The 57,671-nt window shown below is 64.2% G+C and carries 42 protein-coding genes and 1 pseudogene (2 of these 43 only partly in view); 27 read left to right on the forward strand and 16 right to left on the reverse strand.

Annotation, left to right across the window (positions count from 1 at the left end; all coding sequences use genetic code 11):
• The 4 genes from M0D43_RS16295 to M0D43_RS16310 all read right to left on the reverse strand — a co-directional run.
• A protein-coding gene (locus tag M0D43_RS16295) for an MBL fold metallo-hydrolase (RefSeq protein WP_260807366.1) crosses the window boundary here: on the reverse strand, nt 1-394 show its start. It extends 431 nt beyond the left edge of the window; 394 of the gene's 825 nt are visible here — the first part of the coding sequence; it begins with the start codon at nt 392-394; its stop codon lies off the left edge, out of view.
• A gap of 13 nt (nt 395-407) precedes the next feature.
• Nucleotides 408-1,181, reverse strand: coding sequence for a S1/P1 nuclease (locus tag M0D43_RS16300; protein ID WP_313905406.1), 774 nt, complete (start codon nt 1,179-1,181; stop codon nt 408-410).
• Nucleotides 1,182-1,453: 272 nt separating this feature from the next.
• Nucleotides 1,454-2,068 carry an OmpW/AlkL family protein gene (locus M0D43_RS16305; RefSeq protein ID WP_252162225.1) on the reverse strand — a complete coding sequence of 205 codons (615 nt, stop codon included), beginning with the start codon at nt 2,066-2,068 and terminating at the stop codon, nt 1,454-1,456.
• A 119-nt stretch (nt 2,069-2,187) separates the two neighbouring features.
• Nucleotides 2,188-2,811 (reverse strand): OmpW/AlkL family protein, encoded by a 624-nt coding sequence (locus M0D43_RS16310; protein ID WP_252162226.1) that lies wholly within the window; start codon nt 2,809-2,811, stop codon nt 2,188-2,190.
• Nucleotides 2,812-3,635: 824 nt separating this feature from the next.
• Here M0D43_RS16310 and gap point away from each other — a divergent pair.
• From gap to M0D43_RS16350, 8 genes are all read left to right on the forward strand, one after another.
• On the forward strand, nt 3,636-4,637 hold the full coding sequence (gene gap / locus M0D43_RS16315; RefSeq protein WP_252162227.1) for a type I glyceraldehyde-3-phosphate dehydrogenase: 1,002 nt from the start codon (nt 3,636-3,638) through the stop codon (nt 4,635-4,637).
• A 986-nt stretch (nt 4,638-5,623) separates the two neighbouring features.
• Complete coding sequence (locus tag M0D43_RS16320) at nt 5,624-6,094, forward strand: hypothetical protein (RefSeq protein ID WP_252162228.1); 471 nt, start codon at nt 5,624-5,626, stop codon at nt 6,092-6,094.
• Between the two features lie 178 nt (nt 6,095-6,272).
• A complete protein-coding gene (locus M0D43_RS16325; RefSeq protein WP_260807367.1) occupies nt 6,273-9,098 on the forward strand; it encodes a DUF2339 domain-containing protein in 2,826 nt (941 codons plus the stop codon).
• Complete coding sequence (locus tag M0D43_RS16330) at nt 9,095-10,453, forward strand: DUF3999 domain-containing protein (protein WP_252162229.1); 1,359 nt, start codon at nt 9,095-9,097, stop codon at nt 10,451-10,453. Before M0D43_RS16325 ends, M0D43_RS16330 begins: the two co-directional genes overlap by 4 nt.
• 333 nt (nt 10,454-10,786) lie before the next feature.
• Entirely contained in the window at nt 10,787-11,962 is a 1,176-nt protein-coding gene (locus M0D43_RS16335; protein WP_260807368.1) for a phosphoglycerate kinase, read from the forward strand.
• On the forward strand, nt 11,959-12,603 hold the full coding sequence (locus tag M0D43_RS16340; protein WP_260807369.1) for an HAD family hydrolase: 645 nt from the start codon (nt 11,959-11,961) through the stop codon (nt 12,601-12,603). Before M0D43_RS16335 ends, M0D43_RS16340 begins: the two co-directional genes overlap by 4 nt.
• A 257-nt stretch (nt 12,604-12,860) precedes the next feature.
• Nucleotides 12,861-14,327 carry a pyruvate kinase gene (gene pyk / locus M0D43_RS16345; RefSeq protein WP_252162232.1) on the forward strand — a complete coding sequence of 489 codons (1,467 nt, stop codon included), beginning with the start codon at nt 12,861-12,863 and terminating at the stop codon, nt 14,325-14,327.
• Between the two features lie 588 nt (nt 14,328-14,915).
• Nucleotides 14,916-15,920, forward strand: coding sequence for a class I fructose-bisphosphate aldolase (locus M0D43_RS16350; RefSeq protein ID WP_101361931.1), 1,005 nt, complete (start codon nt 14,916-14,918; stop codon nt 15,918-15,920).
• Nucleotides 15,921-16,118: 198 nt separating this feature from the next.
• Here M0D43_RS16350 and M0D43_RS16355 read toward each other — a convergent pair whose 3' ends face one another.
• From M0D43_RS16355 to cobA, 5 genes are all read right to left on the reverse strand, one after another.
• Entirely contained in the window at nt 16,119-16,658 is a 540-nt protein-coding gene (locus M0D43_RS16355; RefSeq protein ID WP_101361930.1) for an O-acetyl-ADP-ribose deacetylase, read from the reverse strand.
• A 195-nt stretch (nt 16,659-16,853) separates the two neighbouring features.
• Nucleotides 16,854-17,360 (reverse strand): methyltransferase family protein, encoded by a 507-nt coding sequence (locus M0D43_RS16360; protein ID WP_252162233.1) that lies wholly within the window; start codon nt 17,358-17,360, stop codon nt 16,854-16,856.
• A 24-nt stretch (nt 17,361-17,384) separates the two neighbouring features.
• Nucleotides 17,385-17,639 carry a hypothetical protein gene (locus tag M0D43_RS16365; protein ID WP_260807370.1) on the reverse strand — a complete coding sequence of 85 codons (255 nt, stop codon included), beginning with the start codon at nt 17,637-17,639 and terminating at the stop codon, nt 17,385-17,387.
• Between the two features lie 9 nt (nt 17,640-17,648).
• Nucleotides 17,649-18,608, reverse strand: a complete 960-nt coding sequence (gene cysK, locus M0D43_RS16370; protein WP_101361928.1) for a cysteine synthase A — start codon at nt 18,606-18,608, stop codon at nt 17,649-17,651.
• 16 nt (nt 18,609-18,624) lie between these two features.
• Nucleotides 18,625-19,830: a uroporphyrinogen-III C-methyltransferase gene (gene cobA, locus M0D43_RS16375; protein WP_260807371.1), complete on the reverse strand. Its 1,206-nt coding sequence runs from the start codon at nt 19,828-19,830 to the stop codon at nt 18,625-18,627.
• Nucleotides 19,831-19,994: 164 nt separating this feature from the next.
• Here cobA and M0D43_RS16380 point away from each other — a divergent pair, with 164 nt between their 5' ends.
• Nucleotides 19,995-20,978 (forward strand): LysR family transcriptional regulator, encoded by a 984-nt coding sequence (locus tag M0D43_RS16380; RefSeq protein ID WP_252162234.1) that lies wholly within the window; start codon nt 19,995-19,997, stop codon nt 20,976-20,978.
• 10 nt (nt 20,979-20,988) lie between these two features.
• The gene (locus M0D43_RS16385; protein WP_252162235.1) at nt 20,989-21,270 is read left to right on the forward strand and encodes a hypothetical protein; all 282 of its coding nucleotides are present in this window, start codon (nt 20,989-20,991) and stop codon (nt 21,268-21,270) included.
• A gap of 333 nt (nt 21,271-21,603) precedes the next feature.
• Here M0D43_RS16385 and M0D43_RS16390 read toward each other — a convergent pair whose 3' ends face one another.
• Together M0D43_RS16390 and M0D43_RS16395 are read right to left on the reverse strand one after the other, a co-directional pair.
• Nucleotides 21,604-21,753, reverse strand: coding sequence for a hypothetical protein (locus M0D43_RS16390; RefSeq protein ID WP_260807372.1), 150 nt, complete (start codon nt 21,751-21,753; stop codon nt 21,604-21,606).
• 569 nt (nt 21,754-22,322) lie between these two features.
• Nucleotides 22,323-23,519 (reverse strand): sensor histidine kinase, encoded by a 1,197-nt coding sequence (locus M0D43_RS16395; RefSeq protein ID WP_252162236.1) that lies wholly within the window; start codon nt 23,517-23,519, stop codon nt 22,323-22,325.
• A 298-nt stretch (nt 23,520-23,817) separates the two neighbouring features.
• Here M0D43_RS16395 and M0D43_RS16400 point away from each other — a divergent pair, with 298 nt between their 5' ends.
• The 3 genes from M0D43_RS16400 (at nt 23,818) to M0D43_RS16410 (ending at nt 28,063) form a co-directional block, all read left to right on the forward strand.
• Nucleotides 23,818-24,255 (forward strand): DUF2946 family protein, encoded by a 438-nt coding sequence (locus tag M0D43_RS16400; RefSeq protein WP_252162237.1) that lies wholly within the window; start codon nt 23,818-23,820, stop codon nt 24,253-24,255.
• A 194-nt stretch (nt 24,256-24,449) separates the two neighbouring features.
• Nucleotides 24,450-26,453, forward strand: coding sequence for a TonB-dependent receptor (locus M0D43_RS16405; protein WP_252165095.1), 2,004 nt, complete (start codon nt 24,450-24,452; stop codon nt 26,451-26,453).
• Nucleotides 26,453-28,063, forward strand: a complete 1,611-nt coding sequence (locus tag M0D43_RS16410) for a PepSY-associated TM helix domain-containing protein (RefSeq protein ID WP_252162238.1) — start codon at nt 26,453-26,455, stop codon at nt 28,061-28,063. The genes M0D43_RS16405 and M0D43_RS16410 overlap by 1 nt, the downstream gene beginning before the upstream one ends.
• A gap of 134 nt (nt 28,064-28,197) precedes the next feature.
• Here M0D43_RS16410 and M0D43_RS16415 read toward each other — a convergent pair whose 3' ends face one another.
• From M0D43_RS16415 to M0D43_RS16425, 3 genes are all read right to left on the reverse strand, one after another.
• Nucleotides 28,198-28,923, reverse strand: a complete 726-nt coding sequence (locus M0D43_RS16415) for a phosphoadenylyl-sulfate reductase (RefSeq protein ID WP_252162239.1) — start codon at nt 28,921-28,923, stop codon at nt 28,198-28,200.
• On the reverse strand, nt 28,920-30,626 hold the full coding sequence (gene cysI / locus M0D43_RS16420; protein ID WP_252162240.1) for an assimilatory sulfite reductase (NADPH) hemoprotein subunit: 1,707 nt from the start codon (nt 30,624-30,626) through the stop codon (nt 28,920-28,922). The genes M0D43_RS16415 and cysI overlap by 4 nt, the downstream gene beginning before the upstream one ends.
• A gap of 108 nt (nt 30,627-30,734) precedes the next feature.
• Entirely contained in the window at nt 30,735-32,588 is a 1,854-nt protein-coding gene (locus tag M0D43_RS16425) for an assimilatory sulfite reductase (NADPH) flavoprotein subunit (RefSeq protein ID WP_252162241.1), read from the reverse strand.
• A gap of 178 nt (nt 32,589-32,766) precedes the next feature.
• Here M0D43_RS16425 and cysD point away from each other — a divergent pair, with 178 nt between their 5' ends.
• The 4 genes from cysD to M0D43_RS16445 all read left to right on the forward strand — a co-directional run bounded on the left by cysD (nt 32,767) and on the right by M0D43_RS16445 (nt 40,105).
• The gene (cysD, locus tag M0D43_RS16430; RefSeq protein ID WP_252162242.1) at nt 32,767-33,675 is read left to right on the forward strand and encodes a sulfate adenylyltransferase subunit CysD; all 909 of its coding nucleotides are present in this window, start codon (nt 32,767-32,769) and stop codon (nt 33,673-33,675) included.
• Entirely contained in the window at nt 33,675-35,651 is a 1,977-nt protein-coding gene (cysN, locus tag M0D43_RS16435) for a sulfate adenylyltransferase subunit CysN (RefSeq protein ID WP_252162243.1), read from the forward strand. The genes cysD and cysN overlap by 1 nt, the downstream gene beginning before the upstream one ends.
• Nucleotides 35,652-35,912: 261 nt before the next feature.
• Entirely contained in the window at nt 35,913-36,983 is a 1,071-nt protein-coding gene (locus M0D43_RS16440) for an efflux RND transporter periplasmic adaptor subunit (protein ID WP_252162244.1), read from the forward strand.
• Nucleotides 36,980-40,105, forward strand: coding sequence for an efflux RND transporter permease subunit (locus M0D43_RS16445; protein ID WP_252162245.1), 3,126 nt, complete (start codon nt 36,980-36,982; stop codon nt 40,103-40,105). Before M0D43_RS16440 ends, M0D43_RS16445 begins: the two co-directional genes overlap by 4 nt.
• Before the next feature lie 360 nt (nt 40,106-40,465).
• Here M0D43_RS16445 and M0D43_RS22210 read toward each other — a convergent pair.
• Nucleotides 40,466-40,561 (reverse strand): annotated as a pseudogene (locus tag M0D43_RS22210) (transposase); the annotation flags it as partial.
• Between the two features lie 131 nt (nt 40,562-40,692).
• Between M0D43_RS22210 and M0D43_RS16450 the strand changes: the two are divergent.
• The 6 genes from M0D43_RS16450 (at nt 40,693) to M0D43_RS16475 (ending at nt 47,445) form a co-directional block, all read left to right on the forward strand.
• A complete protein-coding gene (locus M0D43_RS16450; protein ID WP_252165171.1) occupies nt 40,693-40,980 on the forward strand; it encodes a hypothetical protein in 288 nt (95 codons plus the stop codon).
• Nucleotides 40,981-41,083: 103 nt separating this feature from the next.
• Nucleotides 41,084-41,284 carry a hypothetical protein gene (locus M0D43_RS16455; protein WP_252162246.1) on the forward strand — a complete coding sequence of 67 codons (201 nt, stop codon included), beginning with the start codon at nt 41,084-41,086 and terminating at the stop codon, nt 41,282-41,284.
• A gap of 134 nt (nt 41,285-41,418) precedes the next feature.
• The gene (locus M0D43_RS16460; RefSeq protein WP_252162247.1) at nt 41,419-44,094 is read left to right on the forward strand and encodes a M1 family metallopeptidase; all 2,676 of its coding nucleotides are present in this window, start codon (nt 41,419-41,421) and stop codon (nt 44,092-44,094) included.
• Nucleotides 44,095-44,161: 67 nt separating this feature from the next.
• Nucleotides 44,162-44,704, forward strand: a complete 543-nt coding sequence (locus M0D43_RS16465) for a GNAT family N-acetyltransferase (RefSeq protein WP_252162248.1) — start codon at nt 44,162-44,164, stop codon at nt 44,702-44,704.
• A gap of 315 nt (nt 44,705-45,019) precedes the next feature.
• Complete coding sequence (locus tag M0D43_RS16470; RefSeq protein WP_252162249.1) at nt 45,020-45,940, forward strand: TrmH family RNA methyltransferase; 921 nt, start codon at nt 45,020-45,022, stop codon at nt 45,938-45,940.
• Nucleotides 45,940-47,445, forward strand: coding sequence for a carboxylesterase/lipase family protein (locus tag M0D43_RS16475; protein ID WP_252162250.1), 1,506 nt, complete (start codon nt 45,940-45,942; stop codon nt 47,443-47,445). Before M0D43_RS16470 ends, M0D43_RS16475 begins: the two co-directional genes overlap by 1 nt.
• Nucleotides 47,446-47,582: 137 nt before the next feature.
• On the opposite strand, the gene M0D43_RS16480 is transcribed toward M0D43_RS16475, so the two are convergent.
• On the reverse strand, nt 47,583-49,547 hold the full coding sequence (locus M0D43_RS16480; protein WP_252162251.1) for a glycoside hydrolase family 97 protein: 1,965 nt from the start codon (nt 49,545-49,547) through the stop codon (nt 47,583-47,585).
• 218 nt (nt 49,548-49,765) lie between these two features.
• Between M0D43_RS16480 and M0D43_RS16485 the strand changes: the two genes are divergently transcribed.
• The 4 genes from M0D43_RS16485 to M0D43_RS16500 form a co-directional block, all read left to right on the forward strand.
• Nucleotides 49,766-53,233 (forward strand): glycosyl hydrolase 2 galactose-binding domain-containing protein, encoded by a 3,468-nt coding sequence (locus M0D43_RS16485; protein ID WP_252162252.1) that lies wholly within the window; start codon nt 49,766-49,768, stop codon nt 53,231-53,233.
• Nucleotides 53,234-53,372: 139 nt separating this feature from the next.
• The gene (locus M0D43_RS16490; RefSeq protein ID WP_252162253.1) at nt 53,373-56,309 is read left to right on the forward strand and encodes a TonB-dependent receptor; all 2,937 of its coding nucleotides are present in this window, start codon (nt 53,373-53,375) and stop codon (nt 56,307-56,309) included.
• A gap of 535 nt (nt 56,310-56,844) precedes the next feature.
• Nucleotides 56,845-56,934, forward strand: a complete 90-nt coding sequence (locus M0D43_RS16495; protein ID WP_017155454.1) for a tryptorubin family RiPP precursor — start codon at nt 56,845-56,847, stop codon at nt 56,932-56,934.
• 145 nt (nt 56,935-57,079) lie between these two features.
• Nucleotides 57,080-57,671: the 5' portion of a cytochrome P450 gene (locus M0D43_RS16500; RefSeq protein WP_252162254.1), read on the forward strand. Its footprint extends 449 nt past the window's final position; 592 of the gene's 1,041 nt are visible here — the first part of the coding sequence; the start codon lies at nt 57,080-57,082; its stop codon lies off the right edge, out of view.

The following is a 57,671-nucleotide window of genomic DNA, read 5'->3' on the forward strand; positions in this document are numbered from 1 at the left end:
TGAAGCGCTCGTCATCGGCAAACAGATGATCGAACTGCGAACCATCTGCACGAAAGTCCTCCGGCAACGCGTACCGGGGTGCGAGGGTCTGCTGCACCTGGCGAATGCCTTCGCCGATGCCAACACGCGCCTGCGGCCAGTGCTGTTTCAGCCACTGCGCAGCAGACAGGTGATCGGCATGCGCATGGGTTTCCAACAGCCACTGCAGCTGCCATCCCTGCTGTGCGATGGCCGCGAGGATGGCTTGCGCCGCGTGGGTGCCGATGACGCCGGTATCGGCCGCGTAGTCCAGGGTTGGGTCGATCACTGCCGCCGCGCCGGTGGCCGCATCGGCGACCACATAGGTGAAGGTGTTGCTGTCGGCATGAAAGAACGCAAGCACCTGTGGTTGCATCGGCGTCTCCACGTCAGGGGCTGGCCAGCGCTGCGTTGAGGATGGCAGCGAGCCGGTCACCGGCGATGCGCAACTGCGTTTCTGCGATCGGGCGGTAGGTGGCGATATACGTAGGGGGCAACACGTGTGCGCTCGGGTACACACCCGGCGTGATGGCGATCTTGCACGAGGCCTGGGCCCATGCCGCAGCCGGCGGTGGCAGTGCTGGAGACGCCGCGGCAGCCGCTGGCAGGGCAAGCAGACGTTGCAGGTAGGCACCGTCGCTCAGATGGCTGTCGTTGAGCATGCCGCTGTCCCACAGGGAATGCAGGTTGCTGCCCTTGCCATCGATCTGCAGTTGGAAGTCGTTGCCGCCCTTGTCGTGCGCGTAGCCGGCGTGCATCGGCTGATGGATGTCGCCGACAAAATGCACCACGAACTTCAAGGCTTGGCGGCGCACGTCCAGTGGTTGTTTGCGATCTGCGAGCAGGGCGGTTTGCTGGTCGAGCGCGGCAATCACGCAGTTGCCGTCCGGGCAGTCGCGCGGCGGCGAATACGTGCAGTCGTGTTCGCCCAGATTGACGTAGTGCCACGGCCCGGAGCGCTTGCCCAGGTCGGGGTCGTGCTCGCGCAACTCATCGGCCCAGGAGGCCACACCGTGCAGCGTGGGGTCTGGCTCGCCGGCCAGCAATTGCGCCACCTGCGCACGTGCCTGCGGGCTCAGTTCGGTTTCGGCGATGCGCGCCACCAGGCGGTGGCCTTGCGGACCCCAGGCCAACGCGGTGGTGGGGTGGATCGCGGCGGCCAGTGCCGTCGCAATAGCGAATGCGGGGAGGAAGAAAGTTTTCATTCCGCGATTGTACGCATCGGTCCGGGACGGTTTGATGGCTGTTTCGGACCTGCGACAGCCACGCCTCAGCATGGCGCCGGCACTGCGTAGACAGGCGAACAATACCCGGCGCCCAGTCCGTTGGGCGGGCGTGGACGCCGCGCTCAGGACCGCAATGTACGAGCGGTATATACCGCACCGAGCGCCGGCGGCGCCGTCTGGCGGTTGCGCAGTCGTTTTGTTAGCCGCTCTTAGTAATACACCAGGTACGACACGCCATAGGTCAGTGGGTCGATCCGCGCCTTGCCCAGCCGCGCACCGTTGAAATCGACGTTGCTGCGCGAATCGGTCCAGCGCGCATCCACGCGCAGGCCGCTGCGCTCGTTGAAGATGAAGTCCACGCCGACATGCGCGGTGGCGCCGACCGAATCGCTGAAACGCAGATCGCCGTTGCCAAATGTCGGCTCGGTGTCTTCGCCCAGGAACGTGGTGTAGTTGATGCCCACGCCCACGAACGGCGAGACCGTGCCATAGCCGTTGATGTGGTACTGCAACAGCACGCTCGGCGGTACCGACCAATAGCTGCCCACCTTGCCGACGCCCTGCAGTTCGAGCTCGTGCTTGCCCGCCACTGCCGCATGCACTTCGAGTCCCAGGTTGTTGCGCAGGAAGTATTCGTAGGTGAACGACAGCGTCGGCGCGCCCTTGATGTCGGCCTGCGCACCGCCGAAGGTGCCGCTGTTGGACTTGGGCGAGACATAGCCGGCGCCGTAACCGGTCGTCCAATGGCCGGCCGACTGGGCGAAGGCGGGTGCGGCCGAGGCGGCCAGTGCGATGGCGAGGGCGGTGCGAGTCAGCGTGTTCATGGAATCCCCGGTAAGTCGAACAGACGGTCGACGTGACCGACCTGTCCGCAACTCCGGCGGTGGATGCACGTCCCTGGGCAGCAAGTGTGCCAGAGATGCGCCGCCCACGCCGCAGGGGATCAGAACCGGTGCACGTAGGCCACGCCGTAGACCAGCGGGTCGATGTTGACTGTGCCAATGCGGTTGCCATCCAGGCGCGCTTCGCTCTCGATATCGATCCAGCGCAGGTTGACGCGGAGTGCGCCGCGCTCGCCTAGCGTGTAGTCCATGCCGGCATGCAGTGCCACGCCCCAGGAATCGCCCAGCTCTAAATCGTTGCCGGCCAGCGCGTGGCGGGTGTCGGTGCTGAAGAAACGCGTGTGGTTGATGCCGACGCCAACGAATGGCGAGAGCTTGCCTTGGCCGTTGAAGTGGTACTGCAACGAGATCACCGGCGGCAGCTGCTTGGTGCTGCCAACCCGGCCCAGGCCGCGGATCGCGATGTCGTGCTCGAACGGCAGCGCCGACAGCACTTCGACGCCCAGGTCGTCGGTGATGAAATATTCCGTCGTGAACGTGGGTTTGATGTCCTTGCCCACTTCCGCCTTGAGCCTGCCACCGGCCAGGCGACCGTTGTCGGACTTGGGAGCGACCTGATGGGCGCCGACGGCAACGGTCCAGTCGCCTTTGGATTGCGCCAGTGCGGGGAGGCTGACGAACGCGGCGGCGAGGCCAGCGAGCAGAAGAGGAGCGCGCAGACGCATAGGATTTCTTGTTGGGTGCAATGGATGCAGGAAGTCTTGCGGCTCGGCGTTGTCGCTGCCTTGATCCTGATCAATTCGGCCGCGCGCTCTGGCGGCCGGTCGTGCGGTGACTTGCTGCAAGCCACGCCGACGGCAGCGTGCGCGGCGAGCGGCTGGCTGCAGTGACGCATTGCATCTGCAGCATCGCGTGATGCGCAGGCATCAGTGGCGGCGGGGAGGAGAAAGAACGTGCGCGTTGGCGTCGATAGCGAAGCGATTGTCCGCGCGAGCTGCACTCACCTGGCCCCACGCAACTGCCGTGTGCGTATCCACGTTGTGTACCGCCGAGCCGTGATGATTGACGATCAGCCACGTGCGCGCGCGTCATGCCAAGCAGAGGCCCCCCATGTGACGGGTGGGGGTCTCAACGGGCAGGGGCAGTAGCGATATCCCCGCAGTGCGGAAATCCTACTGTGCGGGGTGCATGGATACGCTTTTCAGCGCATTAGCCTATATCTAAGTAATTGAAATTAATGAACTATCGTGGTCTTGCGTGGCATCTTGCGTTGGCGATGCATGCAGCTGACCCGAGGCCATCGACCATCGATCGGCAACCGATGCCGTGACGGGAGCATGGGCCGGCTCTGCTTGCTCACTCCGATCGACTGGGCGCAACTGCGGGGGCGGTTCCTCACGACGCGTGGCGCTTGGAGCGCCTGTCCCCGCCACTGGCTAACCAATCCCCAATCCCACCGCCCGCACACACGGCTGCGGACAAGTGACGCTGCTAGAATGACAGCCCCTTTCCATCCGCCGCGCTGTCGCGGCTGCAGGAGCTAGTGAACATGGCAATCAAGGTTGGCATCAACGGATTCGGTCGCATCGGCCGCAACGTGCTGCGCTCTGCGGTGCAGAACTTCGCCAATGACATCGAGATCGTGGCCATCAATGACCTGCTCGAGCCCGACTACCTGGCCTACATGCTGCAGTACGACTCGGTGCATGGCCGCTTCAAGGCCGATGTGTCGGTCGACGGCAACACGCTGATCGTCAATGGCAAGAAGATCCGCCTGACCCAGGAACGCGACCCGGCCAACCTCAAGTGGGATGCCGTCGGCGCCGAGGTGGTGATCGAGTCCACCGGCCTGTTCCTGACCAAGGAAACCGCGCAGAAGCATCTCGACGCGGGCGCCAAGAAGGTCATCCTGTCGGCACCGTCCAAGGACGACACGCCGATGTTCGTCTACGGCGTCAACGACAAGACCTACAATGGCGAGGCGATCGTCTCCAACGCCTCGTGCACCACCAACTGCCTGGCGCCGTTGGCCAAGGTGATCAACGACAAGTGGGGTATCAAGCGCGGCCTGATGACCACCGTGCACGCGGCCACTGCAACGCAGAAGACCGTGGACGGCCCGTCCAACAAGGATTGGCGCGGCGGCCGCGGCATCCTGGAAAACATCATCCCGTCCTCCACCGGCGCAGCCAAGGCCGTGGGCGTGGTGATTCCCGAGCTCAACAAGAAGCTCACCGGCATGAGCTTCCGCGTACCCACCTCGGACGTGTCGGTGGTCGACTTGACGGTTGAACTGGAAAAGCCGGCCACCTACGCCGAGATCTGCGCCGAAGTGAAGGCACAGAGCGAAGGTGCGCTGAAGGGCATCCTGGGCTACACCGAAGACAAGGTCGTGGCCACCGATTTCCGCGGCGAGACCTGCACCTCGGTGTTCGACGCCGACGCCGGCATCGCGCTGGATTCCACCTTCGTCAAGCTGGTGTCCTGGTACGACAACGAGTGGGGCTATTCCAACAAGTGCCTGGAAATGGTGCGCGTTGTCGCCAAGTAAACGATGTGTTGTTAAACATAAAAAAGCGCCTTTCGGCGCTTTTTTATTTCCGCATGTACCAATACAAGCCTCTATCCACAGGCCATTGCATCATCAGTTCGCTTGCGTCGTGGCCAAGCCAACTGCGTGCGACTTCTTCCGGACTACGGAACATGCCCGCTGAAGCCACGGGAACGAAGCCGAGTACGGATACGGCACACATTGCAGTCAAAAAAGGGGCGTGGCGCCGTGTAAGCATTGCGGTTACCTCCTTGTACCTAAACCCCGATGCCAAATCCACGATGTGCGCGTAGAGTGGTCGCATCGCGCCAGCGCGGTTTCTACCGTGCTGGCACGATGCCGGCAAGCATTCGATGAGGTGCCGCCGTCTTGGTCGGGCTTGGATGTCCATTGCGACACATGTGCTGACGTGCTTTCGGTCAGCTGACGTCCCCACTCAGGTGTTGCATGCCATGGATAGGCAGAACTGGTTCAAGTATTCAAGAAAGATAGTTGCGTGGGCCAATCTTTGCAGAACGTGTGCTCGGGTATCTGTTCTGCTGTTGACTTGTGCGCGGTCGATGTGAGCGGTAGTCGATGCGTAAAATGGCGCGCAACGGTGGACCAATGTTGTTGGCAGAAGGCGCCGAAGCGACTGGAAAGGCCTTCATTCCGTTCTGCTTTGGTGGTTACCGGTACCTTCGCGAGCTTTGTCAGGCTGGTGTCCTGATACGACAACGAGTGCGGCTATTCCAACAAATGCCTGGAAATGGTGCGGGTTGTCGCCAATTAAACTTCGCGCTTAGGCGGTGAGTAGAGGCCCCGACCTGCCGGGGTCTTTCGTTTTGTTTCTGTCGGAATGTGATGTGTGCATGTGTCGCTGCTTCGTCGTCGCTAAGAGAAGTGGACTTTGAGAGGCTTACGTGCGCTAATTTGCGGGCACGGCGGTCGTTCCCGTGTCGTGTACGAGGGATCGGGGAACTCCATGGATCGAGAGAGCAAAACTAATGAATAAATTTCTGGCGGGCGTATTGGCGCTCGGTGTGGTGATTGCGGTATCGGCTCCGTCGAACAGTTGGGCTGCAAAAAAGCAGACCGGTACGCCGGCCTGGATGAATGCCGATGGTGAGGTGATCAAGTCGTCCGATGTCGAGGCGGGCTACGGCGAGACAGTCAAGGGGATCAATGATTACGAGGGCGAGATCACCGGTAAGCCGGCGCCTGGCAGCAAGTTCACCCAGCTCCAGATCGGTATGCCGATGAAGCAGGTGACCGATCTGATTGGTCAGCCGAACGATCAAGGTTCTTACGTGACCGGCAAGGCATTTATCCCGTTCTTCTTTGGTGGCGATCGCTACCGTTATGAGATGGCCTATAAAGGCCAGGGCCGTCTGGTGTTTGCCGGCAAGTCGATGGATACCGGCGGCAACCTGATCTGGATCATCCATAACAAGAACGACAGCGGCTACCGCGAATAACTAGTCAAAACGCCCGGTTCTCCGGGCGTTTTCATCTCTAGGGCGCGCGTAATCACGCGTGCGGCTGCTGCTTGTCGACTCTTCAACCAACCGTCTGATCGAGAGGTCGGCTGCCCAGTCGCGGCCCGAAGCTGTATGGTTCGCGCATTCGGCTGGACGCCGGCTCGGGGTTGGTGCGTTGGAAACGATAATCGTGTTGGCGGCCCTGGTACTGATTGCCGTGCCGGTCGGTGTAGTGGTGGCGCTGGTGTGGATTGCCGGGTTGCGGCGGCGGGTGGCGTCGCTGGAGCAACGGCTTGCGCAGTGGCAGACCGGCACTGCGGAGCGCGCGGATGCGCCAGTGTACGCGCAGGGCAGGACGTGGGAGCAGCCCGAGGTGGTGTCCGATCTCGACGCCGGGCCAGGTTCCCGTGCGGTCGGCAATGTGCCAGCGTCCGGCACGTCTGGCGCAGCTCAACGTGGCGGCAGCTGGAAGGTGGCTGCTGCTGCGGAGCAGAACGCGGTCGATGTGTCCGTGGTGCCGCCACCGTTGCCTGCGCAGACCCCTGCAGCTGCGATGGCGCGCGATGGAACCGCGATGTCGGAAGTTCCCAGCCAGCACTCTCAGCCGGCGCAACCGCAACCTACACAGCCGCAGCCACCGCAACGACCTCAGATTCCGTCCGAGCCCGGCGGCATCGTGCGTGCAGCCAGCGCATTGAAGCGTTGGTTCACCGAGGGCAATGTACCGGTCAAGGTCGGCATGCTGGTCCTGTTGGCAGGGGGGGCATCGCTGCTGAAGTACGCCAGCGACCAGGGCTGGATGCGGATGCCGATCGAGCTGCGCTTGGCCGGCATCAGCGTTCTCGCATTGGTCGGCCTGGTGTTTGGTTGGAAGCAACGCGAGCAGCGGCCAGGCTTTGCGTTGGCATTGCAGGGCGGCGCCATTGGCGGCTTGCTGTTGACGGTGTTCGCGGCCTTCAAGTTGTACGCGTTGCTGGATGCTGGACCTGCGCTGGGCATCAGCGTGGTGCTGATCGCGGGCATGTGCGTGTTGGCCGTGTTGCAGGATTCGCGCACGCTGGCGGTGCTGGGCGTGCTGGCCGGCTTCCTCGCGCCGATCTGGTTGTCCACCGGCAGCGGCAATCATGTCGGGCTGTTTACCTATTACGCGATACTCAACGCCGGCATCGTGGCGATTGCGTGGCGCCGTCCGTGGCGCGTGCTGAACCTGCTGGGGTTTGCGTTCACTTTCGGCATCGGCATTGTGTGGGGCGCGCTGCAATACAACCCGGCAAAATTCGCCACCACCGAGCCGTTCCTGTTGCTGTTCTTCGCCATGTACGTGGCGATCCCGGTAGTGCATGCGCGCCGCGGCGACGGCAGTGCAGGCAAGGTCATCGATGGCAGCCTGTTGTTCGGGACACCGCTGGTGGCCTTCGCGTTGCAGGCACGCTTGCTTGAGGGCGATCGGCTGCCGCTCGCGTTGTGCGCGGTGGCGGTGGCCGCGGTGTATGCCGGCCTGGCAAGCTGGTTGTTGCGCCGGGCTCCCACGCGCTTGCTGGGCCAGGCGCACGCGATGCTGGCGGTCGGCTTCGCCACCCTGGCGATTCCGCTGGCATTGTCGGCACGTGCCACTGCGAGCGTGTTCGCGCTGGAAGGCGTCGGCCTGTTGTGGCTGGGCTTACGCCAGCAACGGCGGATCCCGCAGATCAGCGGCGTGGCGCTGCAGTTGCTCGCGGCGGTAGGTGTCGCCTTCGGTGTGGATGCCTGGCGCTACGACGCGGTAGCGGTAGCCAACGCGACCTGCATGAGCACTTTGCTGATCGCGCTTGCTGGCTGGGCGAGCACCTGGTTCCTGCGCGATGCAGGGCATCCACGGCGTGCGCTGGTGGCGTATCTGTGGGGGCTGGGCTGGTGGACGTTCTGCGGTGTGCACGAGATCCTGCGCTTTGCCGATCTGCGCAGCGAACCAGATCTGCTGCTGGGCTTTGTCGCACTCAGCCTGTGGCTGGCGGCAGAAGTGCATCGCCGTCGTCCCGCAACGGCGTTGGTGTGGACGGTGATGTGGGGTCTGGTGCTGGCAGCGCCATTGGCACTGTGGCAGGGCCAAGCGCATACCCAGCCGTTCGCGCATTGGGGCGCGCTGGCGTGGGGTGTGTTTGCGGTGGCGGGCGCACGTGCGCTGTGGTGTCTGCGTACGCAGCAAGGCGCTGGCGCGATGGCGGCGCAGTTCATCTGGTGGCTGCTGTGGCCACTGGTGGTCGCGTTGGGTGCAGCCTGGTTGGCCGATGCGTTCTTGCTGGCGAATGGCTGGCGTTGTGCCTTGCTGGCGGCGCCTTGGCTGGTCGTGGCGACCCTGGGATTATTGCGTTGGCCCTGGCTGGCATGGCCGCAGGGCGCCAGCTTCGATCCTGCGCGCAACGCGTTGCTGAGTTGCGTGTTCGCGGTGCTGGGCATCGGCTGGCTATTGGTGTTGCTGGACCCGGTGAGCGCGGCGCCGTTGCCGTGGTTGCCGCTGCTGAATCCGGCCGAGCTGACGCAATTGGCGGTGCTGGCCTTGCTCGCGCGCTGGGCCTGGTTGGTACCGGCGCCGGCATTGCTGCAGCGTTGGCGCGTGACCGCGCTTGGTGTGCTCGGCTGGGCATTGATCACCGGCAGCACCTTGCACAGCGTGCATCACTGGGGCGGCGTGCCGTGGGATTCTGCGTTGATCGGTGCCACCTTGTCGCAGACCAGCCTCACCATCGTGTGGAGCGTGCTGGGCGTGCTGGGCTGGGTGATCGGCTCGCGTCGCGGGCAGCGTGGGTTGTGGCTGGGCGGCGCGTTGCTCATGGGTCTGGTGCTGGCGAAGCTGGTGTTGGTCGACCGCCAGCATCTGGGCAACTTGCTCGGCATCGGCTCGTTCATGGCCTATGGTCTGTTGTGCACCGTAGTGGGCTACCTGGCGCCGGCACCGCCGCGCCCGCTGGCGACAGAAGCGACTGCTGTCGAAGACGGCGGCGTCGAAAAGGAGCAGGCATGAAATCGATGCGATGGGCGCTACTGGTGATGGTGCCGATGCTGGCGCATGCCGCTGATGTGCGGCAGGACTACCGCCAGCAGTGGCCGCTGCAGGTGACTGGCTCGGATGCCGGCATCTATCAGTTGACCTTGAACGCGGCGGTGTATCGCACCGCGCACGACGCGGCGCTGCGCGATGTCACGGTGATCGATGCGCGTGGCGAAGAGCTGCCCGCCGCCTGGTTGCCGGCGGATGCAGCACCGGCGGCTGCGGCGCGCCGGCAGCGCCTGCCCCTCTTTGCGCTGCCGGCCGGTGCGGCGCCGGCCAACGGCGATCTGCAACTGATCGCCGAGCGCGATGCCAGCGGTGCGGTACGTCGTCTCGAAGGCCGCGTTGCGACCGGGGCTGCCGCCGCTGCAGGCAACGGTGGGAGCTGGTTGATCGATGCCAGCGCATTGCGCGATCGCCCGCGTGCCCTGCTGCTGGATTGGGACGGCGACATGCCGGTGCAGGCTCAGTTGCGCGTGGAAGGCAGCGACGATCTGCGCGACTGGCGCGTGCTTGCTTCAGACGCCACGGTGATGGCGCTGGACAATCAGACGCAGCGATTGCAGCAGCGCCGGATCGCACTCGATGAGGGCGCGCGTTATCTGCGCCTGGTGCAGATGTCGGGCCAGCTGCCCGCGTTGCGCGTGGTCGAGGCGGAGCTGGAGGGCATCACCGCACCCGCACCGCTGCAGTGGCTTGAATTGCCAGGCACCGCGAAAGATGCAGCGGTGGTGTATGCCTTGCCGGGACGCTTTCCGATCACTCAGCTCGATGTCGGTGGCAGTCAGGCCGAGGCCGTCGAGTGGATCGTGGCAAGTCGTGATGCCGATGATGCGCCATGGGTACAGCGTGCCGGCCCCTGGTTGGCGTATCGGCTGGGCAAGGGGGCGGCCGCCGCGTCGCCGCCGCAACTGCTGTCTGCCCCGGTGCGCGATCGCCAATGGCGGCTGGTCGCTGCGCAAGGGCGCAGCACCGCGGTGCCGAGCTTGCGCGTGGGGTATCAGCCCGAGCGGCTGATGTTTCTCGCCCAGGGCCAGCCGCCGTATGCGCTGGTCGCCGGCAGTGCGCGTGCGCGACGCGGCGACGCACCGCTGGCCTCGATGCTGCAGGCACTGCGGCGCGAACGCGGCGCGCAGTGGCAACCGGCGCAGGCCAACGTCGCTGCGCAGGCACAGCCGCTGGCGGGCAAGGCCGCGCTGCAACCGGCCGCCACGCCGCGCGACTGGAAGCGTTGGCTGCTGTGGGGCCTGTTGGTCGGTGGTGCCTTGCTGGTCGGTGGGTTTGCGGTGAGTCTGCTGCGCAGTGCATCGGCCAATCGCAACGGCTAAGCGCACCCGCGTCGCGCGGCGGTTTGCCGCTGCGGCGCGAAGGTCCGACAATAGATGTCCCTCGTGACCCAGGCAGCCGTAGTGCCCGTCGTGTTCGACCAAGCGTCCCCCGCGTTGCCAACCGGATTGGCGGCCTCACGCGTGGTGAGCCATCCGCGAACTACGCGACCCGTATCACCGCGCAACGACATCGCAATGGCTGACCACCGCCAGCTGCCATCGCAACCATTGGCCGTTACGGCCCAGCGCTCAGACGCTTGCCACGGCACGCATGCTGCGTCTTCTGCATGACCAATTCCCCATCCCCCTCCCTAGACCGAACGAGCTGAGCCCATGTCCATTGTCCGCATGACCGACCTCGATCTCTCCGGCAAGCGCGTGTTGATCCGCCAGGATCTCAACGTGCCGATCGACAACGGCCAGATCACCTCCGAGCAGCGCATCACCGCCTCGGTGCCCACCATCAAGCTGGCACTGGAGAAGGGCGCGGCCGTCATGGTCACCTCGCACCTGGGCCGCCCCAAGGAAGGTAGTTGGACCGAAGAAGATTCGCTGGCGCCGGTGGCCACGCGTCTGGCTGCGTTGCTGGGCGTGGACGTGCCGCTGGTCCGCGACTGGGTCGACGGCGTGGAGGTCGCACCGGGCCAGGTGGTGTTGCTGGAAAATTGCCGCATGAATGTCGGTGAAGGCAAGGACGACGAGACGCTGGCGCGCAAATACGCCGCATTGTGCGATGTGTTCGTGATGGATGCCTTCGGCACCGCGCACCGCGCGCAGGCCTCCACGCATGGCGTGATCCGTTTCGCGCCAGTCGCAGCGGGTGGCCCGCTGTTGATGGCCGAACTCGACGCACTGGCCAAGGCGCTGGACAACCCGGCCAAGCCACTGCTGGCGATCGTGGCCGGCAGCAAGGTCTCCACCAAGCTGGAGTTGCTGTCCAACCTGGTCAACAAGGTCGACCAGCTGATCGTCGGCGGCGGCATCGCCAATACCTTCATCGCTGCAGCCGGACACCACGTGGGCAAGTCGTTGAACGAGCCGGACTTGATCCCGACCGCCAACCAGATCGTTGCCGACGCCAAGGCGCGTGGCGCAGAGATTCCGCTGCCCACCGATGTGGTCGTTGCCAAGCAGTTCCTGCCCGATGCCGAGGCCAGCGTGAAGTCGTTGGATGCGGTCGATGCCGATGACCTGATCCTGGATATCGGTCCGCAAACCGCGCAGCGCTACGCAGCGCTGATCGCCAGCGCCGGCACCGTGGTGTGGAACGGGCCGGTCGGCGTGTTCGAATTCGAGTCCTTCAGCCACGGCACCGAAACGCTGGCACGTGCGATCGCCAGCTCCAAGGCGTTCTCGATTGCCGGTGGTGGCGACACCTTGGCCGCAGTGGACAAGTACGGTATCGCCAAGGACGTCACCTACATTTCCACTGGCGGCGGTGCGTTCCTGGAGTTTCTGGAAGGCAAGACCTTGCCGGCAGTGGCCGCACTCGAGGCCCGCGGTCAGTGAGTGCAGCCACGCTGTTTTTCGATCTGGACGGCACGCTGGTGGATTCGGAACCGGGCATGGTTGCCAGCATCGTGCATGCCTTCGACGAACTCGGGCAGCCGCGGCCCTCTGCGCAGACCTTGCGCGCCTGGATCGGCCCGCCCTTGCGCGACAGCTTCACCGTATGTTTTCCGAACGATCCAGAGGTGGTGCAGCGTGCGCTTGGTCTCTACCGCGCACGTTACGACGCGGTGGGTTGGACCGAACTCAGTGTGTTCGACGGCATTGGTGAGGTTGTCACAGGCTTGCAGCGCGCCGGTCATCGTCTGGCGGTGGTCACGTCCAAGAATGAACGTTATGCGCGGCGCATCGTCGAGCATCTGCCCTTCGGCGCGTGCTTCGAGGAAGTGATCGGTGCCAGCGAAGACGGCGAACGTCGCTTCAAGCCGGACCTCATTGCCGAAGCGCTGCGCCGTCTGCAGATCGAGAAAACTGGCTGCGTGATGATCGGCGACCGGCGCATGGATATCGATGGCGCCAATCACCACGGTCTCCATAGCATCGGCGTGTTGTGGGGCTTCGGCGAGGAGGTCGAATTGCGTGCCGCCGGTGCCGGTGCGCTGGCACGCACGCCGGCTGAACTGGCGGCGTTGCTTCAGTAATGAATAGTGTGCGCCGGCCGTTGCGTTCGCTTGGTCGATGCGCTGCAACCGCGGTTCGCATCGCGCAGAACACTCTTCACCGCTGCCGGGTTAGGGTGGCGACCGCCTGCGTTGCTCATGGCAGCGCAGGCGTAGGCGTACGTACTGTCCCGCACTGTCTGTAAGACATGCCGGAAACGGAGGAAGGCTATGCCGCAATGCCATCCTCGGTGCGTGACGTGTGTGTTAAGTTTCGCGGCTTTTACAGGGAGGCCATCATGAAAGAACGTCAACGCCGCACCAAAATCCTCGCCACCCTCGGACCGGCAACGGATGCGCCCGGTGTGCTGGATACGCTGTTCAAGGCGGGCGTCAACGTGGTGCGCCTCAACTTCAGCCATGGCGACCCGTCCGGGCAGGCCAAGCGCGCTGCCGAAGTGCGTGCCGCCGCCGCGCGCGTCGGTGCCGAAGTCGGCATCCTGGCCGACTTGCCGGGCCCGAAGATCCGTATCGAGCGTTTTGCCGAAGGCAAGATCAAGCTGACCATGGGCGATCGCTTCGACCTGGTGGCCGATGCCAATGCGCCGGCCGGCGACCAGCACCAGGTCGGCGTGAGCTACCTGGGCCTGCCGCAGGACGTGACTGCTGGCGACGTGCTGCTGCTGGACGATGGCTTGGTGCAGCTGCAGGTCACCGACGTGCAGGGCGCGCGTATCGTCACTACCGTCCTCAACGATGGCGTGTTGTCCGACCGCAAGGGCCTCAACAAGCAGGGCGGCGGCTTGTCGCTGGGCGCGCTGACCGAGCGCGACAAGGAGCTGATCGGCATCGTTGCCAAGATCGGCGTGGACTTCATTGCGGTGTCGTTCTGTCGCAACGCGCAGGACATGCACGACGCGCGTCAGATCGCCCAGCAGCATGGCTGCCATGCGCAGCTGGTGTCCAAGATCGAGCGTACCGAAGCGATCGAAAACCTGGTCGAGATCGTCGAAGCCTCCGATGTGGTGATGGTGGCGCGTGGCGACCTGGGCGTGGAAATCGGCGACGCCGAATTGCCGGGCCTGCAGAAGAAGATCATCCGCGAGTCGCTGGCGCAGAACAAGGTGGTGATCACCGCCACCCAGATGCTGCAGTCGATGGTGGAAAGCCCAATCCCGACCCGCGCCGAAGTGCTGGACGTGGCCAACGCGGTCATCGACGGTACCGATGCGGTGATGCTCTCGGCCGAAACCGCTGCCGGTGCCTATCCGGTGCGTGCGGTGGAAGCGATGGCGCGCATCTGCCTGGGCGCCGAGCACCAGTTCGAATTCGATACCGACTTCGAAGCGGCGCAACGCAATCTGCAGCGCGCCGATCAGGCCATCGCCATGGCGACCATGTTCCTGTCCGAGCACATCGGTCTGGGCGGCGTGGTGGCCTTGACCGAATCGGGCGGCACGCCGCGCTTCCTGTCGCGCTTTCGCTCCAACATGCCGATCTACGCCTTCACCCGTCACGATGGCGCGCGTCGCCAGATGGCGATGATGCGCGGCGTGTTCCCGATCAATTTCGACAGCCGCGGTCTGACCCCGCGCGAAGCCGCACGTGCGGCGATCCGTCTACTGGTAGAGAACGAGCGTATGGGCCCGGGCGACCGCGTGGTCTTCACCAGCGGCGAGCACATGGAAACGCACGGCGCCACCAACACGCTGCGTCTGCTGGAAGTGGGCGAAGACGGCCGCGCCACCGGTCTGGGCGAGCTGTAACACCTGGTGACGGCATCCGGCACATGACCTGAGTCGGAGAAAGACGTATCACGCAACGGCGGCCCAAGGGTCGCCGTTGTGCTGTGTGGCGATGGCGGGCGAGGGGCAAGCGCTCAGCCGCGACCGGAGTGTTGGTCAACGGCCCGATCCGGCAAATGCCCAGCGCGCGCAACATCGCCACCGCGCTGCCGCAACGGCGCCGATATGGCGCGCTATGTGTGCCACAAGAAGCCTGTCCACGCTGTCCGCATGCGGCAGACGCAGCTCTACGCGACAGGCGCAGCAGCCAAGCGGCCACCACCCTCAAACCCCAACCCACTCACGTATGGCTCTGTGTCAATTGCGCCACCGCACGCCATTGCCGCGATACATCACGGCACCGCAAGCAACCAGCCGCGCATCATGCGCAGCTCTACCGATTCCCGATTCCCGATTCCCGATTCCCGAATCCATCGCACGCCATGCGAGCACCACCCCACATCCTGTCATGCACATCACGTGTAATCGGTTGCAGGCATTCCGTGAAGGAATGTGTACGACTTTCGTCGCTATACTTTCGGTCTCCCCCGCAGCTGCCACAGGAACTACATGAGCATCGAACAGCTTGCCGAAACCGCCCAGGCCATGGTCGCCCCGGGCAAGGGCATCATCGCCATCGACGAATCGACCAGCACGATCGCCAAGCGTTTTGCCAGCGTCGGCATCGAGAACATCGAAGAAAATCGCCGCGCCTACCGCGAACTGCTGCTGACCACGCCCAAGCTGAGCGACTACATCTCCGGCGCCATCCTGTTCGACGAGACCATCCGTCAGAAGACCAAGGATGGCGTGCCGTTCGCCGAGTACATGACCGCCCACGGCATCATCCCGGGCATCAAGGTCGACAAGGGCGCGCAGCCGCTGGCTGGCATGCCGGGCGAGCTGGTCACCGAAGGCCTGGACGGCCTGCGTGCGCGTCTGGAGGAGTACTACACGCTGGGTGCGCGTTTCGCCAAGTGGCGTGCGGTCATCAACATCGGCGAAGACATTCCGTCCGGCACCTGCATCGAGGCCAACTCGCATGCGCTGGCGCGTTACGCCGCGCTGTGCCAGGAGCAGGGCCTGGTGCCGATGGTCGAGCCGGAAGTGATCATGGACGGTAGCCACGACATCGAAACCTGCTACGAAGTCACCGAAGCCACGCTGCGTTCGCTGTTCGGTGCACTGTATGAGCAGAACGTCGTGCTCGAAGGCACCATCTTGAAGGCCTCGATGGTCATCTCCGGCAAGAGCTGCGAAGAGCAAGCCAGTATCGAAGAGGTGGCCGAGTCCACCGTGATGTGCCTGAAGTCGACCGTGCCGGCGATCCTGCCGGGCATCGTGTTCCTGTCCGGTGGTCAGACCGACGAGCAATCCACTGCGCACCTCAACGAAATGCACCAGCTCGGCAATCTGCCGTGGCCGCTGAGCTTCTCCTACGGCCGCGCCATGCAGCAGGCCGCACTGAAGCTGTGGGCCAAGGACATGACCGGCAACTTCGCCAAGGCCCAGCAGATCATTTACGAGCGCGCCAAGGAAAATGGCCTGGCCGCATTGGGTAAGTGGAAGGGTTGATCGATTGATGACGGCTGCAAGGCCCTTGCATCGATAAAACGAAAACGCCGGCACAGATGCCGGCGTTTTTGTGTGTGGCATCCAGACGTTCATCAGGATGCCCATGCCAAAGCAAAGGGCGCCTTGCGGCGCCCTTTGCTTCAATCAGCTGCTTCGATCCACTTGGTCGATGCGACATTCCACCGACGTCAGCCAAGGTCAGGCCGCTGCAGTTTCCTGCGTCGCCAATGCTTGCTGATAGGCCTTGTAGGTCGCCTCGTTGTAGGCCACCAGCACGATGTGCTTGGGCACTTTGTGCGAGCGCTGCCAGTCGCGTGTTTCGGTCACGGCGATGCGGGCTGCCTGATGCAGCGGATAGCCGTAAATGCCGCAGCTGATCGCCGGGAACGCGATCGAGTGCAGCATCATCTGCTCGGCCAGCTTCAGCGATTGCCAGTAGCAGTTGGCCAACTGTTCCGGTTCGTTGTGCTTGCCGTCGCGCCACACCGGACCGACGGTATGAAACACATGCCGTGCCTTCAGATTAAAACCGTCGGTGATGCGGATTTCGCCGGTGGGGCAACGCACGCCCGGACGCACTTGCGGCAATGCTTCACAGGCTTCCAGCAGACGTGGGCCAGCAGCACGGTGGATGGCACCATCGACGCCGCCTCCGCCCAGGAGTGATTCGTTGGCGGCGTTGACGATGACGTCAACGTCGAGTTCGGTGATATCGCCTTGCCAGACTTCGATTCTCATAGTGAGATAATTATGCGAATTGCATGATGGGCGCGTGATGGGGGGCACGCTGCGGAATCCACACGCTATCGGCCATTCATCTCATCCGCTGCGACTGTCGCGCGGACTGGAATTTGCGCCGTTCAACGCCATCCAATACCTCTCCTGAGCGATTGGCTGCATCAATTGCCGCGCACAGGTTGTGCGTGTCACGCGTTACAACCAGCGGCGCACGCGCGCGCAATAGTCGCTGTAGTGACGGCCGAACTCGGCGCGCAAACGCGCCTCTTCAAACGGGATGACATAGAGCTGCAGTGCGAGCCATGGCAGCGGCACCAGCGCGACTGCCCAGAGCAGCCCAAGCTGCAGGCATAGGCCGATGTAGCTCAGCACCAACGCCAGGTACATCGGGTTGCGGGTGAAGCGATACGGGCCCTCCAGCACCAGACGCGAGGGATGGCCACTCGGCATGATGGTGGTACGCCGACGTGCAAACAGGATGAAGCAGCTCACCGCGAGTGTCAGGCCGAGACAAGCAATGCCGCCGCCAGCCAGTTCGATCCATGCAAGCAGCGTGGGAGCGGGAATCGGCAGCGCCAGGGCGTCCTGCAACCACGCGCCCAGACCCAGTGCCAGCGCAAAGTGGACCGGGGAGGTCATCTTCACCAGCCACGGCGCCCGCGAGGCGCGGGTGTCGCTGTGTCCATACGGCCGGTTGCTCACACATCTCTCCCTACATTGCGGCCGTTATCCTAACGTTTCCTTGACATGGACGGGAGTGCGGGCGTTCTGGAAGCTGGAAAAACGGCGGGCGGTGTCGCGCCGCGCACAGAGCAGGTCCTTAGAGGCGTGCGCTTCGGTAACGCTGCAAGCTCGTTCGCCATAGCGACCACCAGCGAAGCTACCGAGCTGCACGCCTTGCGCGTTGCTCTTCGGCGCAAGCGCCCGTGCTACCTGGTCCGAAAAAAGCCGCGCATTGCGCGGCTTCGTATCGTCGCCCACTGCGCCCGGTCAGGGCAGCCCGGCCAACCAGTCGTCGTCGGAGCCTTCGTTGATGTCGGCAAACAGGGGCGTGGAGAAGTAGCGTTCGCCAGTGTCGGGCAACATCGCCAGGATCACGGCGCCAGGCGCCGCGCCTTCTGCCACGCGCAGCGCGGTGGCGACGGTGGCGCCGCCGGAAATGCCAGTGAAGATGCCCTCTTCGGCAGCCAGACGGCGCGCGACGGTGATGGCGTCGGTGTCTTCCACGCTCAGCACTTCATGGGCGACATCGCGGTTGAGCACCTCGGGCACGAAGTCGGGGGTCCAGCCCTGGATCTTGTGCGGCTTCCAGTCCTGGCCTTGCAGCAAGGCGGCGCCAGCCGGCTCTGAGGCGGTGATGCGCACTTCCGGGCGGGCAACGCGCAGTACTTCGCCCACGCCGGTCAGCGTGCCGCCGGTGCCCCAGCCGGTGACGAAGTGGTCCAGCCGGTGGCCTGCGAAATCGCGCAGGATCTCGGCGGCGGTGGTGTTGCGGTGGTAGGCCGGGTTGGCCGGATTGGCGAACTGGCTGGCCAGGAACCAGCCGTGCTGTTCGGCCAGTTCCTTGGCTTTGCGCACCATGCCGCTGCCGCGCTCGGCAGCCGGGGTCAGGATGACCTTGGCGCCATAGGCACGCATCAACTTGCGGCGTTCGATGGAGAAGGTTTCCACCATGGTGGCGACGAACTTGTAGCCGCGCGCTGCGGCCACCATGGCCAATGCCACGCCGGTGTTGCCGGAGGTGGCTTCGACAATGGTGTCGCCGGGCTTGAGCAGGCCGCGCTGTTCGGCGTCGAGGATGATCGCCAGCGCCAGCCGGTCCTTGACCGAGCCGCCGGGATTGAACGATTCCACCTTGACGTACAAGGTCACGTTGTCCGGGGCGAGGCGTTGGAGTTTGACCACCGGGGTACGGCCGATGGTGTCGAGGATGTTGTCGTACAGGGCCATGGGGTCTCCGTCGGGATCAGGCTGCGTGGGCGAGTGTGGGCGTGTTGGGCATTGCGAGAGGTGAGTGCGGCAGTGGCGGTGCGCTCAGCGGCGCGCTGCCGAACCAATGCAGCGTCTGCGCCAGCGCCGCGACCTCGCCCAGGATCAGCAATGTCGGTGCGGCCACGGCATGCTGCCGGGCGGTGGCGGCCAGGCTGGCGAGCGTGCCGGTGATCACACGTTGCTGCGGGCGCGAGCCGTTTTCGACCAGTGCAAACGGGGTGGACGCAGCGCGCCCGGCCTGCAGCAGCCGTTGCTGGATGGCGTCCAGGCCGGCCACACCCATGTAGAAGGCCAGCGTCTGGCGCTCCTGACCGAGCGCGTGCCAGTCCAACGTGTCCAGCGAGTCCTTGCAGTGCGCAGTGATCAGCCGCAGCGATTGCGCGTGGTCGCGGTGGGTGAGCGGGATGCCGGCATAGGCGGCGCAGGCGATGGCGGCGGTGATGCCGGGAATCACCTGGAAGCCGATGCCGTGCTCGCGCAGGAACTCCAGCTCTTCGCCGCCGCGGCCGAAGACGAACGAATCGCCGCCCTTCAGCCGCACGACGCGGCGGCCGGCGCGGGCGTGTTCCAGCATCAGCGCATGGATCTGTTCCTGCCGGGTGCTACGGCCTTGCGCTGACTTGCCCACCTCGATCAGACACGCGCCGTGCCGTGCCAGGCGCAGGATCTGCGGGCTGACCAGGCGGTCGTGCAGCACCACCTCGGCCTGACGCAGTGCACGCAGCGCGTGCCGGGTGAGCAGGCCGGGGTCGCCGGGGCCGGCGCCGACCAGGCTGACGCTGCCAGGGGCCAGTATGCCGATTGCGCGGCACGGCGCGGGGGGGCGCGCAGGAGCCGCTGTGGAAGCGGCAGGCGCCGCGTCGTGGGTCAGCAATCGGTGTGCGTTCGCCGCATGGCGCAGGGCGTCGTTGAGCGTTGCCGATTCGCTGGCAGCGATGGCGAGCCATACCGGTTGTTCGGGCAGCGCCAGCCATGCCGGGTCGAACTGCCCTTCCAGCCAGCGCAGTTGCCCGGCTTGCGCCCAGCGCCGCAACTGCCCGGTGAGGTCGGGCGCGCCAACCAGCGGCAGCGCACCGGCCTGCAGCAGGTGGGCGGTGGCGCGTTCGGCATCGGCACCACCGCCGACCACCAGGACGGCACGGCCACGCAGGTCGGCAAGCAGCGGGAACGCAGAAGTCACGGATCGACAGCATCAAGGAGGGAGGGCCAGACCGTAACGCCGGCTTATAGCCGTCGGAAATGACTTCATACATCCTAGAAATAGCGTTCGGTTATAAGCTGGCCCGTAGAACTCCTCTAAAGTCGAAGTCCTTGTAGCGCCTCGCGCTTTTTTGGATATAAGCCATGACGCTGACCCAACTTCGCTATCTGGTGGCCATCGCCGATGCCGAGCTGAACATCACGCTGGCCGCCGCGCGCGTGCACGCGACCCAGCCCGGCCTGTCCAAGCAGCTCAAGCAGCTGGAGGACGAACTGGGCTTTCTGTTGTTCGTGCGCAAGGGGCGCAGCCTGGATGCGGTAACGCCGGCCGGTGTGGAAGTGATCGAGCGCGCGCGCGCGGTGTTGTCGGAGGCCAACAATATCCGCACCTATGCGGCCAACCAGCGCCGCGAAAGCCAGGGTCAGCTGACCCTGACCACGACCCACACCCAGGCGCGCTTCGTGCTGCCGCCGGCAGTGGCGCAGATCAAGAACGCCTACCCGCAGGTCAGCGTGCATTTGCAGCAGGCTGCCGAAAGCGCGGCGCTGGATCTGCTCAGCCAGGGCGATGCGGATATTGCCGTGGTCAGCACCGCCGGTGGCGAGCCGAGTGCCGGCATTGCAGTGCCGCTGTACCGCTGGCGGCGGTTGGTGGTGGTGCCGCGTGGGCATGCGCTGGATAACCCGCGCACGGCGCCGGATATGCAAGCGCTGTCCGAGCACCCGCTGATCAGCTACGAATCCTCCACGCGACCAGGCTCCTCGCTGCAGCGTGCATTTGCGCAGGTGGGGCTGGAGCCGAGCATCGCGTTGACCGCGCTGGACGCAGACCTGATCAAAACGTACGTGCGCGCCGGGCTCGGCGTGGGCTTGGTGGCGGAGATGGCGGTCAATGCCTTCGACGAAGATCTACGCGCCTGGCCAGCGCCTGCGCCGATTGCCGAGTGCATCGCCTGGGCAGTGCTGCCACGCGACCGCGTGCTGCGCGATTACGCCCTGGATTTGGTGCATGTACTCGCGCCGCAAATCGACAAGCGCGACCTGCGCCGCGTTCTGGACGGCAATCAGGCGCCGAACTGGCCATTGCCGCCGACCTGGGAATCGCTGACCCAGACCATCACCAGCTGAGTGGCCTGCGATGACTGAACCGCTGCGTCCCGCACTGAGCAGACTGTGGTCGTCCGAGCCGGACGGCGGCTTGTCGCTACAACTCTCGGCCAGTATCGAGGGCCGCGAGCACGAGATGCTGACGGTGCTGGCCGACCCACGCGACGAAGCGTTATGGGTGGCGTTGCAGGTTGGCGACACGCGCGTGCAGATTCCGCTGGAGATGCTGCGCAAGGCACTGGAAGTTGCCGCCGAGGATGTGCACTCGGCGGAGTGGTTTGCACGCCAGGATGCAGATACGTCCGAGTTCTGAAGTTGCGATGCGAGCGACCACACGCCGTAGCGGGCGGTCGTCAGCGGGTGCGGACGGCGCATAGAACTGAAGTGGACGCGTGGTACCTGCGGATCGCGCGCACTGGCTGCGTGCTCCGGCGGTTGCGCAATCGGTGAGTTCGCTGCTCTGCAGCGGTTGAGGCACGTTGTACGTGCTGATGGTGGTGATGCGATGAAACGCGGCTTGTCCGCACACCAGCGTGTTGGTGGTTGCAGAAAAACAGGGCGTTGAACTTGCTCGTCGTGCTTTTGCGGCCGCGTTCGCATGGCGACTGTAGCGGCGCTTTAGGGCAGTTCCGGTCGTGTTCGCTCTTCACGCTTGCTGCGCTGCAGCGCAACGGTGCAAAAAAAAATCCCGCGGAATCAATGCGATGCGCTCGTGCTGGGCAGATGCGTCGCGCGCGCTGTCGGTGATTTCCCCTACCCGTGTCAGGGCTACGCAGTTGGCGTCGGCGTCGCGCATCAAGTTGCGCGTTGCCTTGTCGAAAACCCTTATAGCAGCCATGACGCGACACTCTCGAACGTCTAGGGGTGGACGGCGCAGAGCCTGCGATGCGGTTGATCGCATTGCCGGTGTGTTTCGCGGTGTCGTCGAAGGGTTGCTAGCGCTGCCGCATCACTGTTGCACGAGGCTGTGCACAGAGCGGCTGGCGCACCCGGGTCCCTGGGGAGAGACCTGGCGTGCTTGGTGGCGGATCCGGGTCGGGAGCCCGGATCCGCTTTTTTTTGAGTTTGCTCCGCCCGGCGACACCTCTTGTGGGAGATGGGAAACGGTAAAGACGTGCCGTGTGCAATGCAGGCGGTGCGCGCGCAGAGCGATCGCGGGAGTCCTCTACATCTGCGGCGAGCTTGCCGGGTCGCCGCAGTCGCCGCCTGCACGCGACCTCGCGTCGTATGTGGTGTGCGCTGCTGCAACGTCCGCTCGGCGGGAATTGCACTGGCAGCCTCGTTTGGGTCCGGCTGCAGACCGACGCCCTGAACGTTGCCACCCCAGGCTATAGCCGCAGATTGCCGACTGTGAGCCACAGACTTTCAAGCCAAGGGAATACACACCGAAAAACAGGTGCCTCCTTGCGGGCGTGGGCGCACGTCCACTTCGCATCCCAGCGTCTCGGCAGTGCGATGCACGATCCATAGCCCGATGCCCAGGCCCTCGCTGTGCGGGTCGGCCTGGCGGAACGCCTGGAACACCTGCTCGGGTTGCTCCAGATTCAAGCCGATGCCGCTGTCGATGATTTCCACCACCGCAAACCCTGGGCGACGGCGGGTGCCGACCAGCACGCGACCGCGTTCGGTGTACTTGATGGCATTGCCGACCAGGTTGCCGATCAAGGTGGTCAGCAAGGTGGGGTGGCTGCGCACGCGTAGCGAGGTGGGCACATGGCGCAGCGCCAGGCACTTGTCGATGGCTGGCTGCCGCCACACGCCCAGCACCGAGTGCAGCACGTCTTCCAGCTGCAGCGATTGCAGGTCCGGCATGGCAGCCTTGCTCGAGGCCGCCAGCGTGGCCAATTCGTCCAGGCTACGGCCGACCAGGCTGATCGCATCGCGCGCGGTCACCAGGGTGGGGATGGAATCGACGTTGGCATGCCGGCGCATCTTGTCGATGGCATAGGCGGCAGTCCGCAGCGGAGTCTTTAAGTCATGACCGGCGATGGCCATCAGGCGGCTGCGATACCGATCGGATTCTTCGGCGACCGCCAAGGCCCGGCGCAATTCCAGGTGCGCCATGGTTTGGCGTGCCAGTGCGCGCAGGGCTTCCACCTGTTCATCGGTGAGCTGACGCGGTTTCCGGTCGAGGACGCAGACCGTTCCCAGCGGCAGACCGTCAGGCGTCTTCAATAAGGCGCCCGCATAGAAGTGCAGCGGCGCTTCGCCGGTGACCAGCGGGTTGCGTGAGAAGCGGATGTCTTCGCGCGTGTCGGGGACCACCAGCACGTCACTGTCGAGCAACGCGTGCGCGCACATCGATTTGAACAGCGGAGTCTCGCGCTCGCCCATCCCGAGTTCGCTCTTGAACCACTGGCGGTCGGCATCGACCAGGCTGATCAGCGCGATCGGCGTCTGGCAGATGATCGAGGCGAGCCGGGTAATGTCTTCAAACGCCGCTTCGCGCGGGGTGTCGAGAATGGCGTAGCTGCGCAGCGCCTGGAGACGCAGCGCTTCGCTGGGAGGCTTGGGTGCGCAAGGAAGCGGTTCGGCCGCGAGATCGGACAGGACGGTACTCATGCGCGCAGATAAAGGGTGGTAGGCCCTAAGCATAGGGCATGCCAAGGCCCCGCATGTGTCTACGGTCACGAAGATGGGGGGAAATGCGACTGCTGGCCTGGAGACTGCTAGCAGGTGAGGGCCGAGTGATGGGGGCAGCTCGGCTGCGGCGAGGTCCACGTCGGATGCGGGCGCGCTGGCTGCCCGCGCATGCTCAGGCGAGGTCGTCAGATGCAGCGGACCTGGCCGGGTGCGACATCCGGTCGCGCATTGGCCACGCCCATCGCACTGGGTCAATTGGCGGCTTACACTTCGCGGCATGCTGTGTTCGTTCCGTCGCCATCGGTTATTGCCTTTGCTTGCCTGTGTGGCGGTGGTGCTGATGCTGGTCGCTCCGCTGATCAGCCGCTGGAGCCAGACGCAGTCGACCGAGCCGATGTGCATGAGCGCCCCGGCCGTGTCGGCAGAGAGCTCGCTGCATGCCGATCATCGACCCCAGCCGCCAGGCATTGCTGCGCCTGCGCACCCCGGCGCCGCACTGGCGATGCAGCACTCAGGCAGCCACGACGCAGCGACACATGGCGAGGCCTGCGACTACTGCGTTTTGGCTGCACGGTTGCTGCCATTGCTCATTGTGGCATTGCTGTGCCTGCTGCAGCTGCAGCCAATGCGGGCTCCAGCGCACACCCAGGCAAGCGCAGGCTCGGTCTTTCGATGGGCCGCGCTCGGCGCACGTGGACCACCGTCGCCCGCGTAGGTTGCCCCTGTGCGGGCGTCCATGCAGTTGTGCCTGGTACGCGCCTGAGGTGTCGGCGTCGCTGCAGGGCCTCGCGGACGACTCGCTTCTCATTCGAGTGATGCCGATGCGCGCCACGGTGGTGGTGGCGCACGGCTGTGCGGCCGTGCTGCCACGGCGAAGGGTTGGTCATGCGTCTACGGTTGTTGAAGACGATGTGGTATGCGCCGTCGTTGGCGCTGATGTGGGGGCCTGCATGCAATGTGCAGGCACAGGACGCGGCACTGACGCTGGGCAAGGTGCAGGTGAGCGAACACGCGCAGCGCAGTCCGAGTACGGCGCGCGTGTTGAGCTCGGTGGATGTGATCGGCGGCGAGCTGCTGCACGATCAACATGTGGACTACAGCTGGGAGCTGCTGATGCACGCGCCCGGGGTGCAGGTCACCCAGTTCCGCATGGGCACCGATGCAGGGCGGTTTTCGTTCCGGGGCTTCAATGGCGAAGGGCGCATCAATGCGGTGAAACTGCTGATCGACGGCATTCCCAGCAACGACAATGCGGGCGCCATGCCGTACCTGGATGCGGTGTTTCCGCAGGACATCAGCGTGATCGAGATCGTGCGCGGCACCAACGACGCGCGTTATGGCTTGAACGCCATTGCCGGCAGTGTCGACGTGCTGACCCGTACCGGCGGCAACGATGGCCGTTTGAGCGTGACGGCCGGCAGCTTCGATGCGCGCGAGGTGCAACTCAGCAAAGGGTTCGAGCAGGGCGCGTGGAGCCAGAACTATGTGCTGGCCTGGCGCGACTCGGATGGCTATCGCGATCATGCCGATGCGCGTAAACGCAGCGTGGCGGGCAAATGGTTTTACACCGACCCGGACGGTGCATTCCGCGCCGGGCTCACCACGCGGTATTACGACAACCATGCATTGGAAGCTGGCTATCTGGACGCCGCCACCGAGCGTGCGGCGCCGCGTCGCTCGCCGGACTATGCGCAGAACGACCGAAGCGAGCGTCGTCTGCGTCAGACTGCGTTGCATGCGGACGGTGAGCTCGGTGAGCGGGCGCAATGGAGCGCCAAGGCCTACCAGAACGACTACCGCAATCAGCGCTGGGTGCGGTTTTCTGCGGCCGGCCTGCAACAGGAACGTGATACCGACGAAACCCATCGCGGGCTGCTGCTGCGGAGCAACTGGCAGCCGGACTGGGGTGCACTGAATGCCAATCTCGAAGCCGGGGTGGATGCGCAGTGGCAGGAAAATCAGTCGCAGCGGTATCGCACCGTGGCCCGCGTTCGCGGCGCGCAGTTGCGCGATTGGGATTACGACCTGCGCACACGTGGCGCGTATGTGCAGGCGGTGCTGACGCCGTTTGCGCGCTTGCAGCTGGTGCCGGGGTATCGCATCGATCGCGTCGATGGGCAGTTGCACGATGTGCTGGCCGGCATCGTTGCGCCAACCTATGACTACGGCACCATCAAGCAACCCAAGTTCAGTGCGAGCTACCGCGTGGGCGAGCAGAGCAGCGTGTATGCGAACTGGGGACGGACCTTCCAGATCGGCAGCGGCGATGGTGCCTACCGTCGCCAACTGGGCAATCTGGGGCCATCGATCAATGACGGCTGGGAGACCGGCTTCAAGTTCGCACCGTCGACCCTGGTGGATGGGCGCCTGGCGTATTGGGAGCAACGCGCATCCGGTGAGGTGGCGACCATTTTTGGCGTGAATGGCGTGGTGGGTATTGGCGATGTGGCCAATGTCGGCCGCACGCTACGGCGCGGCTGGGATGCGCAGCTCAACCTGCAGCCGGCTGAGCATTGGCGTGCATGGGTGTCGTATTCGCGGCAGGAGGCCACGATCGCTACGCCCGATCCGAGCGCACCGGCCACGCGCGGCAAGGAGATCGAAAACGTGCCGCACTGGCTGGCGACCGCCGGGCTGGAGTGGCAGGCCAGTTCGGCTGTGCAGTTGAGCGCGTGGAGCAACGCGCAAGGCAATTATTACCTGGAGCGCACCAACACGCTGGGCCGCACCGGTGGCTATGCCTTGCTCAATCTGGGCGCGCGCTGGAACGTGGATGCGCGCAACGCACTCAGCTTGCAGCTGCGCAATGTCACCGATCGTGCGTACGTGTACGCCTGGTACGACAGCGGCACCTCCGGCTACTCGCCTGGCGACGGACGTGCGTTGTCGCTGTCGTGGGATTGGAGTTTCTGATGCAGGCAATGACTGACCACAGTGGCGTAGACCAGGCGCGCCAAGGGAGTCGTTGGCGCTTCTATCGCGCGGTGTGGCGCTGGCATTTCTATGCCGGATTGCTGGTGCTGCCTTTCATCATCTGGCTGGCGGTGACCGGGGCTGCGTTTTTGTATCAGGACGCAATCGATCGCAGCGTGCACCATGCGTTGAAGGTGGTGCCGGTAGGCGATACGCGCATACCCGCACAGCAGTTGGTTGCCGCTGCACGAGAGCGCTACGGCGGCAGCTTGTTTGTCTACACCACGCCCAAACGTGCCGATGCCAGTGCTGAGGTGGGATTGGTGGATGCACACGGCGTGCGGCAGGTGGTCTATGTCGATCCATACCGTGCACGTGTGTTGGGCGCCTTGCCGGAGCACGGCACGCTGAGCTGGACGATCCGCCGGCTGCACAGCCTTGCGTTGGTCGGGCCATATGCGCGTGGCCTGATTGAAATGGCGGGCGGATGGGCGATCGTGCTGGTGCTCACTGGTATGTATCTGTGGTGGCCGCGCGGGCGACGTGGCGGTGTGGTCGGTGTGCGTGGCAAGCCGACGCAGCGGCTGTTCTGGCGCGACCTGCATGCGGTGACTGGTGCCGGGGTTGGCGCGATCCTGCTCTTCCTGGCGCTGACCGGCATGCCGTGGTCATGGCTCTGGGGGGCGCAGGTCAATCGCTGGGCCAATGGGCATGATTTTGGCTATCCCGCCGGGCTGCGCGTGCAGCAGCCGATGTCGCAACAGCGGTTGGCCGACAGTGGTGCGCCGGCGTGGTCGTTGCGGCAAGCGCGCTTGCCGGAGTCTGTGGTGCCTACACGAGGGGCTGGCGGGTTGGATGAGCGGTTGCATGGCAAGCACGCCAGTGGACTGCAGGTAGGCAACGAGCACTCCGAGCACACAGTGCTCACGGGACACGCAGCGCATGCAGAACCCGCAGAGAACCTAGCTCAGTTGGGGCACTCAGCGCACGTAGCCCGTTCAGAGCAGTCAGCCCAATACGCGTACTCGGCAGAGCGCGCGCATGCTGCCCATGGCGATGCTGGCGGCTTCGCTGGGCCGGGGCGTGGAGCGATCGGCCTGGATGCGGCGATTGCGCGCTTCGATGCACGTGGCATCCTGCCTGGGTATAGCGTGGCACCACCGCGGGGGACGACTGGGGTCTATACCGCGTCGGTGTATCCGGCCGATCTGCAGCGGCAGCGCGTGATCCATTTGGATCAATACAGCGGTGCGGTGCTGCTGGACATGCGCTACCGCGACTATGGGCCGCTGGCCAAGCTGCTGGAGTGGGGCATCAACGTGCACCTGGGGCAGCAGTACGGCACTGCCAACCAGTTTATCCTGTTGTTCGCCTGCGTGGCGATCGTGCTGTTGTGCGTCAGTGCGGCGGTGATGTGGTGGAAGCGCCGCCCCAGCGCAGGGCTGGGCGTGCCGCCGTTGCCGGCCGATCCGCGCACGCTACGTGGCTTGATGGTGCTGCTGGCGCTGTGCGGGCTGGTCTTCCCGCTGGTCGGTCTGTCGTTAGTGCTGATGTGGGGAGTCGATCGTTACTGGATCCAGCATGCGCAAGCGCATGCCGCAGCAGGGTGATGGGCGCACGCCTGTGCTGAGGCGCTGATCGCAGCACGTTGCCATCGTTATTGGATGCTGCATGCCCAAGCAAGCGCCGCACATGCTGGTAAGTGCGCACGCAATACAGCGCACATCGCAATGGGCTGCTGTAGCTAGATATCCTCGTGGATACCGCACTCGCGCTTCAGGCCGAAGAAGCGCGTGTCTTCTTCACGCATGCCGGGTTCCCAGCGCCGCGTGGTATGGAAATCACCGATGGAAACATAGCCTTGTTCCCAAAGCGGGTGATACGGCAGATCGTGTGCTTGCAGGTACTGCCACACGTCGCGATCGTTCCAGTCGGCGATGGGGCTGATTTTGTAGCGCTCGCCGCGCTTTTGCACGATGGGCGTCTGCGCGCGGCCGCTGGATTGGCTGCGACGCAGGCCGGTGAACCAGGTGCCTATGTTGAGTTCGTCCAGTGCGCGGCGCATCGGTTCGACCTTGCGCAGGTTGTTGTATTGATCGATGCCGACCATGCCTTGTTCCCACAAGCGGCCGTGGCGCGCTTCCATCCAGGCGCGGCTGACCAGCGGGCGATACACCTTGAGGTTGAGCTTGAGTCGCTCGGTCAAGGCATCGGCAAAGCGATAGGTTTCCGGGAACAGGTAGCCGGTGTCGACCAGGATCACCGGAATGTCCGGGCGCTGCTGGCTGAGCAGATGCAGCGTGACGGCCGATTGCGCGCCGAAGCTGGACGACAGCGCCGCTTCCTGCGGGCCATGCTGCAGCGCCCAGGCCACGCGTTGGTCGGCACGCAGGCCTTCCAGCTGCGCATTGAGCGCGTCCAGATCGTCAAACGCGGAAGAGGTGATCGATGCAGCAGGGAGCGCGGTCATGCGAGCAATTCCAGGTCGAGGCGACGGTGCGTGGGGTAGGGCGGCAATGCGATCAAGTCAGCGCGGTGCAGGAAATCGCCGAAGCCTTCATCATTGACGTGGTCGCGTTCGGCGGCATAGCGCGCCAGCAGCGGTTCCAGTGCGGCCAGGATTTCTGGCTCGGTGATGTTTTCGCGGTATAGCGTGTTGAGCCGCTGGCCGCGGCGGTCGCCACCCAGCATCAGGTTGTAGCGCCCGGGCGCCTTGCCCACTAGCGCGATCTCGGCCAGATACGGGCGCGAGCAGCCATTCGGGCAGCCGGATAAACGCAGCACGATTGGCGTTTCGGCCAGGCCGTGTTGCTGCAGCAACGGCTGTAACGCGGCGGTGAAATCGGGCAGGTAGCGTTCGGCCTCGGCCATCGCCAGGCCGCAGGTGGGTAATGCCACGCAGGCCATCGCGCCGCGCGCCAGGGCGGTGGCGGCCTGGTTGCCGGCATCCAAGCCGTATTGCGCAACCAGCGCGTCAACGTGTGCGCGCTCGCTGGCCAACACGCCGGCGATCACCAGGTTCTGGTTGGGCGTCATGCGGAACTGGCCGACGTTCAACTGCGCGATCGCACGCAGTCCACTCAGATGCGCTGCCGTTTCGGTATCGGCAATGCGGCCGGCCGGCAGCGACAGGGTCAGGTGCCATAACCCATCTTCGCCTTCGACCCAGCCATAGCGGTCGCCGTTGTGTTCGAATGCAAATGGCTGCGCCGGCTGCAGTGCGAAGCCTGCACGGCGTGCGATCTCGGCCACGATGGTGTCCAGACCATGATCGTCGATGGTGTACTTGAAACGCGCGCGCTTGCGCACTGCACGGTTGCCGAAGTCGCGCTGGGTGGTGACCACGGCAGTGGCGATATCGAGCAACTGATCGCGGGTGACAAAACCGATGACGTTGGCCACGCGCGGCCAGGTCTCGGCATCGCCGTGCGAGGCGCCCATGCCGCCGCCGATGCTGACGTTGTAGCCCAGCAACTGCCCATCGCGCAGGATCGCGATGAAGCCCAGGTCGTTGGCGAACACGTCTACATCGTTGAGCGGCGGCGCGGCGAAACCGATCTTGAACTTGCGCGGCAGATAACGGTCGCCGTAGATCGGCTCTTCTTCGTTGCCGGAGCCGGACACGCGCTCTTCGTCCAGCCAGATCTCGTAATAGGCACGTGTGTTGGGCAATAGATGCTCGGACACCCGCGCGGCATCGGCATACAGCGTGGCATGCGCCTGCGACAGCAGCGGATTGGCGGCGACCTGCACGTTGCGATTGACATCGCCGCAAGCCGCCAGCGTATCGATCAAGGTGGCGTTGATCGCCTGCATGGTCGCCTTGAGCTCGCGCTTGATCACGCCATGGAACTGGAACGCCTGGCGCGTGGTGATGCGCAGCGAATGATTGGCGTACCGCGTGGCGATGCCATCCAGCGCCAGCCACTGTGTGGGCGTAATCACACCACCCGGCGTGCGCGTGCGGATCATGAACTGATACGCCGGCTCCAGCTTCTGCCGCCGACGTTCATCGCGAATATCGCGATCGTCCTGCTGGTAGCTGCCGTGGTACTTGATCAGCGTCTGATCGTCCTCACGCAATGCGCCGGTCAGCGCATCGGCCAGACTCTGTTCCAGCGACCCACGCAGGCGGCGGCTTTCGGATTTGATGTCTTCGACGGAGTGGCTCATGGGAATCGGGAGTGGGAAATAGGGAATCGTGAAAAGCGGCTTGGTCTGCCTGGAAAGGTCAGGTGAGGGCTGTACCAATTCCCGATTCCCCATTCCCGATTCCCGGCACTAATAGACATCCCGCGCATACCGCCCCTCCACCTGCAGTTGCGTGAGGTACGCGCTGGCTGCCTCCGCTTCCAGGACGCCGTGGGTGGCAACGATGTCGAGCAGCGCGGCGTGCACATCCTTGCCCATGCCGGTGGCGCCGCACACATACACATGCGCGCCGCCTTGCAGCCAGGCATAGACTTCGGCGCCGCGTGCGCGTAGGCGGTGTTGCACGTAGAGCTTTTCGGCCTGATCGCGCGAGAACGCCACTTCCAGCGCATGCAACTCGCCGCGTTGCAGGGCCAGCTGCCACTCGGCCTGGTACAGGAAATCGGTATTGAAATGCTGGGCGCCGAAGAAGAGCCAGTTGCGGCCGGTGGCGCCGGTTTCCGCGCGCTCCTGCACGAAGCCGCGGAACGGTGCCACGCCGGTGCCCGGGCCGATCATCAGGATGTCGCGATCGGAATCGGCCGGCACGCGAAAGCGCTCGTTCGGTTCGATATAGACCGGGGCGGTGTCGCCTTCGGCAAGCGCTGCCAGAAAACCGCTGGCCGACCCCAGGTGCGCATGCCCGTGCGCCTGATAGGTGACTTCGTCCACGGTCAGATGTACTTCATCGCCGACGCGCTTGCGGCTGGAGGCAATGGAGTACAGCCGCGGGGTGAGCGGGCGCAGCGCCGCAAGCAGGCCGGCGTGGTCCCAATCCGCCGGCCAGCGGCGCAGCACGTCGATCACTTGATGATCGGCTAACAGCGACGCCAGGCCGGCAGTCTGGGTGGGGGCAAGCAGCGCTTGCAGTTCCTGTGCACCTGCGCGCTCGGCGTGGGCGGTGAGAAACGGCCGCGACAGCTTGGTCAGTTCGCGCTGGGTGGCGAGCCATGCAGTCAACGCCAGCGTCTCCTCGCCGACGGTGACGGCAGCATCGCCGTCCAGCTGCAATGTCTGCAGCACCGCATCCACCAACGCGGGCGGATTGCGATGGCGGATGCCCAGCGCGTCGCCCGGCTCGTAGCTCAGGCCGCTGCCTTGCAGCGAAAATTCCAGATGCCGCACGCGCTTGTCGGGCACGGCATAGACACGAAAGCCCGGCCCCTTGAAGTCGCGACCGCTGATGATCTGAGTGGATAGCAACTCCGCAGCGAACGGCTGCTGATGCGACCACACCGGCGTGGCCGGGTTGCTGCGCAGCGGTGTGACTGTGGCCGAGTGCAGGCTGCTTTTGATCTGCTCGCGGGCATGTTTGAGCGCTTGCGCGCGCCACGGCGCGGCGATGCTGTCGATGTCCAGATCGGCCTCGCCACGCGGCTGCACGCGGCTGCCGCCGAGTTCGGCCAGACGCTCGTCGATACGCCGCGCGATGCCGCAGAAGTCGGCGTAACTGGAATCGCCCAGGCCCAGCACTGCGTACTTGAGCTCGGGCAGCTTGGGCGCGCGACGGCTGGTCAGGAATTCGACCAGGCCGATGGCATCGTCCGGCGGGTCGCCTTCGCCCTGGGTGCTGATCACCACATACAACAGCCGCTCGCTGGCCAGCTCACGGGTGGGGTAGGCGTCGGCGCGCAGCAGGCGCACGCTCAGGCCGGCGGACTCGGCCTCGGCGGCCAAGTGCTCGGCCTCGCGGCGGGCATTGCCGGTCTGGCTGCCATAGACCACGGTCAGGCGCTGGGCGTCCTGGGCGATTGCGTGTACTTGTGCTTGTCCGCCGGGCAACACTGCCAGCGAGCGCGGCGGCTGGCCCTGTGCCAACCCGGCGGCGTAGCCGGACAGCCACCACAGCGCTGCGGTGTCCAGGCCGTCGACCAACCGGTCCAGCAGCGCCTTGCGCTCGTCGGGCAAGGGGCTGGGCGGTAGCGCGGAACTGGCGGCGGTCATTCGAATCCGGGGCTTTGATGAGAGAGACGATGTTAGGGAAGCGTTGCGGCCACCAGAAAGGAGCAGCCGTTATCGCGTTATGCCGGCCGCTTATTTCGTGCAGTCATCAGGGCGGCACACACTGCAGCGCCTTGCCCTACCATCGGCTGGTCTGCCCGCCGATGCACCCGACATCTCGATGACCCTACCGCCGTTGTCCCATCTCGACCGGCTCGAAGCCGAAAGCATCCACATCCTGCGCGAGGTCGCCGCCGAGTTCCGGGCCCCTGTGATGCTGTATTCGGTGGGCAAGGACAGCTCGGTGCTGCTGCACCTGTTGCTCAAGGCATTTGCGCCGTCGCGGCCGCCGATCCCGCTGCTGCACGTGGACACGCGCTGGAAGTTCCGCCAGATGATCGCCTTCCGCGACCGCCGCGCGGCCGAGACCGGCGTGGATCTGCGCGTGCACATCAATCCCGATGGCATCGCGCAGGACATCGGCCCGATCAGCCACGGCGCTGTGGTGCATACCGACATCATGAAGACCCAGGGCCTGAAGCAGGCGCTGGAACACGGTGCCTTCGATGCGGCGATCGGCGGGGCACGGCGCGACGAAGAAAAATCGCGCGCCAAGGAGCGGGTGTTTTCGTTCCGCAACGCGCGCCATCGCTGGGACCCGAAGAACCAGCGCCCAGAGCTGTGGAACCTCTATAACGCGCGCACCAAGCCCGGCGAAAGCGTGCGCGTGTTCCCGCTCTCCAACTGGACCGAGCTGGATATCTGGCTATACATCTACCGCGAAAAGATTCCGGTGGTGCCGCTGTATTTCGCCGCTCCACGCCCGGTAGTGGAGCGCGATGGCGCCTGGATCATGGTCGACGACGAGCGCCTGCCGCTGCAGCCGGGCGAAACCCCGCAGCTGCGCTCGGTGCGCTTCCGCACGTTGGGCTGTTACCCGCTGACCGGCGCGATCGACTCCACCGCCGACACCCTGGAAGCGGTCATCGCCGAAATGCTGGTCAGCACCAGTTCCGAGCGGCAGGGCCGCATGATCGATCATGCGCCGGGCGCATCGATGGAACAGAAAAAGCTTGAGGGGTATTTTTGATGGGCAGTGATTCGGGAATCGGGAATGGGGAATCGGAACAGCACGTCACCGCGAACACGAAGAGGGAGCAGGCCGCCGCTGCGATTCCCGATTCCCCGCTCCCGATGCCCAGCACCATCGACGCCTACCTCCGGCAACACGAAGCCAAGCCGCTGCTGCGCTTCATCACCTGCGGCAGCGTGGACGATGGCAAGAGCACGCTGATCGGGCGGTTGTTGTACGACAGCAAGCGCTTGTTCGACGATCAGCTGGCGGCGCTGGAAAGCGATAGCCGCCGGCATGGCACGCAGGGCGAGGGCATCGATTACGCGTTGCTGATGGATGGGCTGGCGGCCGAACGCGAGCAGGGCATCACCATCGATGTGGCGTACCGCTATTTCGATACCGACCAACGCAAGTTCATCGTGGCCGATTGCCCGGGCCACGAGCAATACACGCGCAATATGGCCACCGGCGCGTCCACTGCCGATGTGGCGGTGGTGCTGGTGGATGCGCGCAAGGGCTTGCTCGCGCAGACGCGCCGGCACAGCTATATCGTGTCCCTGCTGGGCATCGGCCACGTGGTGCTGGCGGTCAACAAGATGGATCTGGTGGGCTACGACGCGCAGGTATTCACCGCGATTGCAGAAGCCTACAAAACACTTGCCGCGCAGTTAGGCATCGCCGATGTGCAATGCATTCCGTTATCGGCATTGGAGGGCGAAAATCTGTCCGCCGCGTCGACGCGCATGCCGTGGTACAGCGGCCCGCATCTTCTGCAGCACCTGAACACCGTGCAGCTCGAACCGCCGGAGGCCGGGAGCGGCCTGCGTCTGCCGGTGCAGTGGGTCAACCGTCCCAACGCGCAGTTCCGTGGCTATGCAGGCACGATTGCCGCCGGCCGAGTGCGTGTGGGCGATGCGGTAGTGGCGGTGCCATCCGGGCGCCGCACGCAGGTAGCAAGCGTGCTCGATGCCAATGGCGAGGTGGACAGCGCACGCGCTGGACAGGCGGTGACGCTGACCTTGCGCGATGAGATCGATATCAGCCGTGGCGACATCATTGCCGCCATCGACGACCCGCCCGCAGTGGCCGACCAGTTCGCTGCGCATCTGCTGTGGATGGACGATGCCGCGCTGCTGCCCGGGCGCCCCTACTGGCTCAAGATCGGCACCCGTACGGTCACCGTCAGCATCAGCGAGATCAAGCACAAGGTCGATGTGAACACGCAGGAGCGGCTGGCCGCCAAACGGCTGGAGCTCAACGAAGTGGGCTACTGCAATCTGGCCCTGGACGAGCCCATCGCGTTCTCGCCGTATGCGCGCAACCGCGTGCTCGGCGGTTTCATCCTGATCGACCGACAGAGCAATGCCACGGTGGCCGCCGGAACGCTGGAATTCGCTTTGCGCCGCGCCGGCAACGTGCACTGGCAGCATCTGGATGTGGATCGCAGCGCACGTGCCCGCATCAAGGGCCAGACGCCGCGCGTGTTGTGGTTTACCGGCCTGTCGGGTGCAGGCAAGTCCACTGTCGCCAATCTGGTCGACAAACGGCTGCACGCCCTGGGCTATCACACCTTCATCCTGGACGGCGACAACGTGCGCCACGGCCTCAACCGCGATCTGGGCTTCACCGACGAAGATCGCGTTGAAAACATCCGCCGCGTGGCGGAAGTGGCTCGCTTGATGGCCGATGCCGGCCTGATCGTGCTGGTGAGCTTCATCTCGCCGTTCCGTGCCGAGCGGCAACTGGCGCGCGAGCGTTTCGACCAGGGCGAGTTCGTCGAAGTGTTTGTGGACGTGCCGCTGGCGGTTGCCGAGGCGCGCGACGTCAAGGGGCTGTACCGCAAGGCGCGTGCCGGGCAGATTCCCAATTTCACCGGGATCGACTCGCCGTACGAGGCGCCTGAAACGCCGGAGATCCATCTTCACGCCGATGGTGAGAATGTAGAGGCGCTGGCGCGCCATGTGCTGAAGTATCTGGGGCTGGAACGCTAGGAGCGGCTGACACGACAGGGCAGGCGGTCGTCAGGCGCGCGTGGTCAGTGTGCAGAACGGCGAAGTATGAACCCATACATGCAGCCGCTGCGTACCGGCTGCGCCCGTGTGGCGCAGGTGCAGCAAGGTCATGGTCGCGCTGACCAGCGCATCATGCCAAGGACAGCAAGGGTCTTTGGTCATGGTGCAAAGCGCGCCCTTTCTGTCAATTCATGGCGGCTAGGTCGGTAAACTTTCGACGTACCCCGCCAGGATGTTCTGATGCTTGTTCTGCCCAGCGCGCGCGTCTGCGCCGCGCTCTTGTTGGCCGCTGTCCTGGCCGGTTGTAGCCGTCAGGCCAGCACGCCAGCCGCTGCCAAACCCATTCCGGTCTCTGTGCAGGCGGTGGCCACCCAACCCTGGAACTCGACGGTGCAGTCGATCGCCACGGTGCGTGCGCGCGAATCGGTGGCGCTCACCGCCGCGGTCAGCGATGTGGTGGAGCAGGTGTATTTCGACAGCGGCGACGAGGTCAAGTCCGGGCAATTGCTGTTGCGTCTGCGCGGCAATTCGCAGCAGGCGGCATTGACGGCCGCACAGGCCACCTTTGAAGAAACCGACCAGCTGTATCGCCGCCAGTTGAGTCTGGTTGGCCAGCAGCTGGTGGCCAAATCCACCGTGGATACGCAGCGCGCTTTGCGCGATGCCGCGCAGGCGCGCGTGCAGCAGATGCGCGCGGAAATCACCGACCGCGAGGTGCGCGCGCCGTTCGCGGGCGTGCTCGGCATCCGCCAGATCAGCCCCGGCTCGTTGATCACCTCCAGCACCGTGATCGCCACGCTGGACGATGTGGCGCGCATGTACGTGGATTTCCAGGTGCCGGAATCGCAGTTCGGCCTAGTGCAACTCGGTAATGCCGTGAGCGGTAGCGCGGCGGCATATCCGGGCGCGCAGTTCGAGGGTGAAGTGGCGACCATCGATTCGCGGATCGACGAGACCACGCGCTCGGTGACGGTGCGCGCGGATTTCCCCAACGACGATCGCCGGCTGCGTCCGGGCATGCTGCTGGATGTGCGGCTGTTCCAGCCGGCGCGGCAGGCGGTGGTGATCCCGGAAATTGCGGTGGTGCAGGTGGGTCGCGAATCGTTTGTCTTCCGGGTCAAGCCCGACAGCACCGTCGAGCGCGCCGATGTGCGCCTGGGCGAGCGGCGCGATGGCAAGGTGGAAATTCTTGAAGGCGTCAAAGCCGGCGAGCGTATCGTGGTGGATGGCACGGGCAAGCTGCGTGTGGGCTTGAAGATCGTGGATCAGGCCCCGCCCGCGTCGGCTCGCCCGCAGGCGGCAGCACGATGAAACTCTCCGACCTGTCGATCACCCGCCCGGTGATGGCGGTGGTGATGAGTCTGTTGCTGATCGTGCTGGGGGTGATGTCGTTCACCCGCCTCACCCTGCGCGAGTTGCCGGCGATCGATCCGCCCATCGTGTCGGTGGATGTGGAATACACCGGCGCCTCGGCAGCCGTTGTGGAAAGCCGCATCACCCAGGTACTGGAAGACGCATTGGCCGGCATCGAGGGTATCTCCACCATCGAAGCGCGCAGCCGCAATGGTTCCTCCGATATCAGTATCGAGTTTGTGCAGTCGCGCGATATGGAAGCAGCCGCCAACGACGTGCGTGACGCGGTCAGCCGCGTGTCCGACCGCATGCCCGACCAGGCGCGTCCGCCGGAGATTTCCAAGGTCGAAGCCGATGCCGACCCCATCCTGTGGCTCAACATGAGCTCCAGCACGATGGACACGCTGCAGCTGTCCGACTACGCCGAGCGCTACGTGGTGGATCGTTTTTCCAGCCTGGACGGCGTGGCGCAGGTACGTATCGGCGGACGCCAGCGCTATGCGATGCGGATCTGGCTGGACCGTGATCAACTGGCTGCACGCGAACTCACGGTCGCCGATGTGGAAGCGGCGCTGCAGAACGAAAACGTGGAGCTGCCCGCCGGCAGCATCGAATCGGCGCAGCGCGATTTCACCCTGCGCGTGGAACGCAGTTATCTCAAGCCCGAAGACTTCGCCAAGCTGCCGTTGAACAAGGGCGAGGGTGGTTATGTGGTGCGGCTGGGCGATGTGGCCAGGGTCGAGCTGACCTCGGCCGAGCGGCGCGCGTATTTCCAGAGTAACGGCGTGCCCAATGTGGGCCTGGGCATCGTGCGTAACTCCACCGCCAACGCGCTGGACGTGGCGCGCGAAGCACGCGCGCAAGCCGCAGAAGTGCAGAAGTCGCTGCCGCAGGGCACCAATATCTTCGTCGCCTTCGACACCACCACTTTCATCGATGCAGCGGTGGAGCGCGTGTATCACACGCTGGTGGAAGCGGTGGTGCTGGTACTGGTGGTGATCTGGGTGTTTCTGGGCAGCGCACGCGCCGCATTGATCCCCGCCGTGACGGTGCCGGTGTGCCTGATCGCCTCTTTCATCGCGCTGTACGCGTTCGATTTCTCGATCAACCTGCTCACCTTGCTGGCGTTGGTGCTATGTATCGGTTTGGTGGTGGACGACGCCATTGTGGTGGTGGAAAACATCCAGCGCCGCATCGATCTGGGCGAGCCGCCGCTGGTGGCCGCCAAGCGTGGTACCGGGCAGGTGGCGTTTGCGGTGATTGCGACGACTGCGGTGCTGGTTGCGGTGTTTCTGCCGGTTGGTTTTCTGGAAGGCAATACCGGGCGGCTGTTCCGCGAGTTGGTGGTGGCACTGGCCGCAGCGGTGGCAATCTCGGCCTTCGTGGCGCTGACGCTGACGCCGATGATGTCGTCCAAGCTGCTGCGCTCGCACGGGCAGGCCAGACCCAACCGCTTTCACCAATGGTTCGATAGGCGTATGCAGGCGGTGTCCGGTGCATACGGGCGCTCGCTGGAGCGTCACGTGCACCGCACCTGGATCTTCGCGTTGCTCATGCTGCTGGCCTTGGGCGCCAGCGCCTGGCTGATGGGCCGTATTCCCTCCGAGCTGGCGCCGGCCGAAGACCGCGGCAATTTCCAGATCATGATCGATGGCCCGGAAGGTGCCGGCTTCGATTACACCGTGGGGCAGATGCATCAGGTGGAAGACATCCTGCGCCCCTACGTGGGCCCGGACAAACCTATCGTGCGTGCCAACCCGCGCGTGCCCGGTGGCTTTGGCAGCAGCGAGGAAATGCATACCGGTCGCGTCAGCGTGTTCTTGCAGGACTGGCAAAAACGCAGCCGCCCCACCACCGAAGTGGCCGATGAGGTGCAGCAGAAACTCAACGTGCTCAGCGGCGTGCGCGCACGCACGCAGGTGAGCGGCGGGCTGGTGCGTAGCCGTGGGCAACCGTTCCAGCTGGTGCTGGGCGGGCCGGATTATGCGGAAATCGCGCAGTGGCGCGATCGCATCCTCCAGCGCATGGAAGCCAACCCCGGCCTGGTCGGGCCCGACTCGGATTACAAGGAAACCCGGCCGCAGATGCGCGTCAATATCGACCGCTTGCGCGCGGCCGATCTCGGCGTGCCGGTCACCGCCATTGGCGGCGCGCTGGAAGCATTGATGGGCTCGCGTCGCGTCACCACCTTCGTCGACAACGGCGAGGAATACGACGTAATGCTGCAGGCCGGGCGCGAAGGCCGCATGTCGCCGGAAGACCTCACCGCCATTCGCGTGCGTTCCAACCGTGGCGAACTGATCCCGCTCTCCAATTTGGTGACCTTGAGCGAAGTGGCCGAAGCCGGCACCTTGAACCGCTTCAATCGCCTGCGCGCAATTACGATCACGGCCGGACTGGCGCCGGGCTATCCGCTTGGCGATGCCATCGCCTGGGCGCAGCAGGCGGCGCAGGAAGAACTCCCCGAATATGCGCAGGTGGACTGGAAGGGCGAATCGCGCGAGTACCAGCAATCCGGCAGTGCGGTGTTGCTGACCTTCGGCATGGCGCTGCTGGTGGTGTATCTGGTGCTGGCCGCGCAGTTCGAAAGCTTCGCGCACCCGTTGGTGATCATGCTCACGGTGCCGTTGGCGGTGTTGGGCGCGCTGGTGGGGTTGTGGTTGACCGGCGGTACGCTCAACCTGTTCAGTCAGATCGGCATCGTGATGCTGGTGGGTCTGGCAGCCAAGAACGGCATCCTGATCGTGGAATTCGCCAACCAGTTACGCGACGAAGGCCGCAGCGTGCATGCGGCCATCGTGGAATCGGCCTCGGTGCGTTTGCGCCCGATCCTGATGACCTCGATTGCCACGGTGGTCGGCGCGATTCCGCTGGTGGTGGCCGGCGGGCCTGGCTCGGCCAGCCGCGCCACCATCGGCGTGGTGGTGATCTTCGGCGTGTCGCTGTCCACGTTGTTGTCGCTGTACGTGGTGCCGGCGTTCTACAGCCTGATCGCGCCGTTTACCAAGTCGCCCGAAGCGCTGGCACGCCAGCTGGAAACCCTGGAAGCGCAAACGCCTTCGGTGGGAGGGCATGCGTGAGCGGTGTCGGGGCTTGTAGTGCCCTCGTCCACTCCCCTCAGGGCCCGTCATAGGTTAGAGAGCGCCCGACTCAAGATGTATGCACTTTTTTCCAGCCGATTGGGCCCTAAACACAGCGGATCGCGTCGCTTTGGATAGCTGCGCCAGGTTTGCTAAGAATAAAAATAACTCAGGTTTAGAAGGCCCGCTGATCTAAAGTCAAAATAACCTGCAGTGCTCGAGTCATGATGTAGCTCTCCTGCGTAGCTGCTCCATGCCCTACTGCGTGACGTGAGCTAGCCTCTTCTGGCTGCCCCCATGGGGTCGAAGTTTGCGAAGGTATCGGTGTTTGCCAGACGCTGTGCATAAGCCGTCGCGATCATGCCTCCGGTATAAGTCCTTGATCGCTATGTCCGCCTCGGCGTCGCGCAGGAAACTGATGATCTGCTCTTCGGTAAAACGCTTCTTCGTGTCCAATCTTCTCGGGGTAGAGAATTGGACTCCCAACTGGGGTGCTACGCAAAATTGGGGGCGTCGGTACGGTAATCCCCCTGCCAAGTAGTAGGTGTCAGAAGTGGAATTTTCTCGTGATGACCTGAGGATGTTCCATGAAAAAATCTAGCTTTACCGACAGCAGGGTCATCGCCCTGCTCAGGCAGGCCGAGGTAGATACACCCGAGCTAGAGTTGTGCCGCGAGCACAGCATCGGTGACCCTCAGAACCTGTCCTGCACAATCAGCGTTACGAATGCTCCAAGGAACTGGCGCGCCTCTGATGGCATAAAGCAAACACCTGTCCGTTTGCGGCTTCAATTCCAGTTGAGCCAGAGCCGGAATCAGCAACCGCAGCCTGCTCAGAAGCTACCTGAACCTCAGAAGCCTGAACCGGCAATGTGACCTGGCGTCAGGGCCAGGGCATTCGCGTCGCGCTGGTCGGCGATGCCCGGGGTTGGTCGCCAGCCGAGGTGGGCCTGCCGGCCGATGTACCGCCAGGGCAAGCGTGGATTTCGCCTTCACTCTCCGCGCGCTGCTGGCTGCCGGTGCCTACAACATGCACTGGAGGATGCGCGATGCTGCAGGTGATTTCGGCAGTGATTCCAGCAACCAGGTGGCGCATATCGCAACATTCTCACCGATGCCGCGCGCTTTGCACATCAAAAAAAGTGGGATGCCATCTGAATGGTCCGGCTTCAAATCTTGAGATCCTGCGCTTCTGTCGCTGCCGGTTTTTCGCTGATGTATTTTGCACCCGACAGACCACGCAATGACTAAGGTCACATGACAGCCATGCCCGGCTGTGATCGACTTCGGCGGTTACTTCGACCGGAAATGCCAATGCGTCGTCTTGCCTGCCTGCTTGTTCCTTCCCTGCTCGCGTTGTGCTGCGGCAATGCGCTGGCGCAGTCGTCCGGTGAGCCGGTTCCCAATGGGCGTCTGCCGACCTGGGCGGTGCCGCAGCGCTACAGCCTCGCGCTCAAGATCGACCCGGAGCAAACCCAATTCAGTGGCCGCACCACCATCCGCGTGCAGCTCAAGCAGGCGTCCGACCATCTTTGGCTGCATGGCAAGGAATTGCAGGTCAGCAAGGTCACGGTCAAGCCCGGCAAGGGCAAGGCGCTGACTGCACGCTACGTGGAAGCCGATGCGCAAACCGGCGTGGCGCGGCTGGATTTCGGCCGCACGCTCACGCCGCAGACGCTTACCGTGGACATCACTTACAGCGCGCCGCTCAACCAACAACTGCAGGGCCTGTACCAGGTGAAATACCAGGGCAAGGCATATGCGATGACGCAGATGGAGCCGATCAGTGCGCGTTACGCGTTCCCGGGCTTCGACGAGCCGGCGTTCAAGACGCCGTTCGACATCAGCCTGACCGTGCCCAGCGACGACCAGGCGCTAGCCAATACGATCGCGACCTCGACCAAGCCGGCCGGCAAGGGCTGGAAGACGGTGACCTTCGCCCCGACGGTGCCGTTGCCGACCTACTTGGTGGCTTATGCCGCCGGACCGTGGGATGTGGTGGATGTGGCGCCGATGCCAGCGACACCGCAGCGCTCCAACGCCACGCCGTTGCGCGGCATTGCCGCCAAGGGTCAGGGCCCGCGCATCACGCCAGCACTGGATCAGACCCCGGCCATCATCGCCGCGCTGGAGGACTACTACGCCTTCGGTTACCCGTTCGACAAGCTCGATCTGGTCGCCGCACCGGACTTCAGCGCCGGCGCGATGGAAAATCCGGGGTTTGTGACCTTCCGCGATTGGCTGCTGTTGCTGGATAAAGATTCGCCGGCCGAGAACCTGCAGCGTTCTTTCAACACCAACGCGCACGAATTGGCGCACCAGTGGACCGGCGACACCGTCACCATGGCGTGGTGGGACGATCTGTGGCTCAACGAAGCATTCGCGACCTGGATGCAGCAGAAGATCACCATGCAGCTGCATCCGGAATACAACGCCAATCTGGACCGTATCGCCGGCGCGCAGCATGCGATGGAGAACGACAGCCTGGTGAGCGCGCGCAAGATTCGCCAGCCGATCACCGGCAATGGCGATATCGAAACCGCGTTCGACGGCATCACCTACCAGAAGGGCGCAGCGGTGTTGGCGATGTTCGAAGCCTTCGTCGGCGAAGACGTGTTCCGCCAGGGCATGCGTACCTATATCGCCAAGCACACGTTCGGCAACGCCACCGCCGACGATCTGGTCGATGCGATCGCCGACGCCGCAGGCAAGGGCGACGATTTCAAGGCCGCATTCCGCAGCTTTCTCAACCAGCCAGGCGTGCCGTATCTGCAGACCGAGGTTGGCCGCGAAAGCGGCAAGACGGTGGTCAAACTGCAGCAGCAGCGCTATCTGCCGCTGGGGTCCACCGGCTCCACCGCACAGCAATGGGGCGTGCCGGTGTGCGTGAAGTATGGCAAGGGCAAGAACCAGGTCGGTACTGCCTGCCAGTTACTCGAGGACGGCAGCGGCAGCATCGTGCTGGAAGGCGCCGGCAAGAACACTTGGGTGTTCCCGAACGCGCGTGGCGCTGGCTATTACCGCTTCTCGCTGCCCAAAAAGCAGTTTGCTGCGCTGGGCAAACAGGTCGGCCAATTGGACGATAACGAACAGCTCGCCTACGCCGATGCGATCAATGCGGCGTACCGTCACGGCGATGCCGACAACGCGGCCGTGCTTGCGGCGATCACGCAGCTGGCACCGTCGAAATCGGCCGATGTGTCGACCGCGCTGGTGGATCGTTTCGTGTGGATCTGGCGCTACCAGGCCACCACCGAGGCGCAGCGCAGCCCATTGCGCAAGGCTGCCGAACAGGCGTATCTGCCGCGTTTGCGTGCGCTGGGGTACACACGGCGTGACACCGAGTCGATCGACGACACTGCGCTGCGGACAGCGCTGGCAGGATTGTTCGCATTGCGTCTGCACAACGCAGAGGTACGCAAGGCACTGCTCGCGCAAGGCGATGCAGCGCTAGCTGGCGGCAATGGCGCGCTGAATTTCTCCGCCGCGAACCCGGACCTGCTGGGTACCGCGCTCGCAGTGACCGTGCAGGAACGCGGCGCACCGGCAGTGCAGGCGTTGATCGATGCACTGCGCACGCATGCCGACCCGGCTCAGCGCAACGCGATGATCGCTGCACTTGGCACGGTGCAGGATCCGGCACTGCTGAAGCAGGTGCGTGATTTCGCGTTGACCGATGCGATCAAGGTAGGCGAAATGAAGAGCCTGCTGACGCGCGGGCACAGCGACGAGAGCTCGCACGATTCGATGTGGGCCTGGTTCACCGCCAACTTCGACCGCATCGTGCAACGCAGCGGCTCGTTCGACGGTGGCGGCTTGCCGTCGCTGGGTGCGTTCGGGGGCTGCAGTGTGGAAGAAGCCGACCGCCTGGATGCGTTCTTCAAGCCGCGCCTGGCCAAGCTCAGCGGCGCCGACCGCGGCCTGGCCCAGACCGGCGAAACCATCCGCCTGTGCGCTGCGCTGAAGCAGGCACAAACCGCCAAGCGCTGAGTTGCAGCGCGCGGCCGGCATGCGCAGTATCGGCGCTGTCGATACTGCGCATGCCAGGACCCACGTAATGGACGAATCGCTGATGCTGCACGGAGAAGGTTTCGTGCTGCGCCGCTGGCGCCAGGACGACCTGGATGCCTTGTTGCGACATGCCAACGACCCGCTGGTGCCGCGCGGATTGAGCGAGCGATTCCCTCATCCGTACACGCGTGCCGACGGCGAGGCCTTCCTGGCCGGGCGCGTGGTTGATCTGCAGCATCCGGTCCTGGCTATCGAGATCGCGGGCCAGGCCTGCGGCACGGTTGCAGTGCGCCCAGGGCAGGGCGAGCGACGCTTTTCTGCCGAATTGGGCTATTGGATCGGTCGTGCGTACTGGAGCCACGGCTGGATGACACGCATCGTGCGCACGTATGTCGCCTGGGCGATGCAGACGCTACCGCTGTTTCGTGTGCAGGCCACCGTGCTCGATACCAATCCTGCATCGGCCAAAGTGTTGCTGCGTAATGGCTTTGTCGAAGAAGGTCTCAGCCGCTGCGCGCTCATGAAGCCGGATGGGCTGCACGATCTGCGTGTGTTTGCACGCGTGAACCCGCCTGCTGCTACGGCTTGAATGCCCGTTTGCGTGTCTTGCGCTCCGTCAGTGCACGCGCATGATTGCAATCAGGAGGGGAAGCCGCCACAGCAGGCGCGCTGATCCTGCTCGCGTTCCATCGTCTCAACGTCGTCGCCCGCAGGCCGGCAAGACGTTCAACCTGCCTCGGCCCGGCCGCCGTATACGGCCCATCGCGCCAGTGGCTTACCATCGTCGGCACTGCGCCTGCGGCAGCGGCCCAGCCGGTGCTGCAGCATGACCAAGCCTTAGTGGCGGAAAGGCCGGACAGCAGCCTCTCCGCACTGCAAGCGACACGAACGACTGGATACGACGATGACAGAACATGATGGGCGCGGCGGACGGCCGCCACGCGACGGCGGCTCCGGCGCCTCGCACAACCCGTGGGGCCGCGCTGCGCCGCGTACGCCTGCGCCACGTAGCTCCGCGCCCCGCGCGCCGGCGCAGCACACCCCTGCCACTGCGCCACCGCCTGCCGCTGCGGCGAGCAGCAATGCGCGCGAGGTGCGGCTGTACGGCATCAACGCCGTGCAGGCCGTGTTCAAGGCGCGCCCGGAGGCGCTGCGCAAGCTCTATCTGAGCGAGGCGCGCATTCCACAGTTCAAGGCGCTGCTGGCCTGGTGCGTGACACAGCGCATCGGCTATCGCGTGGTGGAAGAGGCCGATCTGAGCAGGCTCGCCGCCAGTGCGCACCATGAAGGCGTGGTGGCCGAGGTGCTGCGCGTCACCCCGCAACCGCTGCAGGAGTGGCTGGCCGCATTGCCGCAGGGCCCGGTGCTGGCGCTATGGCTGGATGGGGTGGGCAACCCACATAACTTCGGTGCGATGTTGCGCTCGTCGGCGCACTTCGGTGTTTCCGGTCTGTTGTTGCCGGCCGGCTCCACGCTGGGCCTGTCCGGCGCGGCGGCACGCGTGGCCGAAGGTGGCGCCGAAGCGGTGCCGCTGGTGCAACTGCCCGAGACCGTAACCGCGATGGCGCACTTGCGTCAGGCCGGTTTCGCGATTGCGGCTACGCTGGTCGACGGCGGCCAGGATGTCTTCGCCGCGGCATTGCCGCAGCGCCTGGTGTACGTGATGGGTGCGGAGAGCGAAGGCATGGACCGCGCATTCGCGCGCGACTGCGATCTGCAGTTGTCGATCCGCGGCAGCGGCAAGGTGGAAAGTCTCAACGTCGCCTCGGCGACTGCGGTCTTCCAGGCCGCCTGGCACGCGCGCGTCCTGACCGGAGAACGCTGATGTTGCCTCTTTCTGCGTTGCTGCTTGCGAGCAGTTGTCTGTTCAGCGCTAGCGCGTTTGCCGTAACGCCTGCCGCACCTCCCGAGGTGCGCACCGATCATGGCGCGGTGCGCGGCCAATGGCAGGATGACGGCAGTGCGGTCTTCCGCGCGATCCCGTTTGCCATGCCGCCGTTGGGCGCGCTGCGCTGGCGCCCGCCGCAGCCGATGTCGCCATGGACGCAGGTGCGCGATGCCACCCAGGCCGCCACGCCGTGCGTGCAGCCGGCGCTGGGCTGGAACAACGCCATGGCCAAGCGCGGTACCGAGGATTGCCTGTACGTCGAAGTGCAGACGCCCAAGCTGCATCCGGCCAAGCCGCTGCCGGTGTTCGTGTGGATCCACGGCGGTGCGAATGTGGCGGGCAGTGCCGATGGGCATCTGCCCACCAACTTGGTGGCGCAGGACATGCTGGTGGTGACGCTGCAATATCGGCTGGGCGCGTTGGGCTTCCTGTCGTTGCCAGAGCTGAGTGATGGCGACAACGAAGCCGCCGGCAATGTCGCCTTGCTCGATCAAATCGCTGCCCTGCAGTGGGTGCACGACAACATCGCGCAGTTCGGTGGCGACCCTGCGCGGGTGACCATCGCAGGGCAATCGGCTGGGGGCCAGGACGTGGGTCTGCTGATGCTTAGTCCGCGCGCACGCGGCCTGTTTTCGGCAGCCATCGAACAGAGCGGTACCGCCGGGTTTGGGTTGCCGGCACGCAGCCTGGAAGACAATCGTGCACTGGGTGTCAGTATCGCCAAGCGTGCAGGTATCGACGATTCGGCCACGCGCTTGGCGCAACTGCGCGCGTTGCCGGCCGAGCAACTGCTCAAGGCCGCGCAGGGCGTTGACGTGCCGGCGCTGGACGACGATGGCTACATCTGGCTGCAGGCGGTGGTCGATGGGCGCGTGCTGCCCCGCGCACCGGCCGAGATGCTGGCTGCCGGCGCCCAGGCCAAGGTGCCGCTATTGATCGGCTATGTGGTACAGGAATTGCGCTACGGCGGTGAGGAAGGGGCAGAGAAGCGCGTGCGCCGCGACTATCCCGATCACGCCGATGCGGTCCTGCAAGCGCATCGCGCCGCCATCGTGCAGCGCGCCGCGCGGCAAGGCAATGCGTCCATGCAGTTGTCCACCGATCTGACCTTCCGTTGCCCGGCGGTGACCGTGGCGCAACGCCAGGCTGCGTTGGGTGTGCCGGTGTGGCACTACGTGTTCGATACCGCCGTGCCCGGCGGGCAGGTGACGCACAGCGCCGAGTTGCCGTTCCTGTTCAAGAACCTGTCGATCGGCCAGCCGCCGGTGTCACTGCAGCGCTACTGGGCGGCGTTCGTACAGCATGGCAATCCGAATGCCAAGGGATTGCCTGCCTGGCCGGCGTTCGCACCGACGCATGCAGGGTTGCAGTTCGATGCGCGTGGCGTGCAACCCATCAAGGACGCGCGTCCGGCGGTGTGTGCGGCAGTGGACTTGCCATAACGTCAGCGATGCTGCAAGACGTGCGCACCGCTGCGGTGCGCACGTTTGACACCGAATCGAATCGCATGCAAACCCGCGCGTCCGGCAAAGCGATTGCGCAAGTTGCGTCTGGCCACGTCAGCGCAGCGCGTCGGCGCTTACTTCTTTTGCAGTCTGATGGCCGCGCCGCCATTGGCCGTCAAGTTCAGCTGCAAGGTGTCGTTGCGGGTGACTGTGCGGGTGTCGATGCGCACCTCCGTTGGTGTCTGGCCATCGGCGTAGATGGTGGCCGTCCAGTGACCATTGCCTAGAAACGACAACGGTACCTCCATCGTGCGCGCCTGCTCGTTGGTCATCACACCCACATACCAGTCCTTGCCGCTACGCCGCGCCAGCGCAATGTGTTCACCGATGGCGCCATCCAATGCACGCGTCTCGTCCCAGCTTGCAGGCACGTCGCGCAGGAACTGCGCGGCAGGCACGTTTTCGTATTGCTCGGGACTGTCGGCAACCACCGCGAACGGACTCTCGTAGACGACGTACATCGCCAGCTGCTGCGCGCGCGTGGTCATCACCTGCGGCCCGAAGTGCTGTGGTTTGAAGTCGGACGGGCGGACATTGCGGAAGCCACCGGGCGTGTAATCCATCGGCCCGAGCAGCATGCGCGTAAACGGCAGGGTGAGATTGTGGGTAGCGGTGATGCGCGCGCTCCACTTGTTGTACTCGGCGCCGAGCACGCCTTCTTGGGTGAGGTAGTTCGGATAGGTGCGGGTCAGCCCGGTCGGGTGATACGCACCGTGCAGATCTACCAGCAACTTGTGCTCGGCGGCCTTGCTCAGCAGACGGTGATAGAAGTCCACCATCTGCTGATCGTCACGGTCCATGAAATCGACCTTGATGCCCTTGATGCCGAGTTGCTGGTACCAGGTGAGCGCTTCGTCCATGTGCGCATCGAGCGCGCGCCAGTGCGCCCACAGCCACAGCCCGACATCGCGCTTGCGTGCGTAGTTCACCAAGCCAGGCAGATCGAGCTGCGCGACAGGCCGGCGAATATCCGCATCGGCGTTGTACTGGCCATCGCCGGTGCTGCCGTAATACCAGCCGTCGTCGATCAGCATGTATTGCAACTTCAACTGCTGCGCATGATCGATGTAGCGCTGGATGGTGGTGGTATTCATGCCCGGGTTCTCCACACCGCTGGCCAGACTGCCCGACCACCAATCCCACGCCGATTTACCCGCGCGCACCCAACTCGCATCGAAGGCGGGCGGCGGATTGAGTGCGGAAATCAGGTTGGATTCGATCAGGCGTGCCGGGCTGTCGGCCAGCATGATCACTCGCCATGGCGTGGCAAAATCGCGACCCTTGGCATCGATGCTGACCGCCACTGTGGGGTCGTCCAGGCGCGGCGACAGTTTTGCCGCTACGCCCAGCCTGCCATCCGAACGACCGCTGAGATAAAGCCCGGCGTAATCGCGCAGATTCGCCTCGCCGAGCGCAAGCGTGGTGCCATTGGCATCGGTCTGGCACACCAGCGGTAACTCGAGCAGATGATGAGCACGCAATTTGGATGCGGCGATCGCATCGTATTCGCCCTCGTGACTGGTTCCGAAGCGACCAAGATTCAAGGTCCAGCAGCGGTAATCGTGCGGGAATGCGAAGCCGGTGAGTTCGTCGCGAATGCGAACCTGCCCTGCATCCGGAAGCACGTAACGCAGCGCGACGCCATCGTCATACGCACGTAATTCGATGCCGAGCTTGCGCTGTTTCGCATCGGTCAGCTGCACGCGCAGTTCTCGATAGTGGTCGCGTACCTGTCGTGTCTTTCCAACCGTCAAGGTAAAGCGGCTGTCGTGCAGTTCGGTCGTACTGCTTTGTAGCGTCATGTCATGGCCGAGCTTGTTACCCCGGCCAAGATCCAGTCCCAGTGGTGCGTGGTCGAGCACGAGTGTGTTGCGATACAGCACGCGATAGCTGGGCACACCGCCTGCGCGGAGGGTGAATTCTACTTGTGTGCGTGCATCGGGTGATTGCACGCGCAAGTCCTGCGCTGCAGCGGGTGCAGCGATCAAACACAGCAACGCGCATGCCGCAGGTAATGCGGACTGGATCAGGTTTCGCATGATTCCCTCCTCCTGGGATTACCCACCCTCACGTAGAAAGGTTGTTGTCGATATCCAGCTGGGATAACGTTACCTCGCACCATGGCCGCTGAAACAGGGGCGGCAGCCACGGGCGGCATCACGGAGGTCAGCACGCAAAACGTCTGCAAGACGGTTTGCCGATTGCATCGACGCGATGTGCACCGTTGTGTAGCAGTAGAGCTTGGGAGAGGCCTCTAATGCTGATGGTTCGCAGGGCGTTCCGCTGTGGAGCGCTGTGGTTGTTGTGCGTTTGCATGGGCTGGACTGCAGTGGAGGCTGCGCCTGCCAATGCCCCGCCCGGTCCATACGACGTGCGTGTGCTTGCGGGCGGCGTTGCGTTGACCAAGAAGCTCGCCGCCGAGACGCCGTTCTTGTCTGCAAATGCGGACTGGAGCGTCTCCGGATGGGTACGCCCATCACGTTCGACCATGGGCCCCGCATTGATTGCTGGCGTCGGCGATCCGCAGGGCGCCGGCCGCTACTTCACGATTGATGGCGGCAAACTCGGCTTTGCGCAGGGCACCGACAACGTGCTGCGCAGTACACAAGCCTTGCGCGCGCAGACCTGGACGCAAGTGGCCGCAGTGGCACAGGGCGAACGTCTGACGCTGTATGCCAACGGCCGCAAGGTTGCAAGCGGTCGTGTGCAGCAGACAGCCGTTGCGCCGACGTTGGTGTTCGGCCCACGCCAGCATCCAGCGACCTACACGCAACACTTCGGCGGCGACATTGCAGGCTTTACTGCGCAGGCTGGCGCGCTGGATGCGGATGCCATTGCTCGGCTGGCCGCAAGGGCGCCAGATCCGGAACTGCATCGCTTCGAAGATGCATCGCCAGGCTGGCGCTTACAAGTCAAACAGATGGCCGGCCAGCTCGAGCCGCAGCCTGCTGCAACGCTGCCGCGCAGTACCGCAGCGTTCGCTACGCCGATTGCCAAACCGGTGCCGGAGGCGCCTGCGCTGCAAGCGCTGGACGCCACATCCTGGCGTGTGGGTGCATGGCAACTGGCTGCGGCACCGGGGCTCGGTCAGGCCACCGGCGCCACGCTGTCGCGCAGCGATTATGCCGCCGGCAAGGCCACATGGCGCGAGGCTACCGTGCCAGGCACAGTGCTCACGACGTTGGTCGATCGTGGGGTGTATCCGGATCCGGATATCGGCCTCAACAATATGTCCATTCCCGAATCGTTGAGCCGGCAGGATTGGTGGTACCGCAGCAGTTTCGATGTTCCTGCCGCCGCGCAAGGCAAGCGATTGGAACTGCTGTTCAATGGCATCAACTATGCCGGCGAGATCTGGGTCAACGGCGTGGAAGTCGGGCGCACGCGCGGTGCGTTCGCGCGCGGTCGTTTCGATGTCAGCAAACAGCTCAAGCCTGGTCGTAACACGATTGCGGTGCGGGTGTCGCCGCCGCCGCATCCCGGCATTGCGCACGAACAATCGATGACTGCAGGCGTTGGCGAAAATGGCGGCATGCAGGCCCTGGATGGGCCGACCTTCATCGCCAGCGAGGGTTGGGATTGGATTCCCGCCGTACGCGACCGCAACGCCGGTCTGTGGCAAGACGTGCAACTGCATGCCAGTGGCCCGCTCGCACTCGGTGACACCCAGGTACTGACCGCGCAGCTGGCAACGGATCATAAAACTGCCGAGCTCGAAATCACTGTGCCGCTGCGCAACGACACGTCCGCCGCAGTGCAGGGCAGCGTGCAGCTGTCCTTCGGGGATGTGACTATCCAGCGCCAGGTCACGGTGGCTGCCGGTGGCAGTACGCTGAAGTTCACAGCGGTCGACACGCCGCAACTTCGGATCACCAATCCGCGGCTGTGGTGGCCCAATGGCTATGGGGAGCCTGCGCTGTACACGCTGCAGGTCGGTGTCGATGTGGCAGGCGCGTGTTCGGATGCGCAGCAGCTGCGCTTCGGCATTCGCGAGGTGACCTACGAATTGTCGCTGTTCGACGACGATGGCGCACTGCGCCGCGTGCTCGTCGATCTCAATCAGGCACGCCAGCGTGGCGAACGCATCGTCGACGTACGCCATGCAGCGATCCGGCCGGTACCCGGTGGCAATGCGCAATCGCTGTATCCCGGTGCGCTGACCTCGCCGGCAGTGCAACAGCTGGACGATTCCACGCTGGCCCCGCATCTGGTTCTCCGCATCAATGGCGTACGCATTGCGGTGAAGGGCGGCAACTGGGGCATGGACGATTGGCGCAAGCGCGTTTCGCGCGAGCGGCTGGAGCCCTACTTCCGCCTGCAACGCCACGCGCACTTCAATGTGGTGCGCAACTGGGTTGGACAGAACACCGAAGCCAGCTTCTTCGAGCTGGCCGACGAATACGGCATGTTGGTGCTCAACGATTTCTGGCAGTCCACGCAGAACTACAACATGGAGCCGGCCGACGCTGCGCTGTTCCTGGACAACGCGGCCGAAGTGATCAAGCGCTTCCGCAATCATCCGTCCATCGTGTTGTGGTTCGGCCGCAACGAAGGCGTGCCAGCACCCATTCTCAACGAGGGCCTAGACAAGCTGATCGCCGAACTCGACGGCACACGCTGGTACACCGGCAGTTCCAACGAGATCAATCTGCAAGGCAGTGGGCCGTACAACTACCGCGAGCCGGTGGCGTACTTCAACATACTGGCGCAGGGTTTCTCGGTGGAAGTAGGCACGCCGTCGTTCTCCACGCTGGAGTCGTTCAAGGCCTCGGTGCCGGCGGTTGGCGATCAATGGCCGATCAGTGACGCCTGGGCGTATCACGACTGGCACCAGTCCGGTAACGGCGATACCAACAGTTTCATGCGCACACTCAGCGACAAGCTGGGCGCACCGACCAGCCTGGACGATTTCGAGCGCAAGGCGCAGCTGCTCAATTACGAAACCCATCGCGCCATCTTCGAGGGCTTCAACGCGCAGCTGTGGAGCAAGAACAGCGGGCGCCTGCTGTGGATGAGCCACCCGGCGTGGCCTAGCAACATGTGGCAGATCTACAGCCACGATTACGACACCCACGCCGCGTATTACGGCGTGCGTAATGCAGCCGAGACGCTGCATGTGCAGATGAATCTGCCGGGGCACGAGGTGGTCGTGATCAATAACGCCGCCGCGCCGGTGCACGGGCTGCGCGTGCGTGCGGAGGTGTATGCCAACGACGGCAAGCTGTTGCAACAGCGCGAACAGGCGCTGGATGCCGCAGCAGTGGCAGTGTCGGCGCCGGTGCTGCAACTGGCCCCGTTGCTGAAGGACACCAAGGGGCTTGGCTTTGTGCGGCTGCAGTTGCTCGATCGTGACGCGGTAGTGCGTTCGCGCAACTTCTATTGGGTGGCGCGCGATGCAGCGGCGATGCGTGGGCTGGACGCACTCGTGACGGTGCCGCTGCAGTTGATCACGCAACTGCAGGAGGGCGATGAGGCGGTGCTGCGCGCGACGGTGCGCAACCCGTCGCAGCAGGTGGCCCTCAACACCAAGCTGACCTTGGTGGACGCGCAAGGCCAACGCATCCTGCCCACCTACTACAGCGACAACTATCTGAGCCTGGTGCCAGGGGAGGAGCGCGTGGTGGAAATTCGCGGCCCGTCCGCCGCCACCTTGCGCAACGCCACGCTGCAATTGCGTGGCTGGAATGCCGAACCATCGACAGGCGTCGCCAACGGGCCTCCGTAGCAACGCCTGCTTGTTGCCGCGCCGTGCCGTGCACGGTGCTCGCACTGACGCACCGCCTGGTGCGTCAGCCAATACCGCATTGCCGTGCCGGTAATGCCAGTCGAAACGGTCGCGGATTTGTCATCCCTGGGAGGGGACCATGAACAAGCTGTCTTCGAACACCCGCCATACCCCGTTGGCTACCGCACTCGCGGCTGCGCTCACGCTGCTCGCCGGCGGCGCGAGCGCACAGGACACTGCCACCACTCCAGGCGTCACCGAGCTGGACAAGGTGATGGTCAAGGGCGTACGCGGTGCGCAGGCCGAGGCCATCGAAAACAAACGCAGCGCAGCGCAGATCATCGATTCGATCTCTGCCGAAGACATCGGCAAATTGCCCGACGTCACCATCACCGATTCTCTGCAGCGCGTGCCTGGTGTGCAGATCCGGCGCTCGGCCGGCGAGGGTTCGCAGCTCAATATCCGCGGCATGCCGCAGGTGCAGACCACGATGAATGGTGAGTTGTATCTGAGTGCCGGCGGCGGCGATCAATATGGTCAGCCGAACATTGGCCGCGCGCAGCCGGATTTCGTGGACATTCCGCCGACGTTGTTCAGTGGCGTGGACGTCATCAAGTCGCCTACTGCCGCCGATCTGGATGGCGGCATCAGCGGCACCGTCTCGTTGAAGACGCGGCGCCCGTTCGATTTACCGGAAGGGTGGACCTTCAGCGGTCAGGCCGAAGGGTCGTACGGCGATCGCGTGCAGAAAGCCAACGAATTGTATTCGGGGTTGGCCAGCTTCCGCACCGCGCGTTGGGGCGCGTTGCTGGCAGTGTCGTATTCGGATGCCACGCTGGAAAACAAGCACCCCAGCGTGTATTCCAACGGCGCGCAGAAATCCACCGAACAGAACGTCGGTTTCGATTTCAACGGCGATGGACGCATCGGTAGCAACACCGACCCGAGTAACCTGCCGCGCGACTATTTCTACAATTGGGTCGCCACCGAACTGGATAACCGCAGCACCGATCGCCAGCGCACCGGCGTCAACGGCTCGTTCCAGTTCAACATCAACGATGCCTGGACGGTTTTAGCAGACGCGGCTTACACCAAGCTCGAAGACCACGACACCTCGGTCGCCGCGCAGCTACACACCGGTTGGGCGACCAATCAGTTGCAGCCGGGATCGGTGGTCGATTCCAACGGCGTGCTGGAGTACGGCAAATTTCGTTACAACCGCTTTCAGGCGCATTCGATGGCAGGGGTGGCCGATTCGGATGCGCTCAATACCAATCTGGAATTGCGCTACGACGATGGTGGCCCGTTCCGCGCTTGGTTCCGTTGGGTGCATGGCGATGCGCAGCGCACTTACGACGAGGCGCGTGCCGATGCGGCGGTGACGCGCGGCGACCAGATCCCGCGTGCCGGCGGCGTGACCCAGTGGGCTAACGTCAATGGTCTGCCCACTGTGGATGCGTCGGTGGATTTCCGCGGCACCTATCCGGCGGTCAACTTCGACACCGATGTGTCCAATCCAGACAACTGGCAGTTGATGTCCACCTGGGCGCAGGGCAACAAGATCGAGGCCAAGATGGACGCGTTCCGTGCCGACGGCACCTTCGAGTTCGACGAGGGCGTGGTGCGTGGCTTCCAGTTCGGCGTGCGCTATGGCGAGCGCGATTTCAAGCTGGATACCTATCGTTATCTGTCGCCGGTGTCGTCCAGCTGCGCCGAGCCGAACCGTTCGCTGTACTACTACAAAGATCCGCTGATCGTGGATACCTGCAGCGGTGTGTCCGAAGCGCGCTTGCTGCCGTTCAATTCAATTCCCGGCTATTGGGCGTATTTCAACGATTTCGACCCGCTCAAAGTCACTGGCCTCGGTAGTCAGGGCCTGCCTGCGATCAACCCGCAGGCAATGAAAGACCCGGTCGCCTATCTCAATGGCCTGTATCCGGGCAACGTGGCATATCAGCAGGCGGCCGATTCCTACCAAGTCACCGAAAAAACCAGCTCGGCCTATTTCATGGCTAACCTGGAAGGCGGCACCGGCACGCGCGTGCCGTGGACGGCCAACATCGGTGCACGCATCGTGCAGACCAAGCTAGCGATCGACCAGTACTTGAGCAGCGGCAACGTCTACATCGGCAATGTCGAATGGAATGGCGTCAGCCCGGCAATCGGTACCAACCGCCTCAATCGCCAGTACACCGATGTGCTGCCCAGCGCCAATCTGTCGCTGGACATCACCGACGCGCAGAAGCTGCGCTTTGCCTATAACAAAGCGGTTGCGCGTCAGGATCTGCCCGATCTGGGCCGTGGTCTGGTGAGCTTCTATGCGGTCAACGGCACGCCGCCGCGCAACCCGTCGCTGCCATCGGATGCGGTGTTGTTCCTCAACGGCCGTTCGGGCAATCCGGATCTGGACCCGTATCGCGCTACCAACTACAACGCCTCGTGGGAATGGTATTTCGCCGATGCCTCTTTGATCAGCGTCGGTGCGTTCCTGATCGACGTGAAGTCGTTCCCGACGACCGTCACCAACATCGAGCCGTTGCCCGATGCTGACGGCGTCGTGCGCGCGGGCGGCCCGGTCGAGCGCATCGTCAATGGCGGTGGCGGCAAGATCAAAGGTTTCGAAATCGGCTACCAGCAGGCCTTCGATTTCCTCCCGGGCTGGTTGAGCGGCTTCGGCACCAACATCAACTACACCTTCTCCGATGCCGATACCGACAACGCCGATATCGATGGCAATACGCTGCCGATCGGCGACAACTCCAAGCATCAGGCCAACGCGGTGCTGTGGTATCAGAAGGACAAACTGCAGGCGCGCGTGGCCTATAACTGGCGCAGCAAGCGCTTCAGTCAGGTCAACAGCTCCGCATGGGGCGATGCGCTGGCGATTTGGAACGATGACGTCGGCTATCTGGATGCTTCGTTGAGCTATGACGTCAACGATCACCTGACCGTGTACGCCCAGGCCACCAACCTGACCGGCGAAAGCGAACGCCGTTACGCGCAGTGGACCAATCACTACTTCGATCAGAACATCTTCGAGCGCCGTTACTACGCTGGCCTGCGTTTGCGTTTCTGATGTGATGCGCTGATGCAATGCATCGATGTGCGACACGGCGCAGCCTCCTCCGCGCCATGTTGCATCTGCTGTTCTGTCGTGCCTCTCCAAGCGGTCGTTGCACATTCTTCCCGTCGTCGTTTGATACGGCGCTGCAGTACGTTCGGCGGTGACGTCGAACACCCTCCCATTCGGCCGCATCGTCGGGAAGCGATGCGGTGTTTTTTTGCGTGATGGCGCCGGTGTCTGCGCGCTCATGCCGGCAGTTGCATTGCCGTGCGTGTCCTGCTCGACCTGCTGTAGACGGAGTGGTGTCGTTCGACCGCCGTTTTCGCAGATGCGCTCGCGAAATTTTTCGTCCTAAAACGATGCGGAGCCGATGTGCGTTGGGCCGTCGATGGATCTGTGCGCACGCGCAAGTTTCTGCCGTTGTATGGTTTGTCGGCGTGGCGTAGGGTCTGACAAGCGAGCGCAACCATTTCGGCTCGCATCCAAGTAGCCGTTGATCGTTGATCTGTAAAAATCCCCCGAAAGGGCAATCCCTCCTTGCAGCAGGATGTCGCTCATGAAGATACTTTTTTCGATCAAGCACATGCTGGCCTCCCGAAAGAGTCTCAAATCCTACGCCTGGTATATCTGGTACTAAGAACTATTCGAAAAGCGTTTCGGTAGTGCCATTGGCGGCTGCGCCACGTGATTGCGGCCTTCGTGGTGATGTGATGTTGGGAGCACCTTGCCCGCGCGAGGCGTTGCATTCGCCGGACGCGGGCATTACCGGGTAGGAGCAATGCATGGCTGCATCCAGCGCCGACGCGTTTGCTAGGGCGACGGTATTCGCACCGCGCTTGCAGGCGCTGTTGGGTGAGTACGTCGGCAAGGAGGTGTTCCGGCTTGATGCAGATACCGTGGGCGTGGCAGGCCCGATGTTGGCGCACCGATTGCTCGCCGCGCGCGCGGCGACCGAAGTGGAGCGGCCCACCTTCAAGCCGCTGCATGGGCGTTCAATCCCACGCACCGATGCTTCCAAACTGATGCAGGCGATCGGGCGCGATGTTCGCGAAGCGTTGAAGCGTCCTGTATCGGCGCAACTGGATTTATCCGGGCCATGGCCGCACGTGGGTCATGTGTACCTACGTGAGCTGTTGTTGTCTGGCGACCCGCTGCGATTGCGTCTGTTGATGGATCGCATTCTGGAGCTGACGCCGAAGTTGACCTGGGCTGTCATCGCTGCCGGTGCCGCACTGCCGTTCAAGCTGCAGCACAACGCCTCGGCCCTTGCCACGTTGACCGCAGCAGCCGGCAGCTACGACGAGCGCCGCTACGCGATGGGTCTGTACCGACGCACGGCAGCGCCGGTGTGCTTCACCATTTCGACACTGGTGG

It is taken from the genome of Xanthomonas prunicola (assembly GCF_025266575.1).
GTDB lineage: Bacteria > Pseudomonadota > Gammaproteobacteria > Xanthomonadales > Xanthomonadaceae > Xanthomonas > Xanthomonas prunicola.

Excerpts from the sequence above, each read along its gene's own strand:
- M0D43_RS16305 (WP_252162225.1), bottom strand. The coding sequence starts at position 2,068 with ATGAACACGCTGACTCGCACCGCCCTCGCCATCGCACTGGCCGCCTCG.
- M0D43_RS16310 (WP_252162226.1), bottom strand. The coding sequence starts at position 2,811 with ATGCGTCTGCGCGCTCCTCTTCTGCTCGCTGGCCTCGCCGCCGCGTTC.
- gap (WP_252162227.1), top strand. The coding sequence starts at position 3,636 with ATGGCAATCAAGGTTGGCATCAACGGATTCGGTCGCATCGGCCGCAAC.
- M0D43_RS16320 (WP_252162228.1), top strand. The coding sequence starts at position 5,624 with ATGAATAAATTTCTGGCGGGCGTATTGGCGCTCGGTGTGGTGATTGCG.
- M0D43_RS16330 (WP_252162229.1), top strand. The coding sequence starts at position 9,095 with ATGAAATCGATGCGATGGGCGCTACTGGTGATGGTGCCGATGCTGGCG.
- M0D43_RS16335 (WP_260807368.1), top strand. The coding sequence starts at position 10,787 with ATGTCCATTGTCCGCATGACCGACCTCGATCTCTCCGGCAAGCGCGTG.
- pyk (WP_252162232.1), top strand. The coding sequence starts at position 12,861 with ATGAAAGAACGTCAACGCCGCACCAAAATCCTCGCCACCCTCGGACCG.
- M0D43_RS16350 (WP_101361931.1), top strand. The coding sequence starts at position 14,916 with ATGAGCATCGAACAGCTTGCCGAAACCGCCCAGGCCATGGTCGCCCCG.
- M0D43_RS16355 (WP_101361930.1), bottom strand. The coding sequence starts at position 16,658 with ATGAGAATCGAAGTCTGGCAAGGCGATATCACCGAACTCGACGTTGAC.
- cysK (WP_101361928.1), bottom strand. The coding sequence starts at position 18,608 with ATGGCCCTGTACGACAACATCCTCGACACCATCGGCCGTACCCCGGTG.
- M0D43_RS16380 (WP_252162234.1), top strand. The coding sequence starts at position 19,995 with ATGACGCTGACCCAACTTCGCTATCTGGTGGCCATCGCCGATGCCGAG.
- M0D43_RS16385 (WP_252162235.1), top strand. The coding sequence starts at position 20,989 with ATGACTGAACCGCTGCGTCCCGCACTGAGCAGACTGTGGTCGTCCGAG.
- M0D43_RS16390 (WP_260807372.1), bottom strand. The coding sequence starts at position 21,753 with ATGCGCGACGCCGACGCCAACTGCGTAGCCCTGACACGGGTAGGGGAA.
- M0D43_RS16395 (WP_252162236.1), bottom strand. The coding sequence starts at position 23,519 with ATGAGTACCGTCCTGTCCGATCTCGCGGCCGAACCGCTTCCTTGCGCA.
- M0D43_RS16400 (WP_252162237.1), top strand. The coding sequence starts at position 23,818 with ATGCTGTGTTCGTTCCGTCGCCATCGGTTATTGCCTTTGCTTGCCTGT.
- M0D43_RS16405 (WP_252165095.1), top strand. The coding sequence starts at position 24,450 with ATGTGGTATGCGCCGTCGTTGGCGCTGATGTGGGGGCCTGCATGCAAT.
- M0D43_RS16410 (WP_252162238.1), top strand. The coding sequence starts at position 26,453 with ATGCAGGCAATGACTGACCACAGTGGCGTAGACCAGGCGCGCCAAGGG.
- M0D43_RS16415 (WP_252162239.1), bottom strand. The coding sequence starts at position 28,923 with ATGACCGCGCTCCCTGCTGCATCGATCACCTCTTCCGCGTTTGACGAT.
- cysI (WP_252162240.1), bottom strand. The coding sequence starts at position 30,626 with ATGAGCCACTCCGTCGAAGACATCAAATCCGAAAGCCGCCGCCTGCGT.
- M0D43_RS16425 (WP_252162241.1), bottom strand. The coding sequence starts at position 32,588 with ATGACCGCCGCCAGTTCCGCGCTACCGCCCAGCCCCTTGCCCGACGAG.
- cysD (WP_252162242.1), top strand. The coding sequence starts at position 32,767 with ATGACCCTACCGCCGTTGTCCCATCTCGACCGGCTCGAAGCCGAAAGC.
- cysN (WP_252162243.1), top strand. The coding sequence starts at position 33,675 with ATGGGCAGTGATTCGGGAATCGGGAATGGGGAATCGGAACAGCACGTC.
- M0D43_RS16440 (WP_252162244.1), top strand. The coding sequence starts at position 35,913 with ATGCTTGTTCTGCCCAGCGCGCGCGTCTGCGCCGCGCTCTTGTTGGCC.
- M0D43_RS16445 (WP_252162245.1), top strand. The coding sequence starts at position 36,980 with ATGAAACTCTCCGACCTGTCGATCACCCGCCCGGTGATGGCGGTGGTG.
- M0D43_RS16450 (WP_252165171.1), top strand. The coding sequence starts at position 40,693 with ATGAAAAAATCTAGCTTTACCGACAGCAGGGTCATCGCCCTGCTCAGG.
- M0D43_RS16460 (WP_252162247.1), top strand. The coding sequence starts at position 41,419 with ATGCGTCGTCTTGCCTGCCTGCTTGTTCCTTCCCTGCTCGCGTTGTGC.
- M0D43_RS16465 (WP_252162248.1), top strand. The coding sequence starts at position 44,162 with ATGGACGAATCGCTGATGCTGCACGGAGAAGGTTTCGTGCTGCGCCGC.
- M0D43_RS16470 (WP_252162249.1), top strand. The coding sequence starts at position 45,020 with ATGACAGAACATGATGGGCGCGGCGGACGGCCGCCACGCGACGGCGGC.
- M0D43_RS16475 (WP_252162250.1), top strand. The coding sequence starts at position 45,940 with ATGTTGCCTCTTTCTGCGTTGCTGCTTGCGAGCAGTTGTCTGTTCAGC.
- M0D43_RS16480 (WP_252162251.1), bottom strand. The coding sequence starts at position 49,547 with ATGCGAAACCTGATCCAGTCCGCATTACCTGCGGCATGCGCGTTGCTG.
- M0D43_RS16485 (WP_252162252.1), top strand. The coding sequence starts at position 49,766 with ATGCTGATGGTTCGCAGGGCGTTCCGCTGTGGAGCGCTGTGGTTGTTG.
- M0D43_RS16490 (WP_252162253.1), top strand. The coding sequence starts at position 53,373 with ATGAACAAGCTGTCTTCGAACACCCGCCATACCCCGTTGGCTACCGCA.
- M0D43_RS16495 (WP_017155454.1), top strand. The coding sequence starts at position 56,845 with ATGTCGCTCATGAAGATACTTTTTTCGATCAAGCACATGCTGGCCTCC.